The sequence below is a fragment of the Nocardia sp. TBRC8007 genome, from assembly GCF_056629435.1.
The window spans coordinates 1-57,671 of record NZ_JBWSOR010000025.1 but is presented as its reverse complement, the minus strand read 5'-3'; the positions used below and the strand labels follow the sequence as shown (position 1 = coordinate 57,671).

The 57,671-nt window shown below is 63.6% G+C and carries 54 protein-coding genes (1 of these 54 running past the window's edge); 19 read left to right on the top strand and 35 right to left on the bottom strand.

Annotated elements, in window-relative coordinates:
- Nucleotides 1-488 carry the 3' end of an SDR family NAD(P)-dependent oxidoreductase gene (locus tag ACX4ZE_RS17135; RefSeq protein ID WP_480274450.1) on the top strand. 499 nt of this gene lie to the left of the window's left edge, so 488 of the gene's 987 nt are visible here — the last part of the coding sequence; its start codon lies off the left edge, out of view; its stop codon occupies nt 486-488.
- 105 nt (nt 489-593) lie between these two features.
- On the opposite strand, the gene ACX4ZE_RS17130 is transcribed toward ACX4ZE_RS17135, so the two are convergent.
- Both ACX4ZE_RS17130 and ACX4ZE_RS17125 read right to left on the bottom strand, forming a co-directional pair.
- A complete protein-coding gene (locus ACX4ZE_RS17130) occupies nt 594-1,505 on the bottom strand; it encodes a sucrase ferredoxin (RefSeq protein WP_480274449.1) in 912 nt (303 codons plus the stop codon).
- Between the two features lie 111 nt (nt 1,506-1,616).
- A complete protein-coding gene (locus ACX4ZE_RS17125; RefSeq protein ID WP_480274448.1) occupies nt 1,617-2,363 on the bottom strand; it encodes an alpha/beta fold hydrolase in 747 nt (248 codons plus the stop codon).
- A gap of 193 nt (nt 2,364-2,556) precedes the next feature.
- Here ACX4ZE_RS17125 and ACX4ZE_RS17120 point away from each other — a divergent pair, with 193 nt between their 5' ends.
- Nucleotides 2,557-3,678 carry a serine/threonine-protein kinase gene (locus ACX4ZE_RS17120; protein ID WP_480274447.1) on the top strand — a complete coding sequence of 374 codons (1,122 nt, stop codon included), beginning with the start codon at nt 2,557-2,559 and terminating at the stop codon, nt 3,676-3,678.
- An 84-nt stretch (nt 3,679-3,762) separates the two neighbouring features.
- On the opposite strand, the gene ACX4ZE_RS17115 is transcribed toward ACX4ZE_RS17120, so the two are convergent.
- Together ACX4ZE_RS17115 and ACX4ZE_RS17110 are read right to left on the bottom strand one after the other, a co-directional pair.
- Nucleotides 3,763-4,398, bottom strand: a complete 636-nt coding sequence (locus ACX4ZE_RS17115) for a LuxR C-terminal-related transcriptional regulator (protein WP_480274455.1) — start codon at nt 4,396-4,398, stop codon at nt 3,763-3,765.
- 146 nt (nt 4,399-4,544) lie between these two features.
- Complete coding sequence (locus tag ACX4ZE_RS17110) at nt 4,545-5,864, bottom strand: PspC domain-containing protein (protein ID WP_480274446.1); 1,320 nt, start codon at nt 5,862-5,864, stop codon at nt 4,545-4,547.
- Between the two features lie 179 nt (nt 5,865-6,043).
- Between ACX4ZE_RS17110 and ACX4ZE_RS17105 the strand changes: the two genes are divergently transcribed.
- Together ACX4ZE_RS17105 and ACX4ZE_RS17100 are read left to right on the top strand one after the other, a co-directional pair.
- Nucleotides 6,044-7,606: a PspC domain-containing protein gene (locus ACX4ZE_RS17105; RefSeq protein WP_480274445.1), complete on the top strand. Its 1,563-nt coding sequence runs from the start codon at nt 6,044-6,046 to the stop codon at nt 7,604-7,606.
- On the top strand, nt 7,599-7,817 hold the full coding sequence (locus ACX4ZE_RS17100; protein ID WP_480274444.1) for a hypothetical protein: 219 nt from the start codon (nt 7,599-7,601) through the stop codon (nt 7,815-7,817). The genes ACX4ZE_RS17105 and ACX4ZE_RS17100 overlap by 8 nt, the downstream gene beginning before the upstream one ends.
- 102 nt (nt 7,818-7,919) lie before the next feature.
- On the opposite strand, the gene guaA is transcribed toward ACX4ZE_RS17100, so the two are convergent.
- On the bottom strand, nt 7,920-9,500 hold the full coding sequence (gene guaA, locus ACX4ZE_RS17095) for a glutamine-hydrolyzing GMP synthase (protein ID WP_480274443.1): 1,581 nt from the start codon (nt 9,498-9,500) through the stop codon (nt 7,920-7,922).
- Between the two features lie 108 nt (nt 9,501-9,608).
- Between guaA and ACX4ZE_RS17090 the strand changes: the two genes are divergently transcribed.
- A complete protein-coding gene (locus tag ACX4ZE_RS17090; RefSeq protein ID WP_480274442.1) occupies nt 9,609-10,409 on the top strand; it encodes an alpha/beta fold hydrolase in 801 nt (266 codons plus the stop codon).
- A gap of 218 nt (nt 10,410-10,627) precedes the next feature.
- On the opposite strand, the gene ACX4ZE_RS17085 is transcribed toward ACX4ZE_RS17090, so the two are convergent.
- Both ACX4ZE_RS17085 and guaB read right to left on the bottom strand, forming a co-directional pair.
- Nucleotides 10,628-11,791 (bottom strand): GuaB3 family IMP dehydrogenase-related protein, encoded by a 1,164-nt coding sequence (locus tag ACX4ZE_RS17085; protein WP_480274441.1) that lies wholly within the window; start codon nt 11,789-11,791, stop codon nt 10,628-10,630.
- Nucleotides 11,792-12,121: 330 nt separating this feature from the next.
- On the bottom strand, nt 12,122-13,666 hold the full coding sequence (gene guaB / locus ACX4ZE_RS17080) for an IMP dehydrogenase (protein ID WP_480274440.1): 1,545 nt from the start codon (nt 13,664-13,666) through the stop codon (nt 12,122-12,124).
- 226 nt (nt 13,667-13,892) lie between these two features.
- On the opposite strand from guaB, the gene ACX4ZE_RS17075 reads away from it, so the two are divergent.
- Nucleotides 13,893-14,297: a DUF5319 domain-containing protein gene (locus tag ACX4ZE_RS17075; RefSeq protein ID WP_480274439.1), complete on the top strand. Its 405-nt coding sequence runs from the start codon at nt 13,893-13,895 to the stop codon at nt 14,295-14,297.
- 243 nt (nt 14,298-14,540) lie between these two features.
- Here ACX4ZE_RS17075 and ACX4ZE_RS17070 read toward each other — a convergent pair whose 3' ends face one another.
- The 3 genes from ACX4ZE_RS17070 to ACX4ZE_RS17060 form a co-directional block, all read right to left on the bottom strand.
- Nucleotides 14,541-15,611 (bottom strand): anti-sigma-D factor RsdA, encoded by a 1,071-nt coding sequence (locus ACX4ZE_RS17070; RefSeq protein WP_480274438.1) that lies wholly within the window; start codon nt 15,609-15,611, stop codon nt 14,541-14,543.
- Nucleotides 15,604-16,182: a sigma-70 family RNA polymerase sigma factor gene (locus ACX4ZE_RS17065; RefSeq protein WP_480274437.1), complete on the bottom strand. Its 579-nt coding sequence runs from the start codon at nt 16,180-16,182 to the stop codon at nt 15,604-15,606. The genes ACX4ZE_RS17070 and ACX4ZE_RS17065 overlap by 8 nt, the downstream gene beginning before the upstream one ends.
- A gap of 133 nt (nt 16,183-16,315) precedes the next feature.
- Nucleotides 16,316-17,200 (bottom strand): hypothetical protein, encoded by an 885-nt coding sequence (locus tag ACX4ZE_RS17060; protein ID WP_480274436.1) that lies wholly within the window; start codon nt 17,198-17,200, stop codon nt 16,316-16,318.
- Between the two features lie 640 nt (nt 17,201-17,840).
- Between ACX4ZE_RS17060 and ACX4ZE_RS17055 the strand changes: the two genes are divergently transcribed.
- Entirely contained in the window at nt 17,841-18,134 is a 294-nt protein-coding gene (locus ACX4ZE_RS17055) for a WhiB family transcriptional regulator (protein ID WP_480274435.1), read from the top strand.
- A gap of 6 nt (nt 18,135-18,140) precedes the next feature.
- Here the strand turns inward: ACX4ZE_RS17055 and ACX4ZE_RS17050 are convergent, their stop codons facing one another.
- Nucleotides 18,141-18,362 (bottom strand): hypothetical protein, encoded by a 222-nt coding sequence (locus ACX4ZE_RS17050; RefSeq protein ID WP_480274434.1) that lies wholly within the window; start codon nt 18,360-18,362, stop codon nt 18,141-18,143.
- 219 nt (nt 18,363-18,581) lie between these two features.
- On the opposite strand from ACX4ZE_RS17050, the gene ACX4ZE_RS17045 reads away from it, so the two are divergent.
- Both ACX4ZE_RS17045 and ACX4ZE_RS17040 read left to right on the top strand, forming a co-directional pair.
- Nucleotides 18,582-19,157 (top strand): sigma-70 family RNA polymerase sigma factor, encoded by a 576-nt coding sequence (locus tag ACX4ZE_RS17045; protein ID WP_480274454.1) that lies wholly within the window; start codon nt 18,582-18,584, stop codon nt 19,155-19,157.
- Nucleotide 19,158: 1 nt separating this feature from the next.
- Nucleotides 19,159-19,410 (top strand): RskA family anti-sigma factor, encoded by a 252-nt coding sequence (locus tag ACX4ZE_RS17040; protein ID WP_480274433.1) that lies wholly within the window; start codon nt 19,159-19,161, stop codon nt 19,408-19,410.
- A 130-nt stretch (nt 19,411-19,540) separates the two neighbouring features.
- On the opposite strand, the gene groL is transcribed toward ACX4ZE_RS17040, so the two are convergent.
- Both groL and groES read right to left on the bottom strand, forming a co-directional pair.
- Nucleotides 19,541-21,151, bottom strand: coding sequence for a chaperonin GroEL (gene groL, locus ACX4ZE_RS17035; protein ID WP_480274432.1), 1,611 nt, complete (start codon nt 21,149-21,151; stop codon nt 19,541-19,543).
- A 252-nt stretch (nt 21,152-21,403) separates the two neighbouring features.
- The gene (groES, locus tag ACX4ZE_RS17030) at nt 21,404-21,706 is read right to left on the bottom strand and encodes a co-chaperone GroES (RefSeq protein ID WP_028479292.1); all 303 of its coding nucleotides are present in this window, start codon (nt 21,704-21,706) and stop codon (nt 21,404-21,406) included.
- Nucleotides 21,707-22,370: 664 nt separating this feature from the next.
- On the opposite strand from groES, the gene ACX4ZE_RS17025 reads away from it, so the two are divergent.
- The gene (locus tag ACX4ZE_RS17025) at nt 22,371-23,900 is read left to right on the top strand and encodes an Hsp70 family protein (protein ID WP_480274431.1); all 1,530 of its coding nucleotides are present in this window, start codon (nt 22,371-22,373) and stop codon (nt 23,898-23,900) included.
- Between the two features lie 34 nt (nt 23,901-23,934).
- Here ACX4ZE_RS17025 and tsaD read toward each other — a convergent pair whose 3' ends face one another.
- The 6 genes from tsaD to ACX4ZE_RS16995 form a co-directional block, all read right to left on the bottom strand.
- Nucleotides 23,935-24,978, bottom strand: coding sequence for a tRNA (adenosine(37)-N6)-threonylcarbamoyltransferase complex transferase subunit TsaD (tsaD, locus tag ACX4ZE_RS17020; protein ID WP_480274430.1), 1,044 nt, complete (start codon nt 24,976-24,978; stop codon nt 23,935-23,937).
- The gene (gene rimI / locus ACX4ZE_RS17015) at nt 24,975-25,466 is read right to left on the bottom strand and encodes a ribosomal protein S18-alanine N-acetyltransferase (protein WP_480274429.1); all 492 of its coding nucleotides are present in this window, start codon (nt 25,464-25,466) and stop codon (nt 24,975-24,977) included. The genes tsaD and rimI overlap by 4 nt, the downstream gene beginning before the upstream one ends.
- A gap of 26 nt (nt 25,467-25,492) precedes the next feature.
- A complete protein-coding gene (gene tsaB, locus ACX4ZE_RS17010) occupies nt 25,493-26,209 on the bottom strand; it encodes a tRNA (adenosine(37)-N6)-threonylcarbamoyltransferase complex dimerization subunit type 1 TsaB (RefSeq protein ID WP_480274428.1) in 717 nt (238 codons plus the stop codon).
- Nucleotides 26,210-26,264: 55 nt separating this feature from the next.
- Nucleotides 26,265-26,717: a tRNA (adenosine(37)-N6)-threonylcarbamoyltransferase complex ATPase subunit type 1 TsaE gene (gene tsaE / locus ACX4ZE_RS17005; RefSeq protein WP_480274427.1), complete on the bottom strand. Its 453-nt coding sequence runs from the start codon at nt 26,715-26,717 to the stop codon at nt 26,265-26,267.
- 153 nt (nt 26,718-26,870) lie between these two features.
- Nucleotides 26,871-28,004 (bottom strand): alanine racemase, encoded by a 1,134-nt coding sequence (gene alr / locus ACX4ZE_RS17000; RefSeq protein WP_480274426.1) that lies wholly within the window; start codon nt 28,002-28,004, stop codon nt 26,871-26,873.
- A 172-nt stretch (nt 28,005-28,176) separates the two neighbouring features.
- A complete protein-coding gene (locus ACX4ZE_RS16995; protein WP_480274425.1) occupies nt 28,177-29,622 on the bottom strand; it encodes an NAD(P)H-hydrate dehydratase in 1,446 nt (481 codons plus the stop codon).
- Between the two features lie 57 nt (nt 29,623-29,679).
- On the opposite strand from ACX4ZE_RS16995, the gene ACX4ZE_RS16990 reads away from it, so the two are divergent.
- Nucleotides 29,680-30,108 (top strand): cupredoxin domain-containing protein, encoded by a 429-nt coding sequence (locus tag ACX4ZE_RS16990; protein WP_480274424.1) that lies wholly within the window; start codon nt 29,680-29,682, stop codon nt 30,106-30,108.
- 85 nt (nt 30,109-30,193) lie between these two features.
- Here ACX4ZE_RS16990 and glmS read toward each other — a convergent pair whose 3' ends face one another.
- On the bottom strand, nt 30,194-32,077 hold the full coding sequence (gene glmS / locus ACX4ZE_RS16985) for a glutamine--fructose-6-phosphate transaminase (isomerizing) (RefSeq protein ID WP_480274423.1): 1,884 nt from the start codon (nt 32,075-32,077) through the stop codon (nt 30,194-30,196).
- Between the two features lie 36 nt (nt 32,078-32,113).
- On the opposite strand from glmS, the gene ACX4ZE_RS16980 reads away from it, so the two are divergent.
- Complete coding sequence (locus ACX4ZE_RS16980) at nt 32,114-32,971, top strand: poly(ethylene terephthalate) hydrolase family protein (protein WP_480274422.1); 858 nt, start codon at nt 32,114-32,116, stop codon at nt 32,969-32,971.
- Between the two features lie 26 nt (nt 32,972-32,997).
- On the opposite strand, the gene ACX4ZE_RS16975 is transcribed toward ACX4ZE_RS16980, so the two are convergent.
- The 10 genes from ACX4ZE_RS16975 to ACX4ZE_RS16930 all read right to left on the bottom strand — a co-directional run bounded on the left by ACX4ZE_RS16975 (nt 32,998) and on the right by ACX4ZE_RS16930 (nt 41,257).
- The gene (locus ACX4ZE_RS16975) at nt 32,998-33,363 is read right to left on the bottom strand and encodes a hypothetical protein (RefSeq protein ID WP_480274421.1); all 366 of its coding nucleotides are present in this window, start codon (nt 33,361-33,363) and stop codon (nt 32,998-33,000) included.
- Nucleotides 33,364-33,412: 49 nt separating this feature from the next.
- On the bottom strand, nt 33,413-35,161 hold the full coding sequence (locus tag ACX4ZE_RS16970) for a hypothetical protein (protein WP_480274420.1): 1,749 nt from the start codon (nt 35,159-35,161) through the stop codon (nt 33,413-33,415).
- A gap of 58 nt (nt 35,162-35,219) precedes the next feature.
- A complete protein-coding gene (locus tag ACX4ZE_RS16965; RefSeq protein WP_480274419.1) occupies nt 35,220-35,531 on the bottom strand; it encodes a hypothetical protein in 312 nt (103 codons plus the stop codon).
- A gap of 233 nt (nt 35,532-35,764) precedes the next feature.
- The gene (locus tag ACX4ZE_RS16960; protein WP_480274418.1) at nt 35,765-36,073 is read right to left on the bottom strand and encodes a DUF6802 family protein; all 309 of its coding nucleotides are present in this window, start codon (nt 36,071-36,073) and stop codon (nt 35,765-35,767) included.
- Between the two features lie 94 nt (nt 36,074-36,167).
- Nucleotides 36,168-36,359 carry a PspC domain-containing protein gene (locus ACX4ZE_RS16955; protein WP_480274417.1) on the bottom strand — a complete coding sequence of 64 codons (192 nt, stop codon included), beginning with the start codon at nt 36,357-36,359 and terminating at the stop codon, nt 36,168-36,170.
- 112 nt (nt 36,360-36,471) lie between these two features.
- Nucleotides 36,472-36,690 carry a hypothetical protein gene (locus tag ACX4ZE_RS16950; RefSeq protein ID WP_480274416.1) on the bottom strand — a complete coding sequence of 73 codons (219 nt, stop codon included), beginning with the start codon at nt 36,688-36,690 and terminating at the stop codon, nt 36,472-36,474.
- Nucleotides 36,691-36,786: 96 nt separating this feature from the next.
- Complete coding sequence (gene glmM, locus ACX4ZE_RS16945; RefSeq protein ID WP_480274415.1) at nt 36,787-38,160, bottom strand: phosphoglucosamine mutase; 1,374 nt, start codon at nt 38,158-38,160, stop codon at nt 36,787-36,789.
- Between the two features lie 248 nt (nt 38,161-38,408).
- Nucleotides 38,409-38,918 (bottom strand): 30S ribosomal protein S9, encoded by a 510-nt coding sequence (gene rpsI, locus ACX4ZE_RS16940; RefSeq protein ID WP_480274414.1) that lies wholly within the window; start codon nt 38,916-38,918, stop codon nt 38,409-38,411.
- Nucleotides 38,915-39,358, bottom strand: coding sequence for a 50S ribosomal protein L13 (gene rplM / locus ACX4ZE_RS16935; protein WP_480274413.1), 444 nt, complete (start codon nt 39,356-39,358; stop codon nt 38,915-38,917). Before rplM ends, rpsI begins: the two co-directional genes overlap by 4 nt.
- 168 nt (nt 39,359-39,526) lie before the next feature.
- A complete protein-coding gene (locus ACX4ZE_RS16930) occupies nt 39,527-41,257 on the bottom strand; it encodes a hypothetical protein (protein ID WP_480274412.1) in 1,731 nt (576 codons plus the stop codon).
- Nucleotides 41,258-41,677: 420 nt separating this feature from the next.
- Between ACX4ZE_RS16930 and ACX4ZE_RS16925 the strand changes: the two genes are divergently transcribed.
- The 4 genes from ACX4ZE_RS16925 to ACX4ZE_RS16910 all read left to right on the top strand — a co-directional run bounded on the left by ACX4ZE_RS16925 (nt 41,678) and on the right by ACX4ZE_RS16910 (nt 44,973).
- The gene (locus tag ACX4ZE_RS16925; protein WP_480274411.1) at nt 41,678-43,120 is read left to right on the top strand and encodes a neutral zinc metallopeptidase; all 1,443 of its coding nucleotides are present in this window, start codon (nt 41,678-41,680) and stop codon (nt 43,118-43,120) included.
- Nucleotides 43,121-43,309: 189 nt separating this feature from the next.
- Nucleotides 43,310-43,690 carry a hypothetical protein gene (locus ACX4ZE_RS16920; protein WP_480274410.1) on the top strand — a complete coding sequence of 127 codons (381 nt, stop codon included), beginning with the start codon at nt 43,310-43,312 and terminating at the stop codon, nt 43,688-43,690.
- A gap of 627 nt (nt 43,691-44,317) precedes the next feature.
- Nucleotides 44,318-44,635: a WXG100 family type VII secretion target gene (locus ACX4ZE_RS16915; RefSeq protein ID WP_480274409.1), complete on the top strand. Its 318-nt coding sequence runs from the start codon at nt 44,318-44,320 to the stop codon at nt 44,633-44,635.
- A gap of 35 nt (nt 44,636-44,670) precedes the next feature.
- Complete coding sequence (locus tag ACX4ZE_RS16910; RefSeq protein ID WP_480274408.1) at nt 44,671-44,973, top strand: WXG100 family type VII secretion target; 303 nt, start codon at nt 44,671-44,673, stop codon at nt 44,971-44,973.
- Nucleotides 44,974-45,070: 97 nt separating this feature from the next.
- Here the strand turns inward: ACX4ZE_RS16910 and ACX4ZE_RS16905 are convergent, their stop codons facing one another.
- Together ACX4ZE_RS16905 and eccCa are read right to left on the bottom strand one after the other, a co-directional pair.
- Nucleotides 45,071-46,519: a type VII secretion-associated protein gene (locus tag ACX4ZE_RS16905; protein ID WP_480274407.1), complete on the bottom strand. Its 1,449-nt coding sequence runs from the start codon at nt 46,517-46,519 to the stop codon at nt 45,071-45,073.
- Nucleotides 46,519-50,553, bottom strand: a complete 4,035-nt coding sequence (eccCa, locus tag ACX4ZE_RS16900) for a type VII secretion protein EccCa (RefSeq protein ID WP_480274406.1) — start codon at nt 50,551-50,553, stop codon at nt 46,519-46,521. Before eccCa ends, ACX4ZE_RS16905 begins: the two co-directional genes overlap by 1 nt.
- Nucleotides 50,554-50,614: 61 nt before the next feature.
- On the opposite strand from eccCa, the gene eccD reads away from it, so the two are divergent.
- Together eccD and mycP are read left to right on the top strand one after the other, a co-directional pair.
- Complete coding sequence (eccD, locus tag ACX4ZE_RS16895; protein ID WP_480274405.1) at nt 50,615-52,192, top strand: type VII secretion integral membrane protein EccD; 1,578 nt, start codon at nt 50,615-50,617, stop codon at nt 52,190-52,192.
- 41 nt (nt 52,193-52,233) lie between these two features.
- Nucleotides 52,234-53,592, top strand: coding sequence for a type VII secretion-associated serine protease mycosin (mycP, locus tag ACX4ZE_RS16890; RefSeq protein ID WP_480274404.1), 1,359 nt, complete (start codon nt 52,234-52,236; stop codon nt 53,590-53,592).
- A gap of 42 nt (nt 53,593-53,634) precedes the next feature.
- Here the strand turns inward: mycP and eccB are convergent, their stop codons facing one another.
- Complete coding sequence (eccB, locus tag ACX4ZE_RS16885) at nt 53,635-55,122, bottom strand: type VII secretion protein EccB (protein WP_480274403.1); 1,488 nt, start codon at nt 55,120-55,122, stop codon at nt 53,635-53,637.
- Between the two features lie 112 nt (nt 55,123-55,234).
- Here eccB and eccE point away from each other — a divergent pair, with 112 nt between their 5' ends.
- Complete coding sequence (eccE, locus tag ACX4ZE_RS16880; RefSeq protein WP_480274402.1) at nt 55,235-56,878, top strand: type VII secretion protein EccE; 1,644 nt, start codon at nt 55,235-55,237, stop codon at nt 56,876-56,878.
- Nucleotides 56,879-56,881: 3 nt separating this feature from the next.
- Here the strand turns inward: eccE and ACX4ZE_RS16875 are convergent, their stop codons facing one another.
- Both ACX4ZE_RS16875 and ACX4ZE_RS16870 read right to left on the bottom strand, forming a co-directional pair.
- Entirely contained in the window at nt 56,882-57,442 is a 561-nt protein-coding gene (locus tag ACX4ZE_RS16875; RefSeq protein WP_480274401.1) for an NADPH-dependent FMN reductase, read from the bottom strand.
- A gap of 48 nt (nt 57,443-57,490) precedes the next feature.
- On the bottom strand, nt 57,491-57,671 hold a 181-nt coding region (locus ACX4ZE_RS16870), incomplete at its 5' end, for a hypothetical protein (protein ID WP_480274400.1).

Genomic DNA, 57,671 nt, shown 5'->3' with positions numbered 1-57,671 from the left:
TACAGGTGGCCACGCCTCGATACTCGGCGTATCTGGCCAGCAAAGCGGCACTGGACAAGTTCACCGAGGTAGCCGCGATCGAAACGATGGCCGATGGTGTCACATTCACCATCATCCACATGCCGCTGGTACGCACTCCGATGATCGCACCAAGCGGAAATCAAGGCCGCGCCGCGTCTCCCGAGTGGGCGGCCGCGACTATCGTGCGCGCACTGACCGAACGTCCCAAGCGCATCGACGTGCCGCTGGGCACCATCGCTGAATACGGCGCCCTGCTCACCCCGAAGATTCGCGACCACATCCTGCACCGCTACTACCGCGCCCTGCCCGACTCTCCCGCCGCCAAGGGAGAACAGCACGCACCCGCCGATCAACAGGTCGCACCCGCTACCCCGCGCCCACGGCCACAGGTCCGGTCGGCCGTGCGCCGCGTAACCGGCACTGCTTTGCGCCGGGCCGCCCGCTGGGTACCCGGCGCTCACTGGTGAACCCAACCCGATACCCTCCGCGCCGACCGCCGAATCATGAATCGGCGCAGCAGCAGCCGGTCCGAGACGAGCACGGCTATCACACGACCACGACGAAACAGGCGACTATCGGACCGGGAGCGGTCGGACATCGTCCACGCGCAGTACCGTCACGGCCTTGGGTACAGCAGCACAACTGGCCTGCCGGGGCGCGAGATCCTGAGAGCGGACGGTGACTCGCCAGCGCCTGCCGTCGCGATGGGTGACGATCGCGGCACCCGCGATGCCTGTTTCCGCACCGACCGGATCCGACTCGACCAAGAGATCGCCTGCCTGTGCGAGAACCCTTTCACGCACTGCTATTTCGGCGATCTGTTCGACGGGGTGATAGCAGCTACGACCCCGGAGGCCAGTCGTCACCACCGCGCCACGCTGAGCAGCCGAGACCGCCTCGATCGCTCCTTCCTCATCGAGTCGGCCATAGGTCAGACCACTGGGCAAGAGCACCACCGCAGGCGCGAACCGGTGGCCGCCGGTATGCGAACACTCCCAGACCTGCCCCGGATATCTCCCAGCGAGTTCCGAGGCAATCGGGCGACCGAGAAGTGCGCAGCACCGGTCGCGCTTGCCGTGTGCGCACACCAGCACGATCGGATCGAGCACGGGTACACCTATTCTCGGTGGCGGACCATTGAGCAACCGCAAGTCGAGATCGAGCAGCTGAGCCAGATCAGTGATCTCGATACGCTCACACCAGGCACCAGAACGAGGTGAGCTCGCCAGTAAAACGGTACGAGAGCCGGTGAATTCACCCCGGCCTGGGCGTCGGATCAATATCGGCCGCACCTGCGCCGCCGCGGTCCGAGTCGCCAGCTCTGCAGTGATCTCAGAACCGAGCGCTTCGTCGCCGAGCACATCCCGCCCCCACCCGCCCGGATGCTCCACACACAGCCATCCGGTCACCTGAGTGGCAGTGCCAGGCAACGGGACGTCCACCGCCGCGGCGGACGAACACAACATTCCCTCGAATTCGCTCATCGGCAGCCGTCCCACAACTGGGCACGGCAGGAGTGTTCGACAGAGAAAAGAACCGTACGGTCTTGCGCGGGCATGCCTTCACTCTAAAGATCCGGACACCGCGCCATCTGCTCAACCTGCCAAGAACGGGCGAACGATCGCGGCGAACTCCCGGTAACGGTCACGATGGATACTGTGGCCGCAGGTGAACGTCGCTACCCTGCAGTCAGGAACACTGGCTTGCAGAGCAACCAGCTTCTCCGGATCGACCATGCCACCGGGACTGCCGCGCAACACCAAGGTCGACGCGGTGATGCCGGGGAGCCGATCCCACCACTCCGGACGCGGTTTGCGGAACTGTTCCAGCGCGGTCTTGGTCATAGCGCGATCGAAGGCGAGCACCGCACGCGGATGCCTGATCAAGCTGCTCATCGCATGCCAGAGTTCAGACGCCGTGGGGAGATGGCGAGTCAAGCGCAGCTCTTCGACACCGGACCGCAGCGGAAGCGGACATTCCTCGATGACCAGCCTACGCACCAACTCCGGACGCTCCTGCGCGACGCACGACACCGCGTAGCCGCCGAGCGAATGCCCGACCAGATCGACCGCGGGCAGCTTCAGCCGATCACAAAGCCGCAGCAGATCGGCGCCGAAGTCGTCGAAGAGATAGGAATCGGTATGCGAGCTACGACCATGTCCGCGCAGATCCGGGATGATCACTCGACGTCCAGATCGCACGAGGGCCCGCGCGAACCGGTTCCACGTGTGCCCGTCACCACCCATGCCATGTACTAGCAGCACGGGGATATCGCTGACCACGCCTACTTCGGAATCCCGGTAAGCGATCCGCGCATCCGGGAATGCTACTCGGTTCACCATCAGATCCACGATCACACAGATTAGCGGCCATAATACTCTCCACCCCCATGCTGTAGTGCGGATCACCCACGCTGGTCGCGGCACGGACCGCGCACTCGACCGGCGACGATCCGACTGACATCCCGGCATGCCTCACTCGCCGTACACGGGACGAATCAGGCCAGCTAGATCTATTTTCCGCTACCCTCGCACCGTGACCGAACGCGCTCGTCCCACTGTCGGCCCTCAGTACCTCGTCGCAGGCCGTTACCGGCTGCAGTCGAAGGTGGGTGGCGGTGGCATGGGTGCGGTCTGGCTGGCACACGACCGCCTGCTCGACCGGGACGTCGCGATCAAACAGGTCCTCACCACAGCCGGTCTCGGCGCGGAAGAGGCCGATATGGTGCGCAACCAGATCATGCATGAAGGTCGGGTCGCCGCGAAACTCTCGCACGATCATGCGATCGCTGTGTACGACGTGGTGCTGGAGGCCGGTGAACCATGGCTGGTCATGGAGCACCTGCCGTCACGCAGCGTCGCGAAGGCGCTCGCACTGGTGGGCGTACTACCGCCTCTCGAAGTCGCGCAGATCGGAGCGCAGGTCGCCGATGCGCTGGCGGCCGCACACGCGGCGGGAATCGTGCACCGCGATATCAAACCGGGCAACATTCTCGTCGCCGACCGCGGCCCCGGGGTCGGCATGGCCAAGCTCAGCGACTTCGGTATCTCCCGCAGCGTGAGCGAGCTGTCCGAAGAGCCGGACGGAATGATCACCGGCACTCCTTCCTATCTTCCCCCGGAGGTGGCGCGCGGCGCGCAACCGACCAAGGCCAGCGATGTGTTCTCGCTGGGCGCCACGCTATACACCACGATCGAGGGACAACCACCGTTCGGTTTGCACGATGACAGCGATGTCATCGTGCAGCGTGCGGCCATGGCGCAGATCATCCCGCCGCGCCGCAGCGGGATGCTCACTCAGGCGCTGCTGCACATGATGGAGCCCGCGCCACAACGCCGCCCGACCATGGCCGAAGCACGGGACGAAATCCTCACGGCCGCTTTTGGTCCTGGTACCGGACCATATATCCTCGGCACGCCCGTACGTGCCGAGGACGGAACCATCCCGGCCTGGGCGGCGCGCAATTCGGCCGCAGGCCTGCGCAGCCCCCGCTCCGCACCGCTGCCCCGTCCGCATCGCACCTTCGCCGGAGCCACTACCGCCACCACGGCCAAGCGCGGCAGAACTCCCCAGCAGGACAATGCCCCGATAGCCATCACCGTCGGCCTGCTCATCGGCCTGCTCATCATCGTCGCGATCGTCATCGCTGTCCTGTGATCTCCGCGCATACCCTGGCTCATCCGCACGGCCACTACCTCGGCGGTAACTCGACGGCAGAGACGCCGATACGGGCGGGCCGGATCAATTGATCCGGCGGTGGTGAGCCCAGCGGGTCAAGGCATTACGATTGGACTGCTGGGTTTTGCGAAGCACATTGGATGCGTGGGTTTCCACTGTCTTGACGGAGATGAAAAGGGATTCAGCGATCTCTCGGTAGGTATAGCCGCGCGCGAGCAAGCGCAGCACCTCTAATTCTCGCGGTGTCAACGAATCCAGTTCTGGATCCAAAGGAGGTTCGGGGACTGGGGACTTCCCGGTGAACGAGTCCAGCACGAAACCGGCCAGCCTGGGGCTGAATACCGCGTCTCCACCCGCCACCCGGCGGATGCCTTCGGCCAGTTCGGCTCCTGAAATCGTCTTGGTCACATAGCCTCTGGCACCGGCCCTGATCACCGCGATCACATCCTCCGCAGCGTCGGACACGCTCAATGCCAGGCACACCGGTCCCGGTTCGATAGCCGACAACACCGCGACCCCACCGCCGTCAGGCATATGCACATCGAGCAGAACGACATCCGGACAGACCTCGTTGATCCCCACAATCGCCTCAGCGACTCCGCCCGCCTCCCCGACCACCTCCATATCTCCTGCTCGGTACAGTTCCGCGCGTACTCCAGACCGGAAAACAGCGTGATCATCGACGAGAAAGACCCGCACGGTCACCTACTTCTCCTCACCTGACGGTGGACCGGCCACCCTGACATTCCATCGGTACCACACCACTCGCCATTCCAGCGCTCTCCATACCATTCAGTCGCCAGTCGTTCGAAAAGACCGGCCCTACCCAAGAGGGGATGCAGTGGTCACTGGTTCGCACCGGCCCCAGGAGTGGGTGCGCTATCCTCTGCGGGAGCAGCGGAGTCCGTGCGCGGCATAATGATCCGGACCTCGGTGCCACGGCCCGGCGTCGACAAGATATCCACCTGCCCACCCCGGCGCTCGATGCGACCACGGATGGACTTGGCCAAGCCCCGGCGGTCCTCTGGCACAGACGCGAGATCGAATCCGGCGCCGCGGTCGCGGACGAAAATACTCACCTGATGTGGCTCGGTCTCGGCGAACAGATCGATCTCTGGGACGCCCGCGTGTTTCGCGGCATTGACCAGTGCTTCTCTGCTCGCACCTAGCAGCGCGGTGAAGTGTTCTCTCGGCAGACCGGCCCCGGAGCCCTCTGCGTCCATCGACACATCCCCCACAGTCACCGGTGCGACCTTGACACCGTGCTGATCCTCCACTTCACCCGCGATAGTGCGCAAAGCCGCGACCAGACTGGACTGAGCCGGACCGGAATCCTCGAACAACCACTTGCGCAATTCCCGCTCCTGGCTGCGAGCCAGCCGCACCACCTCCTGCGAGTCACCCGCTTGGCGTTGGATGAGCGCGAGTGTCTGCAGCACGGAATCATGCAGATGGGATGCGATCTCCTCACGTTCCTCATTGCGGATACGGGCGGCGCGCTCCGCATTCAACGCACGCATCATGCGTAGCCACAGCGGGACGGTCAACAATCCCGCACCGATCAACGTAACCGCCACCGCGATCAGCGCGGACCCGAGCGAACTCAAATCGATCCTGGCCAGAACCACCACGCCGAGGCCTACCACGATAAGCGTCGCTCCAGCGCCGATACGCGACCAGGTCACCACGGAAGGATGTGCGGGCAGTCCGAGTAACGAGCGCGGTCCTTCGACGTCGTACTCCCGCCACACCAGCGCCGCACCGAGCGCGACCACGATCACCGGCGCGATCACTGTCGCCGCCGTACCACTGAACACCCAGGACACACCGACCGCGAGCCCGAGCCCGAGCATGGAGAGCCCGATCGCTTGCCGCCGCTCTACGCTGGAGGCCTTCATCTGGTCCGAGCCGCCTGGCATGAAGATCCACAACAACCCGTAGGCGACCGTTCCCGCCCCTGCCAGCGCGGACAGCAGCACAAACGCAATCCGTATCTGGAATACATCGACACCGAGATGATCGGCCAGACCACCCGCCACCCCGCCGATGATCCGACCACCCGATCGACGCACCATCCGCGCCTGCGGCTCGGCGACCGGTGCGGAACCGAATCCGCGGGCAGCATCGAATCCCCGGGTGTCGAACGCGGGAACAGGCGGGTACATATCTTCGATACTGGCATGGGCATCGGACGACCTGCCATCGGGAATCACCCTGATCCAACCCCGGACAACAAAGGGTGCGGTATGCCGCCAACTGCTTGTCGGAACAACAGATCGTTCCAAAGGCATTCAGGATATTTTCAGGGTTCCCCCCGATGTATCTGCCCTGGATAGGGCCCACCATGGGAATCATGACGAGAACCAGCTTCGGCGATCAGCTCCAGCAGATATGGCAGACACGGCCAGTGCGGTTGCCTCAGCAGGCTCCGATCGCAGGCGTCGCCGCGGGATTCGCGCAGCGCTACAACGTCGATCCGGTGCTCGTCCGCGTCGCATTCGTGGTCTCGACAATCTTCGGCGGCGCGGGCCTCGTGCTCTATCTACTGGCTTGGCTACTGCTGACCGCGGCAGGCGACCAGGTCTCGGCAGCCGAGTCCCTGCTCGGCAAAGGGCACTGCACACTGTCGCAGTCCAAGACCATCGTGTTGATCGTGGCGCTGGCTATCGCGGTCAGCACAATGGGTCCGGTCGGCGTAGGTCTCGGTGGATCCGGCCTGATCAGCTTCGCACTGATGCTGGCAGGCTGGTGGATGCTGCACCTGCGCGCACCGGTACCGCAGACAGGCGCAGGCGATGTGGTCAGCGGGTTCGCCCCCGACGGCGGAGGCACCGCTACTGGTTATCCTGGCACCACCTTCCCGACAGGAATACCTCGCACTGCGGGCGATATGCCGATGCCATCGACCGCCGTCTACGACCCACACTCCGAACTACCGGATAGATACCTCCCTGACCAGCAGGAAGGTGCGGCAGCGAGCGATACGGAACCGGTACTGCTCGGCAAAAACGCCGCGAGCGGAAACACTGCTCAGGCCACTCCCGCAGAGTCCGAACATTCCGCACCAGCCACGCCCATGGCAGCGAACACCGTGCCCGAAACCGAGCGGATCGGTTCACCGCTGACCGGAAGCCCTGTCTCACTAGGCAAAGACCCCACCAATGCTTCGATACCCGGTGGCAGGCCCACTCCTGCGACGAGCCCCCCCTCGACAGAGCACACGGTGGTCATCGGCGGTCCCACTCCACCGTCCTGGGATCCGCTCGGCGTCGCTCCGCTCGCCTGGGACCTCCCAGAACCCGCACCAACCCAGACCGACGCTTCGCCACCGCAGCGTCCTCGATCACGGCTGACACCGACGGTGCTCGGCTTGGCCATCCTCGCCGCAGCAGGCGCGGGTGCGGCAGCAGCCTCTGGCGTGGAATGGATGACACCGGCCCGGATAGGTGCGGCCGCGCTGGCGGTAATCGGTCTCGGGCTGATATTCGGCGCTTTTGTGCGGCGCGGCTATGGCTTGCTGGTGATCACCGCGCCACTCGCCGGCTTCGTGCTGCTCGCCTCCGCTGTCGGCCCGATCGAGTTCGATCGTGGCGCGATGGGCGAGCACACCTGGGCGCCGATATCCAACGCCGAGCTGGCATCGAACTATACGGTGACCTTGGGCTCCGGCACATTGGATCTCCGTTCGCTCGAACTCACCGAAAATCGCACTGTCGATTTCGCCGTCCGGGTAGGCGAAGCCCGAGTACTACTGCCCCCGGAGCTGACCGTCCGGATTCAGTGCACCGCGTACGTAGGCGAAGCTCGATGCGATAACGGCCTTACCGGCCCGGACACGCCTGGTGCTCCGGTGCTGGATCTGAACATCGATGTCCGAGTCGGAAGCGCGGAGGTGCGGCATGGCTGAACACAACGACAACAAGGCGTCCTACACCAAGCGTGGTCTCTCTGGCTCACTGCTCATCACGGGTCTGCTTTCCCTCGCGGTAAGCGTATGGGCCTTCACCGGTCCTGCTTCTTGGCCCGTAGTCACCATGATCCCGATCGGTTGGATCATGGTGCTCGCCGCGATCGTCATCGGCATCGCACTGGTGATCTCACCGCGTAAACGACCATGATCATCGACCTGATTCCGAACGAACGGCCCGGCCCGCGCCGATCCGGCACCTGGCGGCTTCTACGCGAGCACACGATCAGCGCCGGGCACCGAGAGGTGGGAACTACTCCCACTCGATAGTGCCAGGGGGCTTACTCGTCACGTCGAGGACTACGCGATTGACTTCCGGAACCTCGTTGGTGACGCGGGTGGAGATGCGTTCCAACACTGTATAAGGCAACCTGGTCCAGTCGGCGGTCATCGCGTCCTCGCTGGAGACAGGGCGTAGCACGATGGGGTGACCATAAGTGCGTCCGTCACCCTGTACACCGACGCTGCGAACGTCCGCGAGTAATACCACAGGGCACTGCCAGATCTGTTGGTCGAGACCGGCGGCAGTCAGCTCTTCGCGGACGATGGCGTCGGCTCGGCGCAGCATCTCCAGCCGATCCGCGGTGACTTCACCGACGATCCGGATGGCGAGGCCGGGACCGGGGAACGGTTGGCGAGCAACAATTTCCTCAGGCAGGCCCAATTCGCGTCCCACTGCGCGGACTTCGTCTTTGAACAGTAAACGCAGCGGCTCGACCAGCTCGAACTCCAGGTCGTCGGGCAGACCACCGACATTGTGATGGCTCTTGATATTCGCGGTACCACTGCCGCCGCCGGACTCGACAACGTCCGGATACAGCGTGCCCTGCACCAGAAACTCGACCTTCGGCATCGCACCATCGGCCTCGCGATGCTCTAGTACCGCTTCACCCACCGCATCCTCGAAAGCGCGGATGAACTCCCGTCCGATGATCTTGCGCTTCTCTTCGGGGTCGGTGACGCCCTTCAGCTCACCGAGAAACTTGTCCACGGCGTCGACAGTCACCAGCTTGGCACCGGTCGCGGCGACGAAATCCTGCTGCACTTGCTCGCGCTCCCCCGCACGCAACAGGCCGTGGTCGACGAATACGCAGGTCAACCGGTCACCGATAGCGCGCTGCAGCAACGCCGCAGCGACCGCGCTGTCCACTCCGCCGGACAAACCGCAGATCGCGTGTCCGGCACCGACCTGCTCCCGTACCGAAGCGATCAACGAATCCGCGATACCGGCCGGGGTCCACGTGGGGGGGATGCCGGCGAGCTCGTGCAGGAATCGGCTCAGCACCTGCTGTCCGTGCGGCGAATGCAATACCTCGGGGTGGTACTGCACACCAGCCAGACGGCGGGCGCGATTCTCGAACGCGGCTACCGGGGCACCCACGGTAGTACCGGTGACTTCGAAGCCCGCCGGAACGTCGGTGACCGCGTCGCCATGACTCATCCACACCGGCTGGATGGTGGGCAAGCCACCGTGCAGTACACCGCCGTCGATATTGAGTTCGGTCCGTCCGTACTCTCTGGTGCCGGTATGCGCGACTGTACCGCCCAATGCCAGCGCCATCGCCTGGAAGCCATAGCAGATGCCGAAAACCGGCAGTTCCAGCTCGAACAACCGAGGGTCCAGCTGCGGCGCGCCCTCAGCGTACACGCTGGCCGGACCACCGGACAGGATTATCGCGAGCGGGTTCTTCTCAGCGATCTCCTCAGCTGTCATAGTGTGCGGAACCACCTCGGAGAACACGCTCGCCTCGCGAACTCGCCGCGCGATCAGCTGGGCGTATTGTGCTCCGAAATCGACGACGAGGACAGGTCTCTGGGTTTGTGCCACCCGCATAGTTTAGTGAGCGGGCGAAACCATCGAATCAGCGGCACAGCGAGCGCCCACCAGCCTGCCTGCGACGAAACACCCCGCATAGCCGACGCTCTGGCTATCCTTCTGCTCGTGCCCTTCGCCTGCGCGATCGATGCCGACATCCATTACGAGGACAGCGGCGGTGCCGGTCCGGTGGTGCTGCTAGCGCACGAGTTCCTCATGGACCACACCATGTTCGCCGCACAGCGGACCGCGCTCGCCCCAGAATTCCGGATCGTCTCCTGGGACGCGCGTGGCCACGGTCGCACCACGGACAAGGGCTTGCCGTTCACTTATTGGACCGCCGCGCGAGACGCCCTGACCGTGCTCGACCATCTCGGCGCCGAACAGGCTGTGGTCGGCGGCACCGCACAAGGCGGCTTCACCGCACTGCGTACCGCGCTGATCGCACCGGAACGCGTCGCCGCACTAATCCTGATCAGCACCGAAGCCAGTGGCCCCACCTCCGAACAGGCCACCGCCACCCGGCGGTTCCTCCACGAATGGTATGGCCAAGGCACCCACGAACAGGCCGTGCAGCAACTGGCTTCCTGGCTGATCGGCGATGATGAACAGTATCGCTCGATCTGGACCCACCGCTGGCGCACCCGAGACCAGCATGACATCGAAGTCGCGGCGAACTGCCTCCTCAGCCGGGATTCGATACTCGACAGGCTCAGCGATATCACCTGCCCCACCTTGGTGATCCATCCCACCGCTAGCGGCCTGGACCCCGAACACGCCCACCAATTGACCCGCGAACTACCCGACGCCACATTCATCGAGATCCCGGACGCGCATCTGGCAGCGACCATGACCCATCCCGAACCGGTGAATCACGCGATCGGGCAATTCCTACGTACCAGAACGAAGCTCCCCCGAGTGCGATGATCCCGTCGACGTAGACCTGAGTCGCGCAGACACAATCTGCAACCCGCCTACCCCAGCCACAGCAGTGCAATCTTACGAGCGCCGTTCGCGGGCCCCGACTCGCATCCCAACGGACGAAGCACATGCACCGTAGGCGCCATGAGTCTTGCCCGCTGGGACGCGAGCCTCCAAGACGCCGCGAACCCGCGGCACCGCAGGCGCTGCACGCCGAACACAACTCAAGCCCGAACGCTCAGGCCTACTTTCTGGAATTCCTTCAGATCCGAGTAGCCGGCCTTCGCCATCGAGCGGCGCAGACCTCCGACAAGATTCAGCGACCCGAACGGGTCGTCGGATGGGCCGTAGAGCACCCGATCCAGGTTCGGGCGTGCGGCGCCGGCCTCAGGTTCGCCACTGAGGTCCCATGGATCATCCGCGCGCAACAACGAACCGCGCGGCACCGAAGGATGAGCCGCTGCAGACGGCCAGTACCAGCCATTCCCCGGCGCATCCGCGGCGACTGCGAGCGGCACCCCGAGCATGGCGGCATCCGCGCCACAGGCGATCGCTTTGGCCAACTGTCCGGAGGTGGCGATATCACCATCCGCGATAACATGCACATAACGACCACCGGTCTCATCCAGATAATCGCGACGAGCAGCAGCGGCATCGGCAATCGCGGTGGCCATGGGCACACCGATACCGAGCACCTCACCAGTGGTGGTCGCGCCAGGGTAAGAGCCGTATCCGACAATCACACCGGCCGCACCGGTACGCATCAGATGCAGCGCGGTACGGTGATCGCTCACCCCACCCGCGACCACCGGCACATCCAGCTCGGCGATGAACGTCTTGAGATTCAACGGTTCGCCATCGCTGACGTGTTCGGCGGAGATGATCGTGCCGTGCACCACCAGCAAATCGATGCCCGTTTGCAAGAGCGTCGGGGTGAGTGCGCGCGCGTTTTGCGGGCTGACCCGCACCGCCACCGTGACACCGGCAGCGCGAACCTGAGCGACCGCGGCGGCGAGCAGATCCGGCCGCATGGGTGCGGCATGTAATTCCTGCAGCAGCGCTATGGCGCGCTCGTAGCCACCCTTGTCGGCGAGCTCGGCCAGCTGGTCGATCTTTGCGGCGACATCTGCGTGCCGCGCCCACAGACCTTCACCATTGATCACGCCGAGACCGCCGAGGCGCCCCAGTTCGATAGCGAACTCCGGCGATACCAACGCATCGGTCGGATGCGCGAGAAACGGGATCTCGAAACGGTAGGCGTCCAGTTGCCAAGCCAACGAGACCTGCTTCGACGATCGAGTCCGACGTGAGGGGACGATATCGACATCGTCCAGCTCGTAGGTACGCCGGGCGGTCCGGCCCATGCCGATCTCCACCATGTCGCGCACGCGAATTCTCCTTAGGGTTTTGCAGTGCCTATGGCGCTGCGGGTTCACAGCCCTCAAGGGCTCGCGTTCCAGTGAACGAGCCTCACGCGCCTAGGCGCGTGCGCTTCGCCCGCCGAAACGCGGGCCGGGAACGGCGTTCGTAAGCCTCCCGCCGCCTATTGGTCGCGGGAGGCTTACATCTCCTGTTGCCCGGAAGATTTATGTCTCCAGTTCTTATGAGGTGGCTACGGCTTGAAGGGGCTCCGGCACCACCGACAGTCCACCACCGACAGTCACTGAGCGCATCCTCCTGCTCGGACCGGTCGGTCCCGGCTCTGGAATGTAACCGGACTAACTTCTACCAGTGTAATTAGGGGCCTCGGCAGTCATAGTGATGTCGTGTGGATGACTCTCCTTCAGACCCGCCGCGGTGATCTGCACGAACTGAGCCGCCTGCAGATCAGCGATCGACTGCGAACCGGTGTAGCCCATAGCGGCGCGCAACCCGCCGACCAGCTGATGGATGACTTGATTGACCGGCCCACGGAAAGGTACCCGGCCTTCGATGCCCTCGGGCACCAGCTTGTCTTCCGCCAGCACGTCGTCTTGGAAATAGCGGTCCTTGGAGAATGACTTGGCCTGGCCACGCCCTTGCATGGCACCGAGCGAGCCCATACCACGGTAGCTCTTGAACTGCTTGCCACCGACCAAGATCAACTCACCTGGCGACTCCGCGGTGCCCGCGAGCACCGAACCGAGCATCACAGTGGACGCACCCGCGGCGATGGCCTTGGCGATGTCGCCGGAGAACTGAATGCCACCATCGGCGATCACCGGGACGCCTGCGGGCTTACATACGGCGACCGCCTCCAGGATCGCGGTGATCTGCGGGGCGCCGACACCGGCGACAACCCTGGTGGTGCAGATGGAACCGGGGCCGACACCCACCTTGACAGCATCCACGCCCGCCTCGACCAGAGCCGCCGCGCCCGCACGAGTCGCCACGTTGCCGCCGACCACCTGGATCCGGTCGCCGACCTCGGACTTGACCTTGGCCGCCATCTCCAGCACCTGTACCTGGTGACCATGTGCGGTATCCACCACGAGCACATCGACACCTGCGTCAGCCAGCGCCATAGCCCGCGACCACGCGTCTTCCCCCACTCCGACCGCTGCGCCGACCAGCAGACGACCGTCACGATCCTTGGTGGCGTTCGGATACTGATCGGTCTTGACGAAATCTTTAACGGTAATGAGTCCACGCAGCCGCCCATTGCCGTCGACGATCGGGAGCTTCTCCACCTTGTGTCTACGCAACAGACCGAGCGCGGCTTCGGCGGTCACCCCCTCCTGTGCGGTGATCAGCGGAGCCTTGGTCATCACGTCGGCGACGCGGCGATTCTGATCCACCTCGAAACGCATATCGCGATTAGTGATGATGCCCACAAGAGCGCCGGTCTCGTCCACCACGGGGAGCCCGGAGATGCGGAAGCGGGCACACATCGCATCGACTTCGGCAAGGGTGTCGGTCGGACGGCAGGTCACCGGGTCGGTGACCATCCCGGCCTCGGACCGCTTGACCGTCTCCACTTGGGATGCTTGATCGACTGCCGAGAGATTGCGGTGCAGCACGCCCATACCGCCCGCGCGAGCCATGGCGATAGCCATCCGCGCCTCGGTCACAGTGTCCATCGCTGAGCTGACCAACGGGGTACGCAAGCGGATCTCCCTGGTCAGCTGACTGGCAGTCGTCACAGAGCTAGGGATCAGATCCGAGGCGGCAGGCAGCAACAGCACATCATCGAAAGTGAGGCCGAGCATGGCTATCTTGTTCGGATCATCGCCGCCCGTAGGAGGGCGGACTGCAATTCGTTCGCCCGATACGGGATTACTCATTCGGATCGACCCCTCCTGAACGTCGATAGCGACCGAAGCCGGAAGAACCCGGCTCCGTGACGGCTGATGGAATGGACGGCAGCGCTCGGCGATAATGTTGCCTGGTCCGCCGGAGCCTTGCTCAATGGTATCTGTCCGGTTAACTCGTCGACGAAGTGAGCCCACCACCAAAACTGGCAGGGCGCAGCGCTGGCGCAGACCACCCTGTTCTGCGTACCGTGGGGATGTGCGTGACCATCTACCACCTGGCTTGCCGCCGGATCCGTTCGCCGGAGACCCCTCCGACCCGTCCGCTGCGCTCGATGCCATCGAGCCAGGCGAACCACTGGATCCCCACGAGCGCCTTGCGGTCGAGGAGGATCTCGCCGACCTCGCGGTATACGAGGCGCTGCTGGCCCACCGCGGTATCCGCGGGCTCGTGGTCAGCTGCGAAGACTGCAGACAGGACCACTACCACGACTGGGACATGTTGCGCGCCAACCTGCTTCAGTTACTGGTCGACGGAACAGTCCGCCCGCATGAACCCGCCTACGATCCCACCCCGGAAGCATACGTCACCTGGGACTATTGCCGCGGGTACGCGGATGCCTCGATGAACGAGGCATTCCAAGGCGACGGATTCGACAGCTGAGACAGCCACTCGACACTTACTGTCAGGGTTTGCCACTATGGTGTTTGCCACTATGGTCTTCGACGCACACGATCACTGCGGTAGATGGTTGATGCCGCTCGGTGGCTTGCTGGTCAGCAACGAGCAGATGGAAGCGAACCGGCAGTAACGATCGATTCACGCCTTCGGCGCCGTTTCCAGTCGGCTTCCGAAATAAGTACCGTTCCGGTAGCTCCGAACAACCAGGTATGCCGGGAGCTATGGTCAGTTACCGCCATGTGTCGGCACCGAAGGAGGCCCGGTATCCGCTGAGGGTTCGACCATGGGAACTTCGTGCTGTCGCGTCGTTGGCTGGGTGTTGGTGGGCGGAGACGTACTCGTCGGTGGCTGGGTGCTGGTGAGCGGGGCCGTGCTCGAGGGCGACCGCGGGGTCGTGGGCGCGGTGGTAATGGTGTCCGCGGGAGAAGTAGCCGGAGTGCCATTGTTCGGCGCCGTCGTATCTGCCGATTGCGACGATGCACTGGGCTCCTCAGTCGGCCGCTCCAGTATCGTCGATCCGGTATCCGCAGTCGTCGAACTGGGCTCAGTGGTCGCGCTGCGGTCCAAGGTCGTGTGCGAAGCACTGGTCTTCGGGGTCATCGGCTCGAGTTGGCTTGCCAGCTCCGGCGACACCTTGCGCAGCTCTTCAAGCAGACGCTGCCACTCGACCGTCAATTCGTCGCGCTTCTGCGGGTCATTGACCTGCGCGGTGTTCTCTTTGGCTCGTTCCAGGCGAGACTTGGCCTTAGTCGGATTCTGCGCGACCAGAGTCGAGGCCTCGGTCAGGGCATCACCCGCCCGCCGCACGACGGTCGTCTGGGCCTGCTCACTGAACACGACCTCCTTGACCGGCCACAACGGATCGCCCGGCTCTGCACCGTAGGAGAACGCCGTCATACTGCCGACGACCAGAGCCAGCGCGGCCGCGGTCGCCGCGATCGGGCGAAGTAACCTCAGTTGCGCACCACTACGCTTCCCCGTCCGGACCCGACGCGCGTCGATTTCCTGGTCGATCGCCGCCACGATCGCATCCAGGTCCGGGTCGGCAGGCATCGGAGCGGTGACCAGCTCCGCCCGCCAATCCGCCAGCAACATCGCGAGCCGGTATTCCTCGGGGCTGTCGGTACGCACCGGACCATCACTGGCGATAGCGGCGATCAACGCATCGTCGCGGCGCACCGCGGCGATATCGACCGGACCGAGGTCCTCGAGAGACTCATCGGCGTAGGGACCGCTGTTGCGCGAACCAAGCCGCGCCTTCCAGTCGCCCCGACCGCGCTTGCCATCCCTAGCCATACATTTCACCTGCCCTCGCCACTTGTGACTTGAGTTTCGCGAGCGCCCTGTGCTGGGCCACCCGTATCGCACCCGCCGTGCTGCCCACGGCGGCCGCAGTTTCTTCCGCTGACAAACCCATGACCAAGCGCAGAATCAAGATCTCTCGATGCTTCGCTGGAAGCGTTGCGAGTAGACGGTTCATCTGTCTGCTCGTTTCTGATTCGAGAGCTCGTTGTTCCGGCCCTTGGTCGGTAGATATGACATCTGGTACTTCGGCCATCGCCTCAGCCTTGTTACGGGCAGCATTGCGGTGAGCGTCGGCAACCTTGTGCGAAGCGATCCCGTAGACAAAAGCCATGAAAGGCCTACCCTGGTCTTGATACCTGGGCAGAGCTGTCATCACAGCCAGACAAACCTCCTGCGCGACATCGTCCGCGGAGAGCTGCCCACGCTCCGCGACCCCGATCCGCGCGCGGCAGTAGCGCACCACCAGCGGACGGATCATCTCCAGTACCTGAGCTAGAGCGGATCTGTCACCCTGCGTAGCGGCAGCGACGGCGAGGTCCAACTCTTCGCCCGTGTGCGTCATCGGCAGAGATATTCCTGGCGTTACATAGTGGCACGGTCCAGTAGCGACCAATGCTTCCACCGAAGGGGCGGAACGGGTCCAACAATAGCGACCCTCTGCCGAGAACCGAGCAACGCGGTGGTCTCCACACGACCTACCCGCCGCTCAACGGGCGCAACACTCCACCGAAGCCTGCGATGAGCCCGGCGCACTCGGTCGCCTCCACCCGAGCCCCCTCGACGCCAAGTCCCTCCCGTAGCATGGCGCAAGCCCACTGCAGGGGAAGCAGGCCCTGCTCGCGACACTGCTCAGCGACCTCCTCGGCCAGTGCGCGAGATTGCTCCTTAGCGCCTCGGCTGGCCGCCGCAGCCGCGACCAGCAGTCGAGACTTGATCTGATGCCGCACCGATGGCGCGTTCTCGGCCTGTTCCAGCGCGGTCGCCGCATGCTCACTCGCCACGCCGAAATCACCGGCTGCCAAAGCGGTTTCCGCGGATACCCAGCGCCAGCGGATCGCACAGCGCCAGCGAGCCGGATACTGCTCGACCACTGCCGCGCTACGCCGCAGCAACCGGTCCGCCAGCGCGAGTCTGCCGACTCCGAGCGCGTCGGCAGCGAGTCCGGTGAGCGCGTCACAGATCGCATCAGCACGATTGGGACAGCAACCGATGGGTGAGGTCGGGGCTTGCCCAGCCTCGGCAGCCGTATCCTCGGCATCAGCCGCGAAGATCAACGCGGCTGCGCGGCCATCGAGAGCAGCAGCGCGCTCATGCCGACCGAGCTGGCGCAGGAAGGACCCCTCCGCGCTTCCCGCCAGTGAGAGGAGTATGGGATCGGTGCTGTGATCGTATATCTTTCGCAGTTCGACTCGTGCTGCGGCGTAACGCCCTCGGCCACCGAGGACCACCGCACGATACCACCAGCCGAGCGCGTCCGATGCGTGCGGCAATTCGGCAAGCGGATAACCCGGGTCCTCGCCGAAGGCGGCTTCGGCGAGGACCCGGACATACGGGACTTCGAGTCGAGTCGATGCGGGCACGGGCGCACTCTATCCCTTACCGGACACAGGCCGGGTGCGAGGAAGGCGACGCAGGGCAGACTGGCAATCTCTCGGTTTCCACTGCCGAGTCCATGTTGCCATCAGGTAAATATAGCTCCGGCAACTACTGAGCGCCTGGACCAGGAATTCATAGGCGTTCCACGCAATTAACCCACCCTCTGCGTTTCCGCCATCCCGGATCCGCGAACCTCGAACCCAGCCAGCGGCATCGTGACTGCCGTCACATTCGAACTCGGGAAGACTTGCCCGACAATGTGGCCCGAAAACACCTCCACCTGCGCAAATATCAGCAACCAGGACATATGATCAACTGTGGGACACCAGCTAACCAGCCAGTATCCCGAAAACTATGCGGAAAGTAAATAGTTCAGAGGTTAAATTTGGTGACACGAGATTCCAGGAATTGTCGCATCGAACTATTGACGGAATTTCGCGGCTGGACATAACGTAACTCATCGCCGCGAACGGCGCCGTGCGAAATCGCAGCGACCACGGAGGCCTGACCTGAGTACCCCCGGGTACCTCCAGACGCCTCCAGCCGGCGCGACATCAGGGCCCAAAACTGTTGCAGAACAACTGCTCGACAACGCCGACGAGCTCGCACCACGAGGAGTTCACCATGCCCATGCCTACCCATCTCCCCGGCCCCAACACCGATGTCTGGGATTGGCAGATGAAAGGATCCTGTCGAGGACAGGATTCCGCGGTGTTCTTCCACCCCGATGGCGAGCGTGGCCGGGCCCGTACCGCACGTGAGATGCGCGCCAAGGAAATCTGCCGCACCTGCCCGGTACTCCTGCAATGCCGTGCGCACGCGCTCAAAGTCAGCGAGCCCTATGGTATCTGGGGCGGCATGTCGGAGACCGAACGCGAGATGCACGCACGACGCAGCCGCCGCCGTATGACCGTCTGAACGAATTCACCCCATCCACGCGTTACCGGGCATCGAATGCCTATCGGACAAAGGCCACTGCGACAAGCTCCGGTCGAGCCGTTCATACAACACAGTGATCGACTCCCCACCGAGTTCGGCGTGCAGGCCGATCGGCCACCGCCGATCTGTCGGCCGTTGGCGACGAAGGACGAGATTGTGCAGCTGCCGCCCCACCGCCTTGCGGTAGTGCTCGACATGTCTGCTCACGAGACTTCAAGGGTACCGGCACTTTTCAAGCATTCCGCTCCCTTCGCCTCCTGCGCTTTCAACGAAGACAGGCGCCCGGCCAGTTCGCGGTACCCCACCGAAAGGAGGTTATAGCGACACGCTACGGTGGTGACTGATGACACAGAATGGAGCGTTGTGACGGCGCGGCCGCCAGCCGCAGAGGGCGACTCGTTCCGCAGAGAAGCCTCCCCACCCAAAGTGGATTCCGCGGTGAAGGCGCGCGCAGTCGAAAGCATCGAACTCACTGAGCTTCTACACCGATGCGGTCGAGCCGACCAAAAAGCATTCGTCGAACTGTACGACCGGACGTCCGCACGTGTCTTCGGTCTGGTATTGCGTATCCTGCATGATCCGGGATACGCGGAAGAGACCACACAGGAGGTCTACCTGCAGATCTGGCGGACCGCAGCGAGTTTCGACCCGACCAAAGGCTCGGCGGTGACATGGTTGATGACATTGGCGCACCGTCGCGCTGTCGACCGCGTCCGCGCCGAGCAGGCGCATACCCAACGCGAGGTCACATACGGTATAAGGGTTCTCGGAAACGAGTTCGACGAGGTCACCGAAGAGGTCGAGCGTCGGCTCGAACAGCAGGCCGTCCTGGCGAGCCTGGCTACCCTGACACAGACACAACGGGAAGCTATCTCGCTGGCCTACTATGGCGGGCGAACTTATGCGGAGGTAGCCGCCTACCTCAATGTAGGGTTGCCCACCGTGAAATCCCGAATTCGGGACGGATTGACACGACTGAAGAAAAGTTTGGGGGTGACGTGAGATGAACGAACGCCAGACCGATCTCGCGCACACCGTCGCGCTCGGATCGATCGACGACGGAGACCGTCGCGAGATGCAAGAGCTGCTCGACAGTGAGGACCCCGCGCTATGCGCAGAGTTCACTGAAGAAATCAGACATACACGAGAAGCCCTTTCCGCGCTCGCCACCGCAGTCGCTACCGCTCCTCCGTCGGCGCTGCGTACTCGCCTACTCGCAGCCATCGCCGCCGAACAGCCCCCAGTCGCCAGCTGAAGCCACCTTTCCGCTCCTCAGCTAACTTCCCAACGCTATGGCACACCACGTGCCGAGCCCCGAACCACAAAGGCCCCCGAACCACGTGGTTCAGGGGCCTCGATCGCGCAGGACGCGAACAGCGCCGTGCTCAGTGCGCGTGGCCGTGGTTGTCGTGCTCGCCCTGCTCTTCGACGGGCTTGTCGACCACAACGCTCTCGGTGGTGAGCACCATGCGCGCCACCGAGGCCGCGTTCACAACGGCCGAACGAGTCACCTTCACCGGGTCGACGACACCGTCGGTGAGCAGGTTGCTGTAACTGAGCGTGGCGGCATTGAAGCCCTCCGTACCCTCAACCACCTTGTCAACCACCACAGCACCGTCCAGGCCCGCGTTGGTGGCGATCCAGTACAGCGGGGCCCGCAATGCGGTGCGTGTTACCTCGACGCCGATAGCCTCGTCGCCGGACAACGAGTCGCGCAACGCGACCAGCTTATCGCTCACCTGCACCAAAGCTGTGCCGCCACCGGGCACGATACCCTCTTCCACGGCCGCCTTGGCGGCATTCACCGCGTCGTCGACTCGGTACTTACGCTCCTTGAGCGCGGTCTCGGTCGCAGCGCCGACCTTGATCACCGCGACGCCGCCTGCCAGCTTGGCAAGCCGCTCTTCCAGCTTCTCGCGGTCCCAGTCGGAGTCGGTGGCCTCGATCTCGCGGCGCAGTTGCGCGACACGGGCCTCGGTGTCGGCCTCGGAGCCCGCGCCGTCCACAATGGTGGTGTCATCCTTGGTGACGACAACGCGACGTGCCTTACCGAGCAAGTCGAGACCCGCCTCACGCAAGGATATGCCCAAGTCTGGGTTGACAACGGTACCGCCGGTCACTACCGCCAGATCATCGAGGAATGCCTTACGGCGATCACCAAAGAAAGGTGCCTTCACCGCAACGACCTTGATCGTCTTACGGATCGCATTGACCACCAGTGTCGACAGCGCCTCACCTTCGATATCCTCGGCGATGATCAGCACTGGCTTGCCGCTCTCGGCAATCTTCTCCAGCAGTGGCAAGAAGTCCGGCAGCGAGCTGATCTTCTCGCGGTGCAGCAAGACGAATACATCCTCGACGATAGCCTGCTGGCGGTCGGGATCGGTGATGAAGTAGGGCGAGAGGTAGCCCTTGTCGAACTGCACGCCTTCGGTGACGACCAGATCGGTGTGCAGCGTCGAGGACTCCTCGACCGTAACGACACCATCCTTACCGACAGTGGTCAGCGCTTTACCGACCATCTCGCCGATCTCCTCGTCACGCGAGGACACCGTCGCGACCTGTGCGATGGCCTCCGCACCAGAGACCGGAGTCGCCAGCGCGAGCAGCTCTTCGGAGACCATGTCTGCGGCCTTGGCGATGCCGGAACCGATCGCGATCGGATTCGCGCCCGCCGCAACGTTCCTCAGTCCCGCGCGAACCAGTGCCTGGGCCAGCACCGTGGCTGTGGTCGTACCATCACCCGCGACGTCGTTGGTCTTGGTAGCGACGCTTTTGACCAGCTGTGCGCCGAGGTTCTCGAACGGATCTTCCAGCTCGATATCACGCGCGATGGTGACGCCGTCGTTGGTCACAGTAGGGCCGCCGAACGCCTTCGCCAGCACGACGTGCAGTCCACGTGGGCCGAGGGTGACCTTCACAGCGTCGGCGAGCTTGTCGACACCGCGTTCCAGAGCCCGACGAGCTGTTTCGTCGAACTCGATCTGCTTTGCCATGGGGTTTCGCTCCTGTACTGGATTGCGGCGCTCCCGGGTCCCTTCGTGGTCACGCAGGCTACCGCCTCCGGGCCCATCGCTCACGCCGCTATGGGATTGCGGCGCTCCCGGGTCCCTTCGTGGTCACGCAGGCTACCGCCTCCGGGCCCATCGCTCACGCCGCTGGGGTCTCTATGCCAGGGTGTCAGTGCGGAACGCGTTCCGCCCCGGGTCGCGGAGACACCGGGGCGGAACGCGTAAGTGCCTATTCGGCTACTTGGTGACGACAGCCAGCACGTCGCGCGCCGACAGGATGAGGTATTCCTCGCCCTGGTACTTGATCTCGGTGCCGCCGTACTTGCTGTAGATGACGGTGTCACCCTCCTGGACATCCAGCGGGATACGCTTTTCGCCCTCGTCATCCCACCGGCCAGGACCGACGGCGACAACAGTGCCCTCTTGCGGCTTTTCCTTCGCCGTATCGGGAATGACCAGGCCGGAGGCCGTCGTCGTCTCGGCCTCATTGGCCTGGACGAGGATCTTGTCCTCGAGCGGCTTGATGTTCACGCTCGCCACGTTGAGCCCTCCACTTTCAGGGGATTCGGTCGTCCGGGACTGTTGTCCCGGACTCGTCGGTTCGGTCACGATGCCGACCCTGCGCATAGTCCCGTCGTCGCGGGTGCCGGGATCCCTGCCCAGTGGTCGATCTGCTGGCACAAGCACTACACACAGTGCCGACTAGCACTCTATACATGAGAGTGCCAGCGCTCAAGGTTGGGCGGTGCCAACTTTGTTCGGCGCGCCCGCGACACCTTCGGCTTGGCGATTAGTTCGAAAAACAGTAACGTTCGGATAACGGATTGTGACACTATTGACGACTGTCGCTGTTCGTCCTCTTCACTCGTCGTCAGTCGGCAAAGCCGCCGTCGATCGGCAAGAGTCAGCAAGGCCGCCGGCAGTCGGCAAAGCCGCCGTCAGTCGGCAAGAGTCGGCAAAGCCGAAGCCATGCAGAGGCACCCTGGTGCCCCTGCACAGCCGAAGGCATGCACCACAGGCTTCTACCCGAAACCAACTTCATCAGAGAGCGAATCCACGTGATCCATGACCGGTCCTCGCGACCCACCCGGATGAGGAGCCGGTTCGATTCCCGGTCTGGGTCGCATGCCATCCGCGCAGTCCCCTCACAGTCCATTGGAGATGGTCGGCAACCCCATGACCATCCGCTCGAAGGGAGGTGAACATGCGAACATCCCTCGGCATCTCGGCTGGGGCCGAGGTCGTGTGCTCGGCGCTGGTCGCCACCGCGTCCAACGGTGCCCAAAGTTTCGACTACCGCATCGTCTCCGCCGATGCGGCCCACTCCGATCTCGGCGATCTGGTGGTGTCCTCGATCGAGCTGATGACCACTCGGCTACCGACCTCGACACCGCGCGAGATCATTCCTCCGGTCGGCAGGCGTTTCGCGGACGCGCAGCACGATGCCGAGTCCGTGGCCAACTGTCCACCCACCAGTGTCGCGGTCGCCTACCGCACCAAAGAGCAGGCTACGGTCATCCGCTCGGCCACCGGCAGACAACGTGAATTGAGACTGGTCCCGGAGGGCACCGCCGCGCTGACCTATCTGCGGCACACGGGCCTGCTCGCTCGCTACGACACGATCGCCATCGTCGATCTCGGCGCGACCGGACTCACTGTCACCATCGCCGATCAGACCGACGGCTCCCTGATCCGCTCCGATCGCACCTCTTCCGTCAGTGGTAGGGCCATCGACGACCTGATCTATCACCATTTAGTGAACCTGCACTCCACCCGGCGCGGCACCCGACCGAACCGTGCCAGGCTGACCAACCGGGGCCGCGCGGCCAAAGAACACCTGTCCATCACACCAGCAGTCACGATCGACCATGTCGCCGGACAGCCACTGAAGCTGACCAGAGCCGACTTCGAGGAACTGATCGCAGATCTGCTGCGCACCATGGCGGTTTTCGTCACGACGGTGTTCGCCAAGGTGCCGCAGCCACCACAAGCGGTCGCGGTGATCGGTGGTGGCGCGAATATTCCCGCGGTGATCGGTACCCTAACCACCGCACTGGACGTGCCGGTACTCACTGTGCCCGACCCGGAGGCCGTGACAGCCAAAGGTACAGCGTTGGTCGCGGATTCGATGCAGCCAATGGCGCTCCCGGTAGGCGCGAGCAATGGTGACGCCCCCATCGAGACATTCGCCAAAGTATTCGGCATGGTGGTTGGGGCGATCGTAGTCGTCGGCCTGATCGTCGGCTACGGCGTGAAGACCTTCGCACCGAGCTCGAACGACAAGGTATCCCCTGTGGGCACCACGAGCAGCGCTCTCCCGCTACCTTCGCCGGTTTCGCCGTCGGCCCCTGTAATCCCCACCGCTGTTCGCACTCGAGAGAACATCATCCGAACCACTGGCAGCGGCAGCACACAGATCACTGGCACGCGCGCGCCACAGAGCGGGAGCAGCATTCCACCGACCACACAGGCGATCACGTCGACCCGGATCACACTGCGCCCTGATCCGAACATCCCGCCGATCCCGTTCCCCGAATTGCTCGTCCCGATGTTCAGCGATCCGACTACCCCGCAGGACAGTCCAGCCGATTCGGCACCAGAGGCAGAGGGCCGGGCCGCCGACCCGGTGCCAAAAGCCGAGACGCCCGATCTCAGTACGACACCACCGCCGCCCCTACCACCGAGGGCGAACTCCGGATCGGCGTCGAGAGGAATGCTCACCACATCGAGCTGACTCGGTCACGAGATCGCCAGTCCTGAGGCACGCGTCAGCAGACCTGACTAGTCGATACCGACAGACCTGGATCGGTGGCGACCGTCAGTGGCGACGGTGTAGCACCACCTACGATCACATGTGCACCCAGCGCAGCGATCATCACGCCGTTATCCGTACACAGCCGAGGCTTGGGCACACGTAGGGTCAAACCGGCCGCAGCACAACGCTCCTCAGCCATCGATCGGATTCGCGAATTGGCAGTCGCTCCACCACCGAGCACCAACGTGTCGACACCAGCATCCTGAGCTGCCCGAACAGCTTTCATGGTGAGCACATCCGCGACCGATTCCTGAAATGACGCCGCGATATCGGAGAGGGGCAGGTCCGCCACAGTACTGCCTTGGCGCTGCGCCGCCTCCACGTAGCGAGCTACCGCGGTCTTGAGCCCCGAAAAAGAGAAGTCGTAGCGCGAATCACGTGGACCGGTCATGCCCCTGGGGAATGCGATGGCGCGCGGATCACCGGTAGCAGCGGCAGCGTCCAGTGCGGGGCCACCAGGAAAGCCCAGCCCGAGCAGCCGTGCCACCTTGTCGAACGCCTCACCCGCCGCGTCGTCGACAGTGCTGCCTAGCTCAACGATCGGCTCCGCCAGATCCATGACACGCAACAGGTGAGTGTGCCCGCCGGAGACCAGCAGTGCCACGCACGGCGGCATCGGCCCGTGTTCGAGAGTGTCCACCGCGACGTGCCCGCCGAGATGATTGAGCGCGTAGAATGGTATATCCCAGGCTGCCGCATATGCTTTCGCCGCGGCGACGCCAACCAACAGCGCACCGGCCAGACCAGGTCCGATGGTCACCGCCAGCGCATCCGGTTTGACGATGTCCGCCGCGGACAACGCACGACGCATCGCGGGCACAATCGCCTCGAGATGCGCGCGCGAGGCGATTTCGGGTACGACACCCCCGAAACGCGCATGCTGGTCAACGCTGGAAGCGACCTCATCCGCGAGCAGTTCACACGTACCGTTGGGATTTGCGCGGACAATGCCGACACCGGTTTCGTCGCAAGAACTTTCGATGCCCATGATGATCACGACAGCACCTCGTCCGGTCTACCGGCACACCTCTCACGGTTCGCGCTGATCAACGCGGGGCGGCGCATCGTGTACGCGTCGGCACCACTGGGATGGTAATAGTTCTTGCGCAATCCAATGATGTGGAAGCCGTGTTTGGCATACAATGCGATCGCGGGCGCGTTGTCCGTGCGGACCTCGAGGAACACCGGCCCACCGCGCTCGTCCGCCTCCACGAGCAATGCTTCGAGCAGCAAGGTCCCGATGCCCGCGCGCTGGCAGCCCGGATCGACGCCGATGGTGTGGACCTCGGCCTCAGGATGCTGAGCATTGCCCAACAGAGCGATACCCGCGTAGCCGACCATGTACCCGTCGTGATCGCGCGCGGTGATGTAGCGGTTGTGCGCCCCGGCCAGTTCCGACTGGAACGCCACCGCGGCCCACGGGTCATCCTCTGGGAACAGCACCTGCTCCAGCTCGACGCAACGCGCGATATCGACAGGCGTCATGGAATCGATTCGGAAAGCCACAGGCGTCACGCTCCTGTCCGATCGAGCTTGCGATAGGCGTTCTCTACCGCATCCGGCCTGCGTAGATACATCGGAGTCGGCTGAGTGGGCACTGCGCGAGCGAGTAGCTCGGCCGCAGCCACACGTACCAATCCAGCGGGCGAAGGTGTTTCTACCGGGAGCACGGGCAGATCGAAGAAATCGACATGCGAAGCGGAGCCGACGATCGCTGTGGCCTGCCCCACATAGAGGTCGGTGGGTTTACCTACCTCAGGTCCAGCCACGCGCACACCCGCGCGATACCGCGCCCAGTACACCTCTCGCCTGCGCGCGTCAGTTACCACGAGCAATTCGGCGGTCGATGGGCGATCGACCGAGGGGAGCACGGCAGGATCGAGCGCCGCGTCAACAGCGATCGCGTCGAGACTACACACGCCATACACCGGGATGCTGAGCGCGTCACCGAACGCAGACGCGGTCGCCATGCCGACGCGCAGGCCAGTGAATGGGCCGGGACCGACACCGACCACGACTGCGGCGATATCGGTTCTGGAACAGCCTGCCTCGGCGAGGCATTCGAGAATCTTCGGGGTAAGCACCTCTGCATGGGCACGGGGGTCGACCCGCACCCGGGAAGCGACGGTACACGTCTGGACAGGATCGGCCAGGTCGGCGCCTTGTTCCAGATCCACCAGCCCCGCTGTCACGGCGGGTGTCGCGGTGTCGACGGCTAGTACAAGCATGATTGGCCTAACGATACCGGGTGGTAGCGACCACTGACGCAGAGCTACCTGATAGCTAATCCACCCATTCCCAGGTAGCGGTGCGCACATCCGAATCCGGCTCGCGGGACAACAGCACTCGCAGGTGCCGCTCCGTGAGGTGCTCCACCACCCCGCGGCCCCATTCCACCACGACTACTGCCTGCTGCAGATCGGTGTCCAGGTCCAGCGCGTCCAGCTCATCCAGATCGCCACCGAGCCGATAAGCGTCCACATGCACCATCGACACCGGCGGCGCGCCCGCACGGCGCCCGGCACGATGCTGACGGGCGATGATGAAGGTCGGTGAGCTGACCCGGCCCTGCACGCCGAGCCCCTCGGCGATACCCCGAGTGAGCGCGGTCTTGCCCGCGCCGAGTGGGCCGTCGAGCACTACCAGGTCACCGGCACGCAGGTCGGTGGCCAGTTCGCGACCAAGTGCCTCGGTATCGGCGACTGTGGGCAGAATCCGTTGCCGTCGTTCAGTCACCGGTCACCTCCGAAGCCCTGCATATCGCCGGTCGAGTCGCACCTGCCTGGGCCGGCAATTGTTTCGTCGCGGCATCGATGACGTCCGGATACCGCACACCGGCAAGGCCTCTATAGTCCGCACCGGCACACGACGGTGTCGTTCGCAGGCTGATCATCGGGCACCGCCGATGTAACGCCGAGCGACACGGCCGCGCGGCGCGCACACTACTTCATAGTGGATAGTGTCGAGCAAGTCAGCCCACTCCTGAGCACTCGGTCGCACACCGAAAAGAACGGTGGTGTCACCTTCTTGAACACCCGCCACGTTGTCCTCCAGGTCCACGATGAACTGGTCCATGCATACCCGGCCGATGTTCCTGCGCCTGGCACCACCGAGCCAGACATCGAATCGTCCGCTCAGACCGCGGAACACACCGTCGGCGTAGCCTGCGGGGATCAGCGCGACAGTGGTGTCGCGCGATGCGACCCATTGGTGTGCGTAGGAGACCCCCTCCCCCGCTGCCACCTGCTTGACCAGGGCAACTCGGGCCTGGAAGGTCATCGCAGGCCGCAGGCCGAAGTCATTACCCGGTATCGGGGAGAGGCCGTACACAGCAATGCCTGGCCGCACCAAGTCGAAAGCCAGATCCGGGCGGGTCAGAGTGGCGGCCGAATTGGCCATGTGCACCAGCTCAGGTGCCAAGCCATGTTCCTTGGCCAAGGCGATCGCATCCAAGAACTGGGCGCGTTGCATATCGTTGTTGGAGTTTTCCGGTTCGTCGGCATGCGCGAGATGGGAAAAGATCGCACGCAAATACACCACCTGCTCGTCGACCAGAGCCCTTAACGTCGTCAGCACCTGCGCGTATTCGACCTTGGACACACCGTTGCGGTTCAGACCGGTGTCCACTTTCACCGCGACGGTCGCGGTGCGGCCGGTCTGCCGCGCTGCCGCCTCCACCGCACGCAGCTGGGCCGATGAGGAGACGGCGATCTCGATGTCGGCGACTACCGCGGCCGCGAAGTTCGTTTCGGCATTGTTGAGCCAGCACAAGATCGGCGCGGCGATCCCAGCGGCGCGCAATTGCAACGCCTCCGCCACGGTGGTGACACCCAGCTCGGCTGCCCCCGCGGCCAGCGCCGTCCGGCCCACTTCCACCGCGCCGTGATTGTAGCCGTCGCCCTTCACTACCGCCATCAACCCGGCATTCCCCGCGTATTCCCGCAGGATCCGCACGTTGTGGGCAATGGCATCCAGATCGATGACCGTTTCCACTTGCGCGTTCACGGTTACCGATCCTGCCATTCGAGTCGAAGATGCCGCGAGCGTATTACCCGGATGCCCGTCACGGAGCCGACCCCCCTCCGCGGAACAATATCTGCGATCCGCGCGACCACCCGTACGGGCAGCCCGGCCACCGAGGCACACGGCGCCGTGCTCGAATGACTGACTGCCCAGTCGGTGCGTTTCGGTGCGGTCAGCATGGATACGCGAGGCGCCGGAGCACCCCGATAGCAGGAGAAATATGCGTCGACAGTCGACCAGCCGAGATGGGTGCTCCGGCAGGTGCGTCGTCATGGGCGGCGAGGTCGGCGGCCAGCGCATGCACGCGAGCAGCCGCGGACGCGGACCATCCGGGATCTCTTCCTGTTGCGAGCAGCGCCCCGATGATGCCGGAGAGCACATCACCCGTACCGGCAGTAGCGGCCCAAGAACCGCCGGCCTCATTGACCATAACCGGACGGCCCGGTGCGGCCACCAGTGTTGCGCGGCCCTTCAACAACACGGTCACTTGCCAAGAGTCAGCGAGATCGCGGACGGCAGCCACCCGATCTGCGCCGACCCCGCGGCCGGTGAGGCGAGCGAACTCACCCGCGTGTGGCGTCAGAACGGTCGGAGCGATGCGCTCACGCACCAACTCGGGCGTAGTGGCAAGCATGGTGAGTCCGTCAGCGTCGACGACAACAGGGAGGTCAGTCGCCAAAATGTCTGCGAGACATTGCCCGGCGGCCGCATCGGTGCCCGCACCAGGACCGAAAACCCAGGACTGAACTCTCCCGGCATCAGCAAGCCGCTGGGTGGCGATCACTTCCGGAAGATGGTGCAACACCTCGCCCGCCGCAGTTCCGGCATAGCGCACCATGCCCGAGGTCGCGGCGACGGCGGCGCCTACGCACAACACCGCGGCACCTGGATATCTGGCACTACCGGCACATATGCCAGTGACGCCCCCGGTGTATTTGTCGTCGGTCGCCCCCGGGATCGGCCAGCCCGCACCGATCAAAGCGGGCTCCAACGCGACGAGACCTGGTTCCGGAAGGCGTAAACCAATGGGGACCAGCTCGATTCGGCCGCACTGGGCAGCAGCGAGAGCGTGCACCGGTTTGCGTGCACCGAAGGCGACCGTGACATCCGCGCGGACGGCAGGGCCTTCTAACGCACCGGTATCCGGGTCGGCGCCGCTGGGCAGGTCGGCAGCGACGATCGGAGCATCGAGCGCCGCGACGAGTTCCGCGGCGCGCGGGCGCAGCGGACCACGGCCGGAAAGGCCGACGATGCCATCGATCACCACGTCGGGGCGGCCGACCTGATCGCTGACCCGGCCACCTGCCTTACGCAGTGCGGCAAGCCCTTTCGCATGCGCACGCTCTGGTTGTAATAGCACTGCGGTCACCGCGACACCGCGGCGGCGCAGCTGCGCACCGGCCCAAAGCGCGTCACCCCCATTGTCACCCGATCCGACCAGCAAGGTCACCGCGCGCCCCGCGATACCCCCGGTGCGCTGTGCGAGCTCACCCGCTACCACGGTCGCCAAACCGTGCGCAGCGCGCCGCATGGGCACTCCTTCCGGAACCCGGGTGAACAGCTCGGCCTCCGCCGCGCGCACCTCATCAACGGTGAAATAGCCCTGCTGCGTGGACATCGACACTCCTCTGTCGGTGTGGTTTGCTGCGGATGTGGTCTATTACGCTTGGTCATCATGTCAAGCGCCCGCCGCCGCACGAGAGCCATCCGGATTGTTATGGGAATCACCATCTCGAGTGCGCTGCTATCCGGATGTAGCAGTGCCGAAACCGGCTCGTCGGGCAGCTCCCCGGCACAATCGGCCCGCCCGACGACCACCCTCGCCCAGCAGACCGGCGAGCGCGAACCAGCCACGGTTACTGTCCTTGTCGACAACATGACATTCTCCCCAGCCGAGGTGACCATCAAAGCCGGCGATACGGTCACCTGGAAATTCGACGATAAGGTTCCGCATACGGTGCAGGGGATCGGAGACAAGGCCATGAGCATCAACAGCCCCATCGTCGACAAGGGCGAGTGGAGCCACACTTTCATCGCCCCGGGCACATACCGCTATCTCTGTTCACTGCACCCACAGATGCGCGGGTCGATCACCGTCGAGTAAGAGTTCCCCGGTCGGCCGATACCACGCAGCCGGAGTCGCTGGTATCCGGTGACAGCCGCGCCCGCACGGGTCCGCGGCTGTCGTTCTATTCAACCGTGACGGACTTCGCCAGATTCCGCGGCTTGTCGACATCGTAGCCACGGACCTGGGCTACTTCCGCGGCGAAGATCTGCAGCGGAACAGTCGACAACAGCGGTTGGAACAGCGTCGGCGAGCTGGGAATCTCGATGAGATCGTCGGCGAATGGGCGGACTGTGTCGTCACCTTCCTCGGCGATCACGATGGTGCGCGCACCCCGGGCCTGAATCTCCCGGATATTGCTCAGCAGCTTCGAGTGCAACACCGCGCGTCCTTTCGGGGGAGGCATCACCACAATCACCGGAAGCCCGTCCTCGATCAGCGCGATCGGGCCATGCTTGAGCTCACCTGCCGCGAAACCCTCGGCATGCATATAGGCCAGCTCCTTGAGCTTGAGCGCGCCTTCCAGCGCTACCGGATATCCAACATGCCGCCCCAGGAACAGCACGGTCGGCACATGCGCGAGTTCGCGGGCGATGGCACGCATCTGTGGCGCGGTCTCCAGCACCCGTTCCACCAGCTGTGGCATTGCCTCCAGCTCGGCGAACTCGCGCGCGACCTCGTCCGGGTACTTGGTTCCGCGCGCCTGCGCCAAGGCCAGCCCGACCAGATAATTCGCGGTCACCTGAGCCAGGAACGCCTTGGTCGAGGCGACACCGATTTCCGGTCCGGCCCTGGTATAGAGCACTGCGTCGGATTCACGGGGAATCTGTGCCCCGTTGGTGTTGCAGATGGCGAGGACGCGCGCTTTCTGCTCCTTGGCGTGGCGTACCGCCTCCAGAGTGTCGGCAGTCTCGCCGGACTGGGAGATCGCCACGACCAGAGTGGAGCGGTCCAGCACGGGGTCGCGGTAGCGGAATTCGCTGGCCAACTCGACCTCGACCGGCAACCTGGTCCAGTGTTCGATAACGTACTTGGCCAGCAGACCGGAGTGATAGGCACTGCCGCATGCGACGACGAACACCTTGTCCACATCGCGCAACTCTTGGTCGGCGAGGCGCTGTTCGTCCAGCACGATCCGGCCCGCACCGTCCCGATCTGTGCTGAAATGCCCGATCAGAGTGTCCGCGACCGCGGCAGGCTGCTCTTCGATCTCCTTGAGCATGAAGTAATCGTGACCGCCCTTCTCGGCTGCGGCCAGGTCCCAGTCGATGGTGAACGGACGAGTACGCGCACTGACGTCCGACCCGACGAAATCGGTGACCCGATAGCTGTCCGACGTGATCACGACGGCTTGGTCCTGGCCGAGCTCGACCGCCTCGCGAGTGTGCTCGATGAATGCCGTGACATCCGAGGCGATGAACATCTCTCCTTTGCCGACACCCACGACCAAGGGCGTGGAGCGACGTGCGGCCACAATTATGTCCGGGTGGTCGGCATGTGTGAAGACCAGGGTGAACGCTCCCTCCAAACGGCGCAGCACGGCCAGCGCGCTCGCCGCGAAGTCGCCGGCGGACGGGCCATCCGCGTAGGCACGGGCCACCAGATGCACAGCGACCTCGGTGTCGGTGTCACTGCGCAACTCCACCCCAGCAGTCTCCAGCTCACGACGCAACGGAGCGAAATTCTCGATGATGCCGTTGTGCACTACCGCGACTTTGTCGCTGTCGTCGCGATGCGGGTGCGCGTTGCGGTCGGTCGGCGCGCCATGAGTGGCCCAGCGGGTATGCCCGATACCTGTAGTGCCTGCGAACCGGTCGATCCCGATTTCCGACAGCTCGGACTCCAGATTGGCCAGACGACCGGCCTTGCGTTCCACCGCCAGCCCACCCGCGCCGTTCAAGATCGCGACGCCCGCTGAGTCATAGCCGCGATATTCCATGCGGCGCAATGCGTCGACGACGACGCCTAACGCGTCTCGGTACCCGACGTACCCCACGATTCCGCACATGGCTCCACACCCTACTTATCGGATAACGTTCACGTCGTGTCAGTGTCTGTGAAATCGCTACTGAGCACCCTGACCAGCCGGGGTCCACATCGCGTGTTGCGCGGTAATCTGGCCATCGCCGGCCAGCCAGGGGTGGTGTTCACACCCGAGTCGGGCCGGAATCTTCCCGCCATCGCGTTCGGCCACGGGTGGCTGACCAGTGCCGAACGCTACCGCGGCCTGCTGGAGCACCTCGCTTCGTGGGGCATTGTGACCGGTGCTCCGGATACCGAGCGCGGACCGATCCCCTCACATCTAGGGCTGGCCACCGATTTGCTCACCACGCTCGATATCTGCACCGGCGTGCGGTTAGGGGACGGAGAGATCAGTGTGCATCCCGACCGCCTTGCCCTGGCCGGGCACGGCATGGGCGCAGGTGCCGCGGTCATTGCCGCCGGACAGCGCGAAGTCGCCACTATCGCGGTGCTGTTCCCGGCGCCAACAGCGCCGAATGCCGAACAGATCGCGCCCGAGCTCGATATTCCGGCGTTGATCCTGGCCGGAGCAACCGATATGACCTCGATCGGGTCCAACGCCATCCCGCTGGCCACCGCTTGGGGCGACCGCGCGCTCCTACGCGCCCTCGACCACACCTCGCGCAACGGAATCATCGAAGGTCGCCGTGTTCTAGCCGCGGCGGGGGCGAGTAGACACGAAGCCAAGTCCGCCCGTCTCACCTACGCGCTACTGACCGGCTACCTGCTCGCCACCCTGGCCGACGACAAAACCTATCGCCCTTTCACCGATCCCGAAGCGTTCATTCCACACACTACGGTTATCGACCCCACGGCACCCCGCGAGGAAGAACCGCAGAAGCCGAAACTCGGCCAACTGGTCACGCTCCTGCGCCGATAGCAGACCCTCGTTCACCCGAGGGAGGCTCAGATCAGCCAGCTCGCCCGCTGATAGAACTTCGCCTCTTCGTCCTCCTCATCGATCGGCGTGACCGTCTGACCAGCCTTTCGAGCAGCCATCGACCGAGCGACGGCCTCGCTGTACCCTCGCACCTCGGCCGCGGGCGACCGCTTCGCCCCTTCCTCGGCGTCCTCTTCCCGGACGCGGCCCTGCGCCGACTCGGCGGCATGCGCCATCCGGAGCTGGTTCATGTCGGCTGCCAGGTTGTCGGCGAATGCGCGGCCCGCCGCCGCGGTCCGCTCATTGATCTCCTCGATCTCCTCGATCAGAATCGCCATTCGGCGATAGTTTTCTTCGGCGAGTCGCCTCGCCTCCTCGGCGTAGTTCACCATGCGTCGGCTCCTCATTCACCCTGCATCGCCGCACCGACGGTATCCCGGCTCATAGCGGTCCGGCCTCAGCCAATTCCGCACCGGTGTCGAAGGGGATCTCTGATTCCTCAGCACTCGGCTCAGGTATCGGTTTCGGTCGATGCTCGCCGTCGTTCTCGCTGCGAGCGGCCGACGGAGGTCCGATCGGCGTGTCCGGGTCAGGAGCCGGGCACTGATCGACTGGCTTGCCCTTATCCGAAACCCCAGGAACAGAGTCGGTACCCACCGACCCACCCCCGCCCGACACCTCAGGAACAGGGGGGGCTATGGGAGGTTCGGGCTCTTCAGGTTCCTTCCGCGAGATGAACGGCATTCCATGCTCATCCAATCCGAGACGGAACTCCTGTTGTTCGCCCGACGAGTCGGATAGTAGGAGTTTCAACCGGCCGTCCGGCCCCATCTCGAACGTCAGGTGTTTTCCAGCGATGTCGAACTTCGCTTTGCCGAACTCTTCCTTCGGTACGGCGGTCTCGTCCTGCTCCTTCGCGATACCAGATGTATCGGCACTCTCCGGGCCACTTCCCACCGTGAGCTTTTCGATCGCTTCATCGACTCCGCCCTTGACTGTTCCGCTCAACTCGGTGATGCCTTGATCGACCGATCTAACGAGACCTGTTGCCAGCGGGGGCAACTCCTTCGCCACCTGACCGAGCGAGGCCAGAACTGTCGACTGCCGCGGCACTGAAACAGGTGGTACTGGAGGAATTTGCGTGTTCGGTATCACCGATGCGGTACTCATCATCCCCGGCGACACGCCACCTGGAATCGGCCCCGCACTCATCGGTCCAGCATTCATCGGTCCAGGAGCCACACTCGGCGAAACTGTGCTGGATACGGTTCCCGCCGTTGCGGTGGAGGGCGGCGGCATACCGGGAGAACCTGACGATGGGTAAGGAACAGGCCGGTTCTGCTCACCCGGAGTCGATGGCGTTGCCCCTTCCGGGCGTGGGTACGAGCGCTCGGGTATCGCCGCCAGCGCGCCGACAAGATTCTGGTATTGCAGCTCGAAGTGCGTATCGGTGTATTCGCAGATGTCGACGTAGCGCGACAGTTTGGCGTCGAAGTCCCGCTTGAAGAGATCCAACCAACCCTGGACGGTATAGCGGATCTTTTCGCCATACGCACCGGTCAACTCTTGGTTTCTCCTGGTCCGATAAGCGGGTACATCGAGCTCTGGGAAGATCCGGCCAAGTGCACGCACCTGGTCCCCACTTATCCACTCGTGCGCATTGTGCACCTCGACAATGACTTTCACATCTTCTGGCGTTTTACCGTCGATCTTCACGACCCTGCTGCCATTGCCGGAATTCTCTAGTAGCCCGAGAACGGCATCGGCTTTGGTGCCTGCCGATCTGCGCAACGAATCCACCATCGGGTCGATCGTCCGCAATACCTCCTGCGTATGCCGCCGATCCTCGTCCGCCAGGACGGACTGCTCAGTCAGCATATCGAGCGCGGTAGCGGCTGCCTGTCCTTGCCACAGGGCTGGCAGCTGACCGGTGTAATTCCGTTGCGCATTCCACTCGCTGTCCACCGTGGCCAGTGCGGTTTTCAGCACCTCACCTGTCCGCTCCAGCTGTTCCACCAGAATTCCGCGCTGCTCGTCGTACATCGCCAGTAGCTTGCCGAGAACCCCCCGACCGCCATTACCGCCGAATGCCGCTTCGTACAGCGGCATGAATGCTATCCAATACTGCAGCCCGTAGCTGCCTTCATCCAGGATGGCGTCGATCGCCTTACCTTGCCAGGAAACGGCCATAGTCCCGACTCCTCGAATATGCGGCGCCGTCAGTGAAAACACATGTCATTCGGCGCTGTCACATCGCGTCTGTCTGCGCGGCGCGCCGCCGATCGGTCTCCGCGTAGGCCACGACCGCGGCACCGAGCGCATCCGCGGTCGTGGTGGTGGCGTCGCTCCAATCCCGCAGCCACGCACTGATGCGCTCCAACCCCTGATGCACAGCGATACCCTGCCGCACGTAGTTCCTCCCCGCTGTGCGTCCATCGCCGAACGTATGCTCGGAAACTCGTTCGGCCTGGTCGCGAATGGCTTCCGCGGATATGCGGTAATTGCTACCCAGTGCGCCGAGTTCCCCTGTCCTTACCCCGACCATTTCCGATCCGCCCACGTACTCCCCTCCGTCCTCATAGCACCGACTCGCCGAGCGCCGAATTCCCTTAGCATTGAAGTATCGCCATAGGCCCTTCGACACAGCACGCCGACACTTGTTTCCCCCGAAACCAACTCGATACCCGCACAATCTACTGTCCGAGCCCGACTGCCACAACCAGCGCAGAACTCCTGTGCGACTCCGGACGGGCTACTACCGCGATCCTGATCTGTAACGACCGCCGAGTTCGATCAGTTACCGATCCTGCCCTGATCAGTTCGGACCCATTCCGAGGTGCCATCGGGGTAACGGTGAAACTCCCACGCCGCGTAGTCGCCGTCTTCTTCCACGACAGTGACGTGGTCGGCTAGACCGTCGTGATCGTAATCAGTCCATACCTGCATCGACTCGTCGCTGGTGGTAGTGGTGGAGTCGAGGATGCCGTCACCATCGATGTCCTGGGTGGGGTGATGTAATTCGATCTCGCCCAAGCCGCCGAGCGGCGAGGACGTATCGATGTCCGGCATACCCAGACCTGAGAGTTCGTCCGAGCTGACCATGACTCCTCCTCGAGGGAACTCGTGCGGTGGTGCAGCGCCGCACGAACGGCGCCACACCATCGTGTCATCCTGTGTAGCCAGTCGCAGCCTCAGCTCACTTCTTCGGCATCAGCAACCACAACACCAAGTAGATGACGAACTGCGGACCAGGCAGTAGACACGAAACCACGAACAGCAGCCGAACAACAGTGGCATTCCAGCCGAAATACTCGGCAATGCCACCGCAGACGCCTGCGATCCATTTATCCCGGGTAGAACGAGTGAAACGGCGATTGGGGGCGGTCATGTACTCTTCTCTCTCCTGCGGTGCTCGCAACAACATTCACTGTGCCCTTCATCGCGCGCTCCACCATCGGTCCGACGGGCGATATCGACCCTGATTTCTTCCGGGGTCGAACTCAGGGCACAGCCCCGAACACAGCAGACTCGCGCTGGTGAGCACCACTCCGCATGCCCGCAGCCTCGCGGCTGGTCACGACGAGCGCACGCTGTTCGACGATCTCGATCCGACCCCGGCTCTTGATGACGTGATTCAGACCAGACGGCGTGAACGGCACAGGCAAGTCGACGCTGCCGCACATGCTCGCCGAGCGGCACGCCTCGACGGGCAGTACCATTGCTCAGCTCACCGGACGCGGCAGTCGACTATCCGGCCCATGAGCCGCAGCGGGTGTCCGACGAGACCATCCTCGAATCCCTCACCGCGAGCCGACTCAGACCGAGGCGACCCGCTCAGCCAGTCCATCCGCCAATTGCCGTGCCTGCACCGGGTCGGTGGCCTCGACCATCACCCGCACTAGTTGCTCGGTTCCACTCGGCCGCAGCAGGACTCGTCCGCAGTCCCCGAGGACCCGCTCCGCCTCCAGCACCGCTTCTCGCACCTCGGGCGCGCACGCCACCAGAGACTTGTCGGCGACCGGCACGTTCACCAGAACTTGCGGCACAGTCTGTAATACGCCGGCCAGATCAGCCAGCGTGCGCCCGGACTGCGCCATCCGGGCCATCAGGCGTAGTCCGGTCAGAATGCCGTCACCGGTAGTGCCGTAACGTGGGAGCACCACGTGTCCCGACTGCTCGCCGCCCAGGGTGAAGCCACCGCGCCGCAACTCCTCCAGCACATAACGATCGCCGACGGCAGCGGTGCGTACGGTGATTCCAACCGCACGCATAGCGATGTGTAGGCCCAGGTTGCTCATCACCGTGGCTACCAGAGTGTCATCGGCCAGCTCACCCGCCTCGCGCATACCGAGGGCCAAAATCGCCATGATCGCGTCACCATCGACGAGAATGCCATCGGCGGTAACAGCCAGACAGCGGTCGGCGTCACCATCGTGTGCAAGCCCCAGGTCCGCGCCGTGCTCCAACACCGCGGCGCGAACCTGTTCCATATGGGTCGAGCCACAGCCGTCGTTGATATTCAACCCATCCGGCTCAGCGTTGATGGCGATCACCGTCGCGCCGGCTTCCCGATATGCCGAGGGCCCCACTTCCGCGGCTGCACCGTGCGCGCAGTCGACCACAACGGTCAGCCCGGACAGGTCCTGCCCGGTCGCCTCGACCAAGTGCTCCACATAACGCTCATGGGTGCCGGTGAGACTGTACTGATCCGGAACGACCAGCCCGTCATCACGCGCACCCGCAGCACTGCGTACCCGTCCGATACCCGCACCAGTGGGGCGCAGAGGTGTATCAGCGGCGATGAGCGCCTCTATCCGATCTTCGACCGTGTCGTCGAGTTTGTGTCCGCCCGCAGCGAAGATCTTGATCCCATTGTCCGGCATGGGATTGTGCGAGGCGGAGATCATGACGCCGAAAGACGCGTCGTACAAGCCGGTGAGATAGGCCACGGCAGGCGTAGGCAACACCCCCACCGAAAGCACATCCACACCCGCGGCGGTCAGTCCCGCGGTTACGGCGGCCTCCAGCATCTCGCCACTGGCCCGTGGGTCGCGGCCGACCAACGCGAGCGCTCGGTTCCCACGACTCAGGATCTGCGCGGCCGCACCCGAGATACGCAGCGCGAGTTCCGGACTCAACGATTCATTGGCAATCCCGCGGACCCCGTCGGTGCCGAACAACCGTCCCATACCTAGCCCCTCATTGGTGGATCTGCGGTGTGAGCGACAGGCCAGGAGGCGGCGGCCTGTTCAGTCATGAAGGACCCTGCGAACGCCACACGTTCATACAGCACGAGAGCAGGCCCAGCCATGGACTGGAAGCCTGCTCTCGTCCAGGCGCTGCGTCGGTCGTACCGTGCCGGATACAACCACCTCCGGGCCCGTCCGCCCGTATCCGACGCCTCGGTGCCGGATACGGACAGTGGTCGATGCCGAAATCAGCGCTTCGAGTACTGCGGTGCCTTACGCGCCTTCTTCAAGCCGTACTTCTTGCGCTCAGTAGCACGCGGGTCGCGAGTCAGGAAGCCCGCCCGCTTCAAAGCAGGGCGATCCTCCGGGGTGACCTCGATCAACGCACGAGCGATGGCCAGCCTCAACGCACCCGCCTGCCCCGACGGACCGCCACCGACCAGACGGGCGTGCACGTCGAAGGACTCGGTGCGCTCGACGGTTACCAGCGGCGACTTGACCAGCTGCTGATGCACCTTGTTCGGAAAATAGTCCTCGATGGTGCGACCGTTGAGCACGAAATTGCCGGTGCCCGGCAACAGCCGGACGCGAACGACTGCCTCCTTCCGGCGGCCGACAGTCTGCACCGGACGGTCTATCACGACCGGCCCGTAGGATGCCGAGACCTCGGCCTCCTCGTAGCCCGCGCCGTCTTCGACAACCTCAGCAGTGTCGAATTCCTCGACGTAGTTCTCGTTGAATTCCTCAGGAGCGGTCACTGGGCCACCTGCTTGATCTCGAACGGAATGGGCTGCTGAGCGGCATGCGGATGCGTCGGGCCCGCGTAGACCTTCAGCTTGCCCGCGATCGCATTGCCGAGCTTGTTCTTCGGGATCATGCCCTTGACGGCCTTCTCCACGAGCCGATCGGGACGAGTTGCCAGCACCTCACCGACGGTCCGCGACTTGAGTCCGCCTGGATACCCTGAGTGGTGATGGATCAGCTTGTCCTGCTGTTTGTTGCCGCTGATGGCGACTTTGTCGGCGTTGATGATGATGACGAAATCGCCACCATCGACATTCGGAGCGTAGGTCGGCTTCGTCTTGCCGCGCAGCAAATTCGCTGCCTGAACGGCGAGACGGCCGAGCACTACGTCAGTGGCATCGATGACGTACCACTGCCGGGTCACGTCACCTGCCTTGGGGCTGTACGTAGGCACAGTGCTTCCCTGTCTGTCGTCGGTGTTGCCAGCCGAGCGTGTGGTCGAGCTGTTCCCGGCGGCCGGTGGAGACCCGGGACTCGGCGTACAACCGACCAAGGATCGACCGGTCATTCCACACACCAGCGATCGACAATACCAGTGCGACACCACCCGACGGAAATCACATCAGATCGCGATCGGAGGCCCCAAGTCGATGGCGCCAGGCGGCCCTGGAACCAGGTAGTGCAACGTGTCCACGCCTGCCCGACCGCAGTCCGTCTGCGCATTGCCGCCACCGACCTGATCGCCCCCTCTGGCGGTGGCGATTCCCGGCTCGAACCGGTTGATGACGTAAGGGGTGAGCGGGCACACGACCAGCTCCGCTGTGCTCACACCCAAGCCGGAACGGGTCGCTTGCGCAGTCGGCTCGACCCGATCATCGCCAGTCCCGATCGCGGCTATGGTCAGCGCCAACGCACCTGCTATGGGGGTGATTCCGAACAGGTTGCCCTTCATCTTGTTCCAAAGTTTGCCCTTGCGGGGTGAACCTTCGACATCACTGGATTCCGCATCTGGTTCCCGTCCTGTGCCCTGACGCCGAAGCGTCTGCTCACTATGACGCGGCCCGCGTTGTTCGGATATTCCCGGATCGGGGGATCGTGCGCTTCCCGGCGGCACAAATCCGCCATGAGACGGCCCCGGTGGCGAACCTACCAGGTCGCCCTGCGGATGCTCGAACACACTATTGCGTGGATTGTCCGGAACACCAGGTGGCCGGGTGAAACGGGCGCCCACATCGGCGAGGTTCGGCGGAAGACCGTGCGGAGCCTCGGCACGTCCGGTCCCTGCCGTCGCCTCGTCACGCGAGATAGGGTAGCTCTGAACGTCCGGGGCGGGCCGAGACTGCGGCTGCTCCCCACGGTGTGACCCGGTGTCCGGTTGTTGCCTCGCCGCATCTGTCTGCCGATGGGTGGCTTGCCGCGGTGGATATTCCCGTTGCACGGCGTCCACCGGATGCGGCACGGCGGGCGCAGCTTCGGAGAGCCGGCCCACAGGCTCCGGCTCACTCGTCTCGATGTCGCTCACCAGTAGGTGCACGGCGCCCAGCACGAGCGCGTGCATCGGATGATCGGCCACCCGCAATCGGTGCCCGAGGTGATTCTGGAAGGCCAAACGCAGCGCGTCATTGAAACGCACATTACCCGACAGCAGGACAGTCGAGGTATCCGCGCCGATCGAACGAGCCGCCGCCATCACCTCGATCACCACATCATCCGCGGATCGAGCATCGCGCATGGCCTCCGCATCGACCGGGACGTCGATCGACTCGGTGGGCTGCTCGTCATCGCCGTGCACCGCGACTACCAGCATGCTGCGGCCATCGGAATACACGCCGGTCGCGCCGATATTGTGCGCCTCGGCCGAATCCGGCGAACGCACCAGTCCGAGCGCGCGAACGTAGCCCGACAGTGCGACGCTCTCCGGTAGCGGCTCGACGATGACGCCGAGTTGTTCCACCATGGCGGCGTAGATCTCCACCTTCTCATCCGGCCAGCCGTCCGGAAAAGGCAACGCCACCAGGTCCGGTTTACCACGCACATATTTGCCGATCTCCGCGAGCGGGTTGTACATCCGCGCGCGGAACACCAGTTCTGCCGGCCACGTTGCTCCCGCGACCATGATCTGCGGATGCCCGAGGATGTCACGCACGTCGGCGATCGCCATCCCCAAATCGGGTCTGTTGCGTTCCACACCTGCTGTGTGCAGCCTGCCAGACGAATCCGCCAGCAGATACGCCGGCGGCGTCCACATGCCCTCCACCTGTACCGGACGGACGGGAATACCCTCGCCGCCCGCGGCCACAGACATCACATCCCCACCGAGATGTACTGCCCCTACTCGCACCGTCACAGGCATCAGTGTGCCCGGTCTGCGACCGAGATGCCCACCGTCGTGGTCCGACCCCGATCGTCACCCCTTGCGTGCCGAGGCGGCTGTCGCCCCTTCAGAGCACATCACACCGCCGACGTCTTCGGTCGCGATCGGCGGGGGAGACGATAACGGGCACCGTGAGCATGGACTCCATGAAGCAAGCGCCGAGAATCGGCACTACTGGAATCCGCTGGGTCTCACCATCGCCGGTGGGCAGCTCCAACTGCTACTGAGGCGCACTCGGGCTGACCGCCGGGGAGGCGACGGTGCGGACATCGTACTGCACCCCGATAAAGATATGCGGCGGATATTATTCCATCGTTCGGGCATCAACGGTGCGTCCGATACGCCGTACCCCCGGTCCGGCAACCGATGTTCCTGCAATACCGGCTGATGAGGGGAGCCATGCCGAGAGTCGAGACAACCGTACTCATTACGGCACTGGTGGGAGTTCTGATGCTGGCCGGAGGTTGTACCAAGCTGGTAGACGGCAGAGCGGTCTCCATCTACGACGATCCGTTCAAAGTTGCGGGCCTGCCCACTACGAGCGGACCGAACGGACCACGAATCGACGTCCCGGACAGCACACTCACCGCCGTCAACAGTGATGGCGGCACGATCGACACACTGGTGCTCAATGCCATCGACGACATCCAGACGTATTGGCACGGTGAGTTCGACAAGGGATTCCAGGGCGAGTTCGAGCCAGTCGAGAAGTTGGTGTCCTGGAATGCGAAAGCCCCTCGCAGCGAAGCGGTCGAATTCTGCGAGGAAAGCACCTATCACCTGGTGAACGCCGCCTACTGCCGACTGGACAATTCTATCGGATGGGATCGCTCGGTGCTGCTTCCCGCCGTGGAACGGACTTTCGGGAAGATGGCCGTGGTGATGGTGCTCGCGCACGAGTACGGCCACGCCGTACAGACCATAGCCGAGATCGTCGGATCGAAAGATCCGGTGATCGTCAAAGAGCAACAGGCCGACTGCTTCGCGGGAGCGTTCATCCGCCATGTCGCTGAGAACAAGGCCGCACACTTCACAATCAACACCTCTGATGGCCTCAATTCGGTACTCGCCGCCACCGTCGCTATCCGCGACTCCGATCCCGACGACCCGGAAAGTGTGCACGGCTCCGCTTTCGAACGCGTCACTGCGGTGCAGATCGGTTTCACCAACGGTCCCAAGGGATGCAAAGGAATCAACGCGGAGGAAATCGACCAGCGCCGCGATGGCCTGCCGCGGAGTTTCGGTAACGACGAAGGGCGCGGCGAGCATCCCATAACGAAAGAATCCTTGGTCGAGCTCACCAAGGCGCTCGAAGCTATTCTGCCGATCACAGATGCACCAGCCTACGACTACTCCCGGACGACCCTCGAGTGCAGCGATGGTGCGGTTACCGAACCGGTCTCGTATTGCCCAGCCGAGAACACGATCGTCATAGACATACCTGGCCTCGCCGAAAGAAGCAGTTCCGTCAACGACAACGATCCACTACCGGTCAAGGTGACCGGCGACTACAACGGTTATATCGTGTTCATCTCTCGATACACTCTGGCCGTCCAGCACAGTCGCGGCCAGGGTCTGGTCGGCGCCAAAACCGGCCTGCGCGCAGCCTGCCTATCCGGAGTGGTCACCGGCAAACTCGCCGAATCAGAGCGGCCGGCTGAGCAAGGCGATATTCGGCTGTCCGCAGGCGATCTCGACGAGGCAGTCTCTGGTTTGCTCACCGACGGCCTGGCGGCCAGCGATGCACAAGGCCAGACGGTGCGCAGTGGTTTCTCCCGCATCGATGCCTTCCGCGCGGGCATCATGAATGGCGAAAAGGCCTGTACATCGCGATATTCATAAGCCGGCAGCACATTAATCCTCCGAAGGAGGGCACGGCGGCGAACTCGAAACACGACACCCGACTACCGATCAGCACCTCTGTACCGAGCACCAACCGGATCCAGTCGTGATAGCAGGGCGGGCGCGGGTGCCGTTGGTCGAGCCGCAGTCGACCACAGTTATATCCCAGTCCATCGAGAGGATCTCGGCATGCGTCCGGAACATGTCGCAAGAAGCGTCACCAACGCACAGTGCGCCCAGACTGCGCTCGACTATATCGGAATGCTCCGGGTCGTGGCTGATCATCCTATCGGTGGTCGACATATGGGCTGTACCGTCATCCAGCCGACCACAATCGGCATACCCGATATGGGCATCCTGGACACCTATCTACTCAGTGATTCCCTGAATCGACAAATCGAACACGCGGCGGCGAAACCGTTGTACGAGAAAAATGATGCCGAACATTTTCTTTCTCCGGTGCGGATACTTCCTCGACGGACACCAACTACGCCGACGCTGCAAAATTTTCGAAACGACGGTAGCGCAACTTCTCGAAGGCGCGTTTTTGATAAGTATGCGCGGCAATGAGTCAGCTTCCCCGCTTCTGACAGGGATCTTCATCGCCCAGGACATGAGATATGGCGCCACAAGGAGTTCCTGACGCCAAGTGCACCCCGCGTCCGAAGCACGAGCAACGGCATCGCGCGCGTTGCGTTATAGGCAATATGTGTACCAGGCCTGGACACACGAGTATGTGTACTAAGCCTGAGTACACGGCAGGGTACCCAACAACAGGCAACGGCACAGTACGTGCTAATGGTCGACGCACAATGGACGCTACTTCCTGACCAACATGTTTCGCTACAGATGTACTGCAAACCGTTGGTAGCGAGTGGCATTGAAGTTCGGTAGGGTGTACGCAGCCAGCCCACTCGCCGAGCATTACAGCAGCGAGCAGGGGGAAGGAGGGGAAACATGAGCTGGCGCTACATGAATCACGCGAGCCTGAGGGCTCATACTGTGAACTTGCGAACAGGCCGACATACGGCCACTCAAACCATGAACGAGCCGAACCAAGGGCGCGGAGGCCCCGATCTCGTGGGCGATGTCAGATTTTCTCGGATCGAGTGGAACCGATCAGGCCTACGCCGCGTCCAATCAGATGTACAGGCCAACTGTGGATTCCGCTGTTGACCGATACCGAAAGGAGCCGAAATGGCAGGACAGCTCGAAGCGAGCGAAGAGGCGATCTCGAAGTTTGTGGAAAACTGCCGACAGCGGCATCACGATCTGCAAACGGCGATTACCGCGTTGAACAGCAAGTCGGATCAGACCACCGCGACCTGGAGCGGTGCGGCGCGCCAGTCGTTCGACACTTTCATGGACAGCTACTTCGCCCAGGCAAGAAAATTGAACGATCAGCTGGACCAGACCTCGGACAAGCTGGCCCAGGCCGGCCGGAGGTTCGCGGACCAGGACCAGCAATTTGCCCAGCAAGTGGCCGCACAGGCTTCCAGCCTGAATCTTCCCTGATTCGACAGCCGAACCACAGATAACAAGGAGCTCCTATGGTAGCGAACGATCCCGGTCGGATTGCCTCCAACTTCGGTGAAGTCGAGGCGGGCGCCCAGGCTATCGTGTCCGAGGCCCGTAACGTCATGACCATGCTCGAAGACTTCCACAAGCAGGTCACCGACTTCGTCACAAATTACTGGAAAGGTGATGCGAACGACGCGTTCGCATCACTGCAGGCCCAGTGGAACACCCAGGTAACCCAGCTGAACACCACGCTCGAAAGCGCGGGCAGACTGGTCAGCAGCGGTAACTCGGAGTTGCAGAGCACCGACACCGCTCTCGCGAGCCTGTTCTGAGCTCCGCTGGATTCGTGCCCCGACAGCCTGCTGTCGGGGCACGAATCATTTCATAACCACGTCATCGAAAGTTATTCGGTCTTGCACCCGTTCCTCATCACGAAATCACGCGCACCGAACGGGCAAACAACTCACATGTGCTCGCCAAGTCCTGCCAACTGTCGTCGAGATACTGACAACCGATGCTGACTTGGATGTCATGCTCCACCAAGACATGCCAGCGGACGGTTGATCCGTCGCCGGGGCGCTCTGAGTAGGCCAGTCCCAACCTTCCACCGAAGTCCACGTCACGACGCAAATCACTGAGCACACCGTTCACTCGTTGTGCCATCTGGGCCTCGAGGTTCACAACCACCTGTTCGTACTCAGAACCTGCGACAAGAGGGGTCTGCATGACAGTGATGCGTTGGCGGAGATCACTTTCTGGAACCAGGTCGATACGCGGCTTCCCGTTGCCGAGAGCCGAGGAGATGCGCCATTTATCAGGAATCTGAAAGGTTATGCGACCGAACACCTCTGGCGACACCAGTGCACTGGGTTCCAGTGGAGAACTGGTCCCGGTAGGTTCGGGCGTCGCCGAGTCTGCCGGCGCCGACACCTGGCCTGCGGTATCACCGGTACGGTTCAACAGAACAATAGACGCCACGACAACAACGACAGCGGCCATAACCGCAATCGTGGCCGCGACATAGCTTCTCGCACTGCGACCCGGCTGTTGAGCGGCCGCACGTTCACGCAACGACTGCATCCATTCGATCCGCGGCTGATTCACTGCGGTAACTTGCGGATGGTTCGGCACTGAGCCGGCGTCACGGAACAGGTCATAGCCTGTGATCGATCTGATTTTCACGGCTTTCCCAACAGCATGCTGTACGGCCGCATCTACCGATTCGAGCATTTCCCGCTCCAGAACTCCGACGATCTGGACGAGATCTATAGGCCGTCCTTCCAGCAGCCGAGTGATCAGCGCGCACAACTCATCGAAGCCGGGCGATTCCGGTAGCGCCTCGGTAAACGCGAGAGTCGGCTCATATTCACACGATTCGATATGCACGCCGCGATGACTGCGGATAACCGCCGATGCTGTGGTGCTGAGCGTGTCGAACTCGAGCACCAGAGTCCGATAACTGTGGCTGGTACCTTCATCTGCCATAACGGACCTGACCGCGATGTCTTCGAAGGCTACGTCGACCGCACTCCGGTATGCCGCCTGCTCGAGTACCGAACGACGCGACCGACCCCAACCAGTTGGACAGATCAGGACAAATCGCTCACAAGGGAGGATTGAACCGAGATTCTCCAGAATTTCGGCGAACACAGCACTCATCGCATCGACTACCGACGGAGCTCTTGACGATAATGCGATCGCATCAGCACTGATGAACTGGACCACTGAACTCGCCTGAGCGGACGGTGTGAGCGACCGACCGACAATAAGGCCGACCTTGTCGCTGCCCACAGTGATCGAAGGTGGCACGTCCCAATGCGTGGTTGCCCCGCGCGCCCAGAGGCGCGTATCGGTGACCACCAGCTCGACGGCGGACATCAGGGTGGGGGCATCCAGGCTGTCTGTACCAGCCCCTCGGTATTACGGGTTACGTATGTACCACGACCTGGCGGCATAGTGCTCGGGCGCGTAGTGCCCATCAGAACCCCCTCGTCACGGCTACAGCTCATGATCAAGCCCGCTGAGCTGAGATCCTTCATCTTGGCCAAGGTCGGCTCGAACATCGCCCGGCTGGCACCACCCGAGCGCCGGGCGATGATCACGTGAAAACCGAGATCGCGGGCATGAGGCAGATGCTCGAGCAACGCCTGAACCGGATTGCCCGAAGATGTGGCCACCAAATCATAGTCATCGACGATGACATACAGCTCCGGACCGCTCCACCAAGACCGCTCGCGCAGCTGCTGGGCAGTGACGTCCGGGCCCGGAGTGCGATTGGCGACGTAGCTGGCCAAATCGTTCATGTTCTGGGTGAACTGCGGTGCCGTCGAGCCGTAGCCGGCGAGGTACCCCTCGGGAACCAGGCCGAGCATGGACCGCCGGTAATCGCCGAGGATGAAACGAGCCTGGTCGGGAGTGTTGGCCGCGGCGATGCCCTCGATCAGAGAGCGCAATAGTGTCGTCTTACCCGATTCGGTATCGCCGATGATGATGAAGTGCGGGCTCTCGGCGAAGTCGATGTATACCGGCGCCAGCTCGGACTCGTTGATCCCGAACGGGATGCGCAGGCACTTGGTGCTCGGGTCGAGCCGCGAAGCCCAGTCCCCCGCCAGGTTCAATAGCTGCTCTCTGGGAAGCCGCTCGGGCAGCATACGGACCTGCGGCGCGGGTCGACCTGGCGTCATTCTGGCAATAGTGGCGACCGCGTCGGCGACCGCTCGCCCCAGATTGTCCTGGTCGGCGTTGCCGTCGATGCGCGGCAAGCCGGTCAGCATGTGCAGGCATTCCGGAGTCATACCGCGGCCGGGCCTGCCCTGCGGAACCAACGAAGCGAACTTACGGCCGAGATCGGAGTCCATCGGATCGCCCAGGCGCAATTCGATCCTGGTACCGATCTGGTCCTTGAGCGCAGGACGCGCCTCGGCCCAGCGGGCCAGGGCTATGACCACGTGCACGCCATAGGACAAGCCCTGCACCGCGAGATTCATGATGGTCTGTTCGAGCATCTCGAAGTCCTGGCGGATCGAGCCGAAGCCGTCGATCACCAAGAACACATCGCCGAACGGTTCCTCGTGCGCGCCCACGGCAGCCGGGCTGCTCGCGGGGTCCATCGAGCGCAACCTACGGAACTCGGTCATCGATTCGATGCCGAGCTGGCGGAACCGAGCCTCCCGGTGGCGTACGATCGTGGTCATCTCGGCGATGGTGCGCCGGACCTGATCCTCGTCCAACCGGCCCGCTACCGAGCCGACGTGCGGCAACCCTTGCAGGCTCGCCAGGGTACCGCCACCGAAGTCGAGGCAGTAGAACTGTACTTGTTCGGCGGTGTGGGTCATGGACATCGCCATAATCAGGGTGCGCAACGCGGTCGACTTACCAGACTGCGGGCCGCCGACGACAGCGACATTGCCACGGGCGCCGGACAGGTCGACGATCATCGAATCACGACGCTGGTCGTAGGGGCGGTCGACAATACCGATCGGGGCGCGCAATGTAGCCACCGCCGAGTACTCACCGGTGAGGGCAGAGCGCGGGATGAGCTGGTCGAGCGTGGGCGCCTCGTCCAACGGCGGAAGCCAGATCTCATGGGCCGGAAGGCCATGACCTTGGATCCGGGAAACCAGCATATTCAGATCGGACAGCTGCTCGCCGTCCTCGTCCCGGTGCTCGGGCTCCAGGCTCGGCTCCGGCGGCAGCGGCACGCGGTCCGCCTCCCGGAAGTCGACGTGCGCGGCGGTGAACGGCCTTACCTCGACGTCGATCTCGCCGGACTGGGTAGCGACAGTGATATCGCGCTGCGAGCCACCGCCGATGTACGGGCCGGAGACGTAGGATGCTTGGAAGCGCTGGATCTCGCCGGAGTCGGCCTTCAGATAGCCGCCACCGGGAACGTTCGGCAGATTGTAGGCGTCCGGCACGCCGAGTACCTGGCGGGATTCATTGGCGGAGAAAGTCTTCAAACCGATCCGGTAGGACAGGTGCGACTCCAGCCCTTTGAGCTTACCTTCCTCCAGCCGCTGTGAGGCGAGGAGGAGATGTACGTGCAGCGAGCGGCCGAGGCGGCCGATCATGACGAACAGTTCGGCGAAATCCGGATGCTGGGTGAGCAGCTCAGAGAACTCGTCGAGCACGACGAACAGGGCAGGCAGTGGATCCAGATCGGCTCCTGCGGCTCTGGCTTTCTCGTACTCGGAGACGTTGGCGAAATTGCCCGCCGCCCGAAGCACTTCCTGGCGACGGTTCATCTCGCCTGCCAAAGCGTCCTTCATCCGGTCTACCAGATCCGACTCTTCCTCCAGGTTGGTGATAACAGCCGCGACGTGCGGCACACCATCCAACCCGAGAAACGTCGCGCCGCCCTTGAAGTCGACGAGCACCAGGTTCAGCTGATCCGGCGAGTGCGTGGCGAGCAGACTGAGCACCAGGGTGCGCAGGAACTCCGACTTACCGGAACCGGTGGCGCCGATGCAGAGGCCATGGGGGCCCATACCGTTCTCGGCGGCCTCCTTGATATCCAGTTCCACTGGCAAGCCATCGGCGCCCACCCCGAACGGAACACGCAGCCGCTCCCGACCGTACCGTGGGCGCCAGGCGTGTTCGGGATTGAACGTACCGATGTCACCGAGGCTCATCAGCTGGCTCCAGGTCGAGATCACGTCGGAGTCAGCGGCGTCCGCATCGCTGCTGCGCTGGGTCGCGGCCCGGTAGGGTGCGAGTCTGCGCGCCGCCTGCTGGGCTTGCTGGGGGCTGATCCGGTCGATCAGCGCGAAGCGCTCTTGGTTTCCGGTCGCGCCGCGGCCGACGCATTCGCCGCTTTCCACGATCATCTTTATGCCACGGGATACTGCCAGGCGCGGCGCGTAGCCACACAGATCGATCAGGGTGACGCTCTCGTAACCGGATTCCCGCAGCTGATCGTCCTCCGCCTCGAGCAGTCCGCCGTCGACCACAATGACGATGTGCACCATATTGGGGTTGGCAGGTTGATTGCGCGAGTACCTGACCCGGTTACCCAGCAGTGGCTGCAATCCGGCCATGGCTTCCCGGATCGACCCGTAGAACATGCGCTGAGTACCGATGCCGTCCTGCGTATCGGGATGCTGAGTGTGCGGCAGCCACTTCGTCCACTCCCACTCCCCAGCAGTGTCCGAACCGCAAACCACCGCGACGAGCACTTGGTCCGGTGCCTGGAACATGCACAGCTGCACCAGCATCGCGCGTGTCATGTCCCGCGCCTCGTCACGGTCGCCATCCAGCGCGATAGTGGCGAAACCCTTGATCGCGATCGCGGTCGGCAGGTCGGGCACAGTCGAATAGGCGCGCACGAAACGGCGCAGCGAGACTGCGGCGATCGGCTCCAGCTCTTCGACCGGGCCGGTCTCCGGAGCGACCAGCCGGGTGGCCAACCGCTGGCCGCCGACGCCGATACGGGCGTGGCAGAAGTCCTTGTCACCCGCGCGACGTTCCCACATACGGCTGGTCCCGGCGAGCATCCAGACCAACCCCGGTTCGGGGTGACTCCACTCGACGGACGTGCGCTGCTGGCGCGCGGTCTCATCAACGTCCTTGCGGACCTGGTCGAGGTAGCGCAGGTAGTCCTTGCGATCCTCATTGGCCTCCGCGGCCTTCTGCCCCTTGCCCCCACCCTGACCAGCGAACATACCGATCATGGAGAACAACATCATGAGCGGAAACATCATGGTCATCGGGTTCGACGCGATGCCGCCCCCTCGAGTGAACAGCAAGGCCATCATGCCGACCATGCCGATCACCATCACGACCGGCATCAATTTCAGCAGCAGATTTCCCGGTGTCACCCGGGGGATTTCGGGCGGTGGCTGCAGCGTGACCTCGCCACCAGGCGAACGAGGCATCTCGCGGCGCACGCGGCGCTGGAAACGGACAGTGCTCATCGACCGAGAATCCCCCTTCGGCAAGATGTGTTTCGGGCTCAGTGTAGAGGCCACAGCCGACATGTCGTACAGTTCGACCAGCATTCTGCTGTCCGGACTGTGGGTTCGCAAACTCGCCCCCGGCCCGAGGGGCCGCGGAATCACAAGCTGGAAGACTGAGTTGGGGGAAGGCTTGACGCACGCGCGACTTGACCACATCGACGCAGAATCCGCGCGCGGGGTCGTCCGCGCCCCCGACCTCGCCCGAGTGACGATTCTGGCCAAGCACACTCAGGTCGACATGGCCATACCGGTCGATGTGCCGGTTGCGCTGGTAATTCCCAGTGTTGTCGACATGGTTGCTCAGCACAGCCGCACCAACGACTTCGATAACGAGGGCGAACGCTTCGAGCCGGCGGAATGGGTGCTCGCCCGGATCGGCCATCCGCCGTTGTCCAATTCGCTCAGTCTCGGTGAACACGGTGTGCGCGACGGCGAACTACTGATGCTGGAAAGCGCGTCGAACGCCGCACCGACACCACTGTTCGACGACATCATGCACAACGTCGCGATCGCCGACGCCGAGCACTATCGCAGCTGGACGCCACGCGTGGCGCGGATCACCGGCTCGGTGTTCGCCGCGGTCACCATGCTCGTCGGTTGCCTCGGTCTGTTGCTGTCGCCGAGCGCACTGCCCATCGGGGTGGGCGGGTCGGTCGCCTTGATCGTCACAATCCTGCTCGTTGTCGCGGCGATGGTGCTGAGCCGGATGTACGGCGACACCGGAACCGCGCTGGTGCTCGGCGGCTGCGCATTGCCCTCCGCATTCACTGCGGGCATGCTCTATGTACCGGAGCACTACAGCTGGGCGCATGTCCTGCTCGGCTCGGTCATGGTGGGTGCGACGGCGATTCTGGCCTGGCGCGTCATCGGCGTCGGGCTCGCGCTGTTCATCGGAGCGGCCACGCTCGCGACGTACTCGGTGCCCGCGGCACTGGTCGGCCTGCTCACCGAGCAGTCCGAGCGCGCGATCGGTGCCGGCACCGCGGCACTCGGACTCGCTGGTCTCGCATCGGCACCACGTATATCGATGTTGCTCGCGAAACTGCCGCTGCCGCCGGTCCCTTCGCCGGGTACTCCCATCGACCCGACCGAAGACGATCCCGACGACCACCGCGCGCTGCCCACCATGGAAGTGTTGCGGGCGAAAGCGGAACGCTCTCGGATGTACCTCGCAGGCCTGGTTTCCGCGACTACGCTGGTCACCGCGGTCGGCGCGCTGGCTGCTACCGATCCGGCCTCCGACGATCCGTATTGGCAGGGTATCGCGCTCGCGCTGGTCTGCGCGGTGGTGCTGATGTTCCGCAGCCGTACCTATGCCGGCGCGGAGCAGGCCGTGGTGCTCATCGCGGGCGGTTCGGCAATTGTGTTGATCATGTTGGCAGGGGTCGCTTTCGTGATGAACCAGCCACTGATGGTGTTCGGCGCAGCAATGGCCGCGCTGATCGCGGCATTGATCCTGGGCATCATCATCCCGAACCAATCGGCCACGCCACCGATGCGGCGCGGGGTGGAACTCCTCGAGTACGGGTTCGTCGCCGCTGTACTGCCCCTGGTTTTCTGGATCACCGAGCTCTACTCCCTGGTACGCGGCCTGTGAACCGGATTATGCGCATCACAGCGGCAGCTGTGATGTTCGGTATGAGCGCCTCACTGGGGCAGGGCGTCGCCTACGCCGATCGGCCACCACCGATCAATCCCGGCATGCTACCGCCCGGCGCCCCCGCGGCGCCGCCGGAACCCACCGAACACCAGAGCAACGCACCGTGTCTGAGTACTCGACAGGGTGGCGACGGCCCAACCGTCCCGGTGCCGCAACAGTCCCTGAATTTGCCCCGTGCCTGGGAATTCTCTCGCGGCCAAGGACAACTCGTCGCTGTTATCGATACCGGCGTCTCCCCGCATCCCCGCCTGCCCGATCTGCAGCCCGCCGGTGATTATGTGGCAGCAGGCGGGGACGGCACCGAGGACTGCGACGCGCACGGCACCGTAGTCGCCGGTATCATCGGTGCGAAACCGGTGGACGGCCAAGGATTCTCCGGCGTCGCACCAGAAGCGCGGATCATGACGATCCGACAGACCAGCAGTAGATACCAGCGAGCGGGAGCACAAGCGCAGAAGCGGCCGGAAGACCCCCCGGACGGCTACGGCAACATCGATGCCCTGGCTTCCGCGGTGCGTCGCGCGGCTGACCTCGGCGCCTCCGTCATCAATATCTCTCTGGTCCTCTGCACTCCTGGTTCCCATAATCCCGCTGATGGCAGGCTCGGCGCCGCAGTGCGTTACGCCGCGCTGGAGCGCGACGTCGTCATCGTGGCCGCGGCCGGAAACAAAAAGGACAATTGCCAGGCGGGCAATCCCGATATCGACCCGACCCGACCCTATCGCGATCTCTGGGACACCCTCGCCACGAATGTCACGCCCGCACGTTACGACGACTACGTCCTCAGTGTGGGGTCGATCGACGCGAACGGCCAACCGTCGCAATTCACCGTGCCCGGCCCGTGGTTAGGCGTCGCGGCGCCCGGCGAGAACATCGTATCCCTGGATGCACGTGGTTCGGATACCGCCAACGGAATTGTCGACCCACGACAAGGCAAAGCGGATACCTTGCAAGGCACCAGTTTCGCGGCACCGTACGTCTCCGGCGTGGCTGCCCTGGTTCGTGCGCGATTTCCCGAGCTCAGCGCGCAGGAAGTGATCAAGCGCATCCAGGCTACGGCGCATGCACCGGCTGAAGGATGGAATCCCTACCTCGGCTACGGCGCTGTCGATCCAGTGGCCGCACTGACCAACGAAGTCCCCGGCGAGCTGCTGCCGAAACGCCCGAGCCCAGCGAAGAATACGCAGCTCGCGGTGCCCCTGCCACCTCCGCCACCGGACAACACCGCCCGTGACGTCGCGCTGATCGGCAGTAGCTCGATCGGCGCACTGCTGCTTCTCGGCTATCTCGCCTCATTCCCGATCCGACGAAGGTTAGGCGTCCGCGAGGACGGGTGAGCATTCCCCAGGTCGGGTGCCGGCACTGTCACCGAGATCTCGTCAATTCACCGCGACCAGCTGCGCAGCAGGTGCGGAGTCCGGAGCGATGCCGTCATGGGCGACCATGGCGGCCTCTCGGCTGAGCGCGGGACCGCTGGCGAGCAAACCCACGATCGGCCACGGCGCCGGTTCTGATGTGACCTCTGCTTCCGGATGCATACCGAGTGCTTTCGCAGCCTCTTCATCTTTGATGCCGAATCGGACACCGGTGTCTGCGATATAGAACATGCCGTCTTTGCGCCTGCTGTCCGGTTCGATACCGGTGGTCTGGACGAAAGCACCTGAGCCGGGCTGGAAGTACACCGAGTCGACATTGTCGCCTCTGCCGTCTGCCTGAGCCAGCGGAACCAATCTCGCGTTGCTGGGCATCGGCAGGTCACTTCCATCGATCACCGACAGTTCTGCACGCACGGCGACATCGGTATTGTTCGCTGCGCCGGGGATCGGCTGCCACGACAAGCAACTCACCGGTCTGGCCTCGGATTGGACGATCGTAGGCGCGGTTTGCGGATAAGTTTCGACCTTCAGCGCACGCGACGGCGGCGCATAGGTCTGCTCGAAATCGCCGATGACGGTGCCATGGTCCGGGTTGCGCTGCGAACTTCGGATGATATCGGCGGTGAATGGGCTGATGGGTTGCAGACCGTCGTACAAGACAACGAAATTCTGTCCGTCCTTGTCGGAGACCTGAACCACTGTGCCGTTCTTCAATCCGTTGATCGAATAGCCGTTGGGCACACCACCGGGATCGGTGATCTTCGGCGGCACAATAGGATTCACCTCGGGGATGGCGTTCAGCAACCCCTCGCTGATCGGCCGAGGGGACATCCCCCGGATCCGCAGCGGAACGGTGACGGCGGGATCGGTCATATCGACGCGAGCGCGGGTGTTGTTCCACACCAAATAGGTCGCGTCTTTCCCCGCTACCAACAGCGCTTTGTCCGCCCCCATCGCGGAAGCCTTTTCGCCGAGTTCCAGGTCACCGATCAGCACAGCGGTACTGCGGTCGTCGCTGCCATCGGTTTTCAGCGAGTCGCACACCGTCCAGGTATGTCCCTTGCCCTCTTTGTCGAAGTGCAGAGCGCCCGGAGCGCCGGGAATACCGATCAGCGGGCCGCGCGCCCGTGTGCTCAACTCGGATTCCTTTACGATCGCAGGCTTGGCCGGCTGCCCCGCGGCGAGGCGGGCCGAGGCGAGGTTGAGGGCCGGATGCACCACATTATCGAGCACCACATAGACCGCGCCGGAATCCTTACCGATCAAGATCGTGTTGCTACCGATCTTGTCCTGCGGCTTCAACAATGCGAGCACACCGCAACCGGCCAGCACGACACAAGCCAGGACCAGACCGACCGCATACGCGCGAGATTGAGAACGCATGGGGTCGTGCAGCATGCGCACGTCTCGGCGCACCAGTGCGTGCTCCATTCGCCGGACCAGAAAGCGGTAGCCGCTCACCTGCCAGCGTGTAGTGGGTTTTGAAGGCATTATTCCTCCCCCGAACAGTGCTCGCGTTCGCCGAACACAGTACAGTTTCCGAGGACTCTTGTTCAGCTCGGCCACTCCGAACCGGCCGACACCGGGTACTTGGGGGACAACGATGACGCAACCGGTCGGTGTGGGATCACGACCGCTCCTCGGGCGCATCTCGATGCAGAACTTGCTGATCGCCCAGATCATCGGACTGATCGCCGGGCTGATCGCATTGCTGTCCGGTCTCACAAGTCCAGCGGCACTCGGCATGGCGGTGCTCGCGGCGTCGCTCCCGCTCATCCCTCTAGCCAAACGCACCCCGCTGAACTGGATCGCCACATGGTGGCGCTATCTCACCCGCCGGACATACGAGATCGGTGATACCGTCGATTTCCGTGGCACGGACGGGCGTTCACTCGGCCTGTACCGGGACGGCAGCCGCGTGGTGACGGTGGTCGAGGTACTTCCTCCGCCCGGGGGCCTGACCAGGATCGCCCGCACGACAGTGCATGCCACACATCTGCTTCCATTGCCAGAACTGGCGAAATGCCTGAATCAGCACGACATTCTGCTCAGCGGGATCGATATCGTCAGCCACGGTCACCGCAGTCGCTCGGGCACACCCGCAGGCCCGATCTACGAATCGCTACTCGGCCCGCTGCCTGCTACCGCGCACCGCACGGTATGGCTCGCGATCAGCTTCGACGCGGTAGCCTGCCCGGAAGCCGCAGCCCGGCGAGGTGGCGGGGCCGAAGGCGCCTCGCGGGCGGTCACCATCGCAACCCGACGCATCATGCGTACGCTGGAGGACGCCGACTGCAATGCCCGCATCCTGACCGCGCCCGAGATCCGCAAGGCCGTCCTGCGGATCACCGGCGGTTACGATCCGCGCACTCTGGGGCATCGCTGGCGCTATGCCGAAATCGGCAACAGTGTGAACATCGGCAATGCGATCGACCCTGGGCGGCTCGGCTCCGAGTTGCTTGCCCAGCTGTGGGTGGCGCCTTCCCGCGGCACCACTGTGACGGTACGGCTGCGGCCAGGAAGTTCGGCGGAATCGGTCGCCATCGGCGCCGCCTGGCGACTGACCGCACGTGAATTGCCGGAACGATCCGAACTGACGGGCATGGTCTCGATGAACGGACGCCACCGTGATGGTCTGCTCGCGCATCTGCCGATCGCCATACCCGATCTGGACGACATGGCCCCGATGGTCGAGTACCCCGTCGATGTGATAGGCCACCTGCACCTGCCCTCCTCTGGTTGTGGTCAACTGATCGGCTCGGACGACGAAGGTAATGGCGTCACAGTCCGTATCGTCGGTGCCGGTATCTCGACCGTGTACGTCGCGGGCGAGTTGTATCTGGCACAACAACTGGTATTCCGCGCGCTCGCAGTCGGTGAACGGATCCTGATCCGCACCGACCGGCCGCACGCGTGGGAAAACCTGGTCACCACGATCGGAAATCCGGAGCGGCTGACCATCGCGGTCGAAACCCATCAGTCCGACGCGGGGTTCACTGCGGCGGTGGTCGATGGGGTGCTCGCACCCGCCCCACACGCGGGCGTCACCACCATTTACCTGACCGGTGACCCGAGGGGCTTGCCTGTCACCAGACCTGACCTGGCAATATACCAGCCGGGCGCGATCGGCAACCACGTCGTGCTGCGCACCGGCACCGTGCAGATCGACCTGACCCTGGTGTCTATTCCTCGGGAAGCCACCTATATCGGCCAGCCGCGCGGCCGCCACGCCATGACAACTCGGTAGCAACTAGCCGGGATACGGATCAGCCGACCTTGCGACGCGTAAGGTGCGTGCCCACCAGGCCAATTGACGCATCATACGGTGTGCGGCGTCGATCGCGGCGCCATCGCGGGTGTCGCCACCCTCGTCGAATCGCTTCTTGGCTTGATGGAAGCTGACGGTCTCGCGTACGGAAACCATGTGGATCTCAGCGACGACCTGACGCAGCTGTTCCACTGCGCGCAGGCCACCGGAGAGGCCACCATAAGAGACGAAGGCGACGGGCTTGGCTCGCCACTCCTGTTTGGCGGTGTCGAAGGCGGTTTTCAACGACGCGGGGTAGCCGTGGTTGTACTCGGAGGTGATGACGACAAAAGCGTCAGCGGCGCGCAGCCGAGTACGGTAAACCGCGGTCCGCTCAGTCTCTATAAGCTCGACAGGCAACGGGGTATGCGCGAGATCGATGACACCGGTATCGAATTCGGGGTAGGCGCGCGTCGTGCGCAGGAACCAGTCGGCAACGACCGGCGCGAACCGCTCCGGACGCACACTCGCCACAATGACTTCCAGCCGCAATGGGGTGTCCACCGCGCGAGCATAAGTCACCGCCGGGCCGAGCGAGGACACGACGGTCCGTCACCGTCCCCCGATACAGGCCATTTCGGGTATCCCGTGTAGGAGCGATATGGGAAATGTGCGACTGCCGACCTCAGCGAGAGCGAGCGCGTACGGGTCGACCGTGGCTGGGCAGTACTGACGATATCCGCAGACCTGTTCACCCACCGGCACTGGTAGAATGAACAGTTCTGCGATCGAC

Bases quoted from the DNA above. Each gene is read 5' to 3' on its own strand.
- guaB (WP_480274440.1), bottom strand. From the start codon at position 13,666: ATGAGTAATCCCGTATCGGGCGAACGAATTGCAGTCCGCCCTCCTACG.
- rimI (WP_480274429.1), bottom strand. From the start codon at position 25,466: ATGACGCCTGTCGATATCGCGCGTTGCGTCGAGCTGGAGCAGGTGCTG.
- ACX4ZE_RS17025 (WP_480274431.1), top strand. From the start codon at position 22,371: ATGCGAACATCCCTCGGCATCTCGGCTGGGGCCGAGGTCGTGTGCTCG.
- ACX4ZE_RS17110 (WP_480274446.1), bottom strand. From the start codon at position 5,864: ATGTACCCGCCTGTTCCCGCGTTCGACACCCGGGGATTCGATGCTGCC.
- groL (WP_480274432.1), bottom strand. From the start codon at position 21,151: ATGGCAAAGCAGATCGAGTTCGACGAAACAGCTCGTCGGGCTCTGGAA.
- ACX4ZE_RS16975 (WP_480274421.1), bottom strand. From the start codon at position 33,363: ATGGTGAACTACGCCGAGGAGGCGAGGCGACTCGCCGAAGAAAACTAT.
- ACX4ZE_RS16910 (WP_480274408.1), top strand. From the start codon at position 44,671: ATGGTAGCGAACGATCCCGGTCGGATTGCCTCCAACTTCGGTGAAGTC.
- ACX4ZE_RS16915 (WP_480274409.1), top strand. From the start codon at position 44,318: ATGGCAGGACAGCTCGAAGCGAGCGAAGAGGCGATCTCGAAGTTTGTG.
- ACX4ZE_RS16905 (WP_480274407.1), bottom strand. From the start codon at position 46,519: ATGTCCGCCGTCGAGCTGGTGGTCACCGATACGCGCCTCTGGGCGCGC.
- ACX4ZE_RS16925 (WP_480274411.1), top strand. From the start codon at position 41,678: ATGCCGAGAGTCGAGACAACCGTACTCATTACGGCACTGGTGGGAGTT.
- ACX4ZE_RS17040 (WP_480274433.1), top strand. From the start codon at position 19,159: ATGAACGAACGCCAGACCGATCTCGCGCACACCGTCGCGCTCGGATCG.
- eccE (WP_480274402.1), top strand. From the start codon at position 55,235: ATGACGCAACCGGTCGGTGTGGGATCACGACCGCTCCTCGGGCGCATC.
- eccCa (WP_480274406.1), bottom strand. From the start codon at position 50,553: ATGAGCACTGTCCGTTTCCAGCGCCGCGTGCGCCGCGAGATGCCTCGT.
- glmS (WP_480274423.1), bottom strand. From the start codon at position 32,077: ATGTGCGGAATCGTGGGGTACGTCGGGTACCGAGACGCGTTAGGCGTC.
- ACX4ZE_RS17055 (WP_480274435.1), top strand. From the start codon at position 17,841: ATGCCCATGCCTACCCATCTCCCCGGCCCCAACACCGATGTCTGGGAT.
- ACX4ZE_RS16995 (WP_480274425.1), bottom strand. From the start codon at position 29,622: ATGTCCACGCAGCAGGGCTATTTCACCGTTGATGAGGTGCGCGCGGCG.
- ACX4ZE_RS17125 (WP_480274448.1), bottom strand. From the start codon at position 2,363: ATGGTGAACCGAGTAGCATTCCCGGATGCGCGGATCGCTTACCGGGAT.
- ACX4ZE_RS17065 (WP_480274437.1), bottom strand. From the start codon at position 16,182: ATGACGCACACGGGCGAAGAGTTGGACCTCGCCGTCGCTGCCGCTACG.
- glmM (WP_480274415.1), bottom strand. From the start codon at position 38,160: ATGGGACGGTTGTTCGGCACCGACGGGGTCCGCGGGATTGCCAATGAA.
- ACX4ZE_RS16930 (WP_480274412.1), bottom strand. From the start codon at position 41,257: ATGCCTGTGACGGTGCGAGTAGGGGCAGTACATCTCGGTGGGGATGTG.
- ACX4ZE_RS16960 (WP_480274418.1), bottom strand. From the start codon at position 36,073: ATGGTCAGCTCGGACGAACTCTCAGGTCTGGGTATGCCGGACATCGAT.
- ACX4ZE_RS16970 (WP_480274420.1), bottom strand. From the start codon at position 35,161: ATGGCCGTTTCCTGGCAAGGTAAGGCGATCGACGCCATCCTGGATGAA.
- eccB (WP_480274403.1), bottom strand. From the start codon at position 55,122: ATGCCTTCAAAACCCACTACACGCTGGCAGGTGAGCGGCTACCGCTTT.
- ACX4ZE_RS17100 (WP_480274444.1), top strand. From the start codon at position 7,599: ATGGCTGAACACAACGACAACAAGGCGTCCTACACCAAGCGTGGTCTC.
- ACX4ZE_RS16955 (WP_480274417.1), bottom strand. From the start codon at position 36,359: ATGACCGCCCCCAATCGCCGTTTCACTCGTTCTACCCGGGATAAATGG.
- eccD (WP_480274405.1), top strand. From the start codon at position 50,615: ATGTCGTACAGTTCGACCAGCATTCTGCTGTCCGGACTGTGGGTTCGC.
- tsaB (WP_480274428.1), bottom strand. From the start codon at position 26,209: ATGCTTGTACTAGCCGTCGACACCGCGACACCCGCCGTGACAGCGGGG.
- guaA (WP_480274443.1), bottom strand. From the start codon at position 9,500: ATGCGGGTGGCACAAACCCAGAGACCTGTCCTCGTCGTCGATTTCGGA.
- ACX4ZE_RS17105 (WP_480274445.1), top strand. From the start codon at position 6,044: ATGGGAATCATGACGAGAACCAGCTTCGGCGATCAGCTCCAGCAGATA.
- ACX4ZE_RS17130 (WP_480274449.1), bottom strand. From the start codon at position 1,505: ATGAGCGAATTCGAGGGAATGTTGTGTTCGTCCGCCGCGGCGGTGGAC.
- ACX4ZE_RS16920 (WP_480274410.1), top strand. From the start codon at position 43,310: ATGCGTCCGGAACATGTCGCAAGAAGCGTCACCAACGCACAGTGCGCC.
- mycP (WP_480274404.1), top strand. From the start codon at position 52,234: ATGAGCGCCTCACTGGGGCAGGGCGTCGCCTACGCCGATCGGCCACCA.
- alr (WP_480274426.1), bottom strand. From the start codon at position 28,004: ATGGCAGGATCGGTAACCGTGAACGCGCAAGTGGAAACGGTCATCGAT.
- ACX4ZE_RS17070 (WP_480274438.1), bottom strand. From the start codon at position 15,611: ATGGCTAGGGATGGCAAGCGCGGTCGGGGCGACTGGAAGGCGCGGCTT.
- ACX4ZE_RS16990 (WP_480274424.1), top strand. From the start codon at position 29,680: ATGTCAAGCGCCCGCCGCCGCACGAGAGCCATCCGGATTGTTATGGGA.
- ACX4ZE_RS16950 (WP_480274416.1), bottom strand. From the start codon at position 36,690: ATGGTACTGCCCGTCGAGGCGTGCCGCTCGGCGAGCATGTGCGGCAGC.